Source organism: Saccharothrix xinjiangensis (genome assembly GCF_039527585.1).
GTDB classification, from domain to species: Bacteria; Actinomycetota; Actinomycetes; order Mycobacteriales; family Pseudonocardiaceae; genus Actinosynnema; species Actinosynnema xinjiangensis.
On the sequence record NZ_BAAAKE010000043.1, the window covers coordinates 1 to 40667 of the forward strand.

33 protein-coding genes and 1 pseudogene are annotated in these 40667 nt (G+C 72.3%); 16 read left to right on the forward strand and 18 right to left on the reverse strand.

Going from position 1 to position 40667, the window contains the following annotated elements:
* On the forward strand, positions 1-1316 hold a 1316-nt coding region (locus ABD223_RS43805), incomplete at its 5' end, for a polysaccharide deacetylase family protein (protein WP_425564092.1).
* 113 nt (positions 1317-1429) lie between these two features.
* On the opposite strand, the gene ABD223_RS40920 is transcribed toward ABD223_RS43805, so the two are convergent.
* Entirely contained in the window at positions 1430-2728 is a 1299-nt protein-coding gene (locus tag ABD223_RS40920) for an extracellular catalytic domain type 1 short-chain-length polyhydroxyalkanoate depolymerase (protein WP_344043271.1), read from the reverse strand.
* Positions 2729-3986: 1258 nt separating this feature from the next.
* Here ABD223_RS40920 and ABD223_RS40925 point away from each other — a divergent pair.
* Complete coding sequence (locus ABD223_RS40925; RefSeq protein WP_344043273.1) at positions 3987-4583, forward strand: hypothetical protein; 597 nt, start codon at positions 3987-3989, stop codon at positions 4581-4583.
* Between the two features lie 452 nt (positions 4584-5035).
* On the opposite strand, the gene ABD223_RS40930 is transcribed toward ABD223_RS40925, so the two are convergent.
* Positions 5036-6247, reverse strand: a complete 1212-nt coding sequence (locus ABD223_RS40930) for an MFS transporter (RefSeq protein ID WP_344043275.1) — start codon at positions 6245-6247, stop codon at positions 5036-5038.
* 64 nt (positions 6248-6311) lie between these two features.
* Here ABD223_RS40930 and ABD223_RS40935 point away from each other — a divergent pair, with 64 nt between their 5' ends.
* Together ABD223_RS40935 and ABD223_RS40940 are read left to right on the forward strand one after the other, a co-directional pair.
* Complete coding sequence (locus ABD223_RS40935; RefSeq protein ID WP_344043277.1) at positions 6312-6833, forward strand: ArsR/SmtB family transcription factor; 522 nt, start codon at positions 6312-6314, stop codon at positions 6831-6833.
* Positions 6834-6852: 19 nt separating this feature from the next.
* Entirely contained in the window at positions 6853-8400 is a 1548-nt protein-coding gene (locus ABD223_RS40940; RefSeq protein WP_344043279.1) for a DUF885 domain-containing protein, read from the forward strand.
* Here ABD223_RS40940 and ABD223_RS40945 read toward each other — a convergent pair.
* Together ABD223_RS40945 and ABD223_RS40950 are read right to left on the reverse strand one after the other, a co-directional pair.
* Positions 8376-9134, reverse strand: coding sequence for an ABC transporter permease (locus tag ABD223_RS40945; protein ID WP_344043281.1), 759 nt, complete (start codon positions 9132-9134; stop codon positions 8376-8378). The genes ABD223_RS40940 and ABD223_RS40945 overlap by 25 nt on opposite strands.
* Entirely contained in the window at positions 9131-10051 is a 921-nt protein-coding gene (locus tag ABD223_RS40950; protein ID WP_344043283.1) for an ATP-binding cassette domain-containing protein, read from the reverse strand. Before ABD223_RS40950 ends, ABD223_RS40945 begins: the two co-directional genes overlap by 4 nt.
* Before the next feature lie 79 nt (positions 10052-10130).
* On the opposite strand from ABD223_RS40950, the gene ABD223_RS40955 reads away from it, so the two are divergent.
* Positions 10131-10877: a TetR/AcrR family transcriptional regulator gene (locus tag ABD223_RS40955; protein ID WP_344043285.1), complete on the forward strand. Its 747-nt coding sequence runs from the start codon at positions 10131-10133 to the stop codon at positions 10875-10877.
* A 100-nt stretch (positions 10878-10977) separates the two neighbouring features.
* Here ABD223_RS40955 and ABD223_RS40960 read toward each other — a convergent pair whose 3' ends face one another.
* From ABD223_RS40960 to ABD223_RS40970, 3 genes are all read right to left on the reverse strand, one after another.
* Positions 10978-11439, reverse strand: a complete 462-nt coding sequence (locus ABD223_RS40960; protein WP_344043287.1) for a DoxX family membrane protein — start codon at positions 11437-11439, stop codon at positions 10978-10980.
* A 567-nt stretch (positions 11440-12006) separates the two neighbouring features.
* Positions 12007-14061 (reverse strand): glycosyl hydrolase, encoded by a 2055-nt coding sequence (locus ABD223_RS40965; protein WP_344043289.1) that lies wholly within the window; start codon positions 14059-14061, stop codon positions 12007-12009.
* Positions 14062-14242: 181 nt separating this feature from the next.
* Positions 14243-14740 (reverse strand): MarR family winged helix-turn-helix transcriptional regulator, encoded by a 498-nt coding sequence (locus ABD223_RS40970; protein ID WP_344043291.1) that lies wholly within the window; start codon positions 14738-14740, stop codon positions 14243-14245.
* Between the two features lie 64 nt (positions 14741-14804).
* On the opposite strand from ABD223_RS40970, the gene ABD223_RS40975 reads away from it, so the two are divergent.
* Positions 14805-15767: an EamA family transporter gene (locus ABD223_RS40975; RefSeq protein ID WP_344043293.1), complete on the forward strand. Its 963-nt coding sequence runs from the start codon at positions 14805-14807 to the stop codon at positions 15765-15767.
* Between the two features lie 19 nt (positions 15768-15786).
* On the opposite strand, the gene ABD223_RS40980 is transcribed toward ABD223_RS40975, so the two are convergent.
* A complete protein-coding gene (locus ABD223_RS40980) occupies positions 15787-18414 on the reverse strand; it encodes a glycoside hydrolase family 3 N-terminal domain-containing protein (protein WP_344043295.1) in 2628 nt (875 codons plus the stop codon).
* Between the two features lie 384 nt (positions 18415-18798).
* On the opposite strand from ABD223_RS40980, the gene bdeA reads away from it, so the two are divergent.
* Together bdeA and ABD223_RS40990 are read left to right on the forward strand one after the other, a co-directional pair.
* A complete protein-coding gene (gene bdeA / locus ABD223_RS40985) occupies positions 18799-19668 on the forward strand; it encodes a bis(hydroxyethyl) terephthalate hydrolase (protein WP_344043297.1) in 870 nt (289 codons plus the stop codon).
* A gap of 263 nt (positions 19669-19931) precedes the next feature.
* On the forward strand, positions 19932-20132 hold the full coding sequence (locus ABD223_RS40990) for a hypothetical protein (protein WP_344043299.1): 201 nt from the start codon (positions 19932-19934) through the stop codon (positions 20130-20132).
* A 177-nt stretch (positions 20133-20309) separates the two neighbouring features.
* Here the strand turns inward: ABD223_RS40990 and ABD223_RS40995 are convergent, their stop codons facing one another.
* Positions 20310-20765, reverse strand: coding sequence for an Lrp/AsnC family transcriptional regulator (locus tag ABD223_RS40995; RefSeq protein ID WP_344043301.1), 456 nt, complete (start codon positions 20763-20765; stop codon positions 20310-20312).
* A 93-nt stretch (positions 20766-20858) separates the two neighbouring features.
* On the opposite strand from ABD223_RS40995, the gene ABD223_RS41000 reads away from it, so the two are divergent.
* The 3 genes from ABD223_RS41000 to ABD223_RS41010 all read left to right on the forward strand — a co-directional run bounded on the left by ABD223_RS41000 (position 20859) and on the right by ABD223_RS41010 (position 23397).
* Positions 20859-21692 carry a TIGR03619 family F420-dependent LLM class oxidoreductase gene (locus ABD223_RS41000; protein ID WP_344043303.1) on the forward strand — a complete coding sequence of 278 codons (834 nt, stop codon included), beginning with the start codon at positions 20859-20861 and terminating at the stop codon, positions 21690-21692.
* Complete coding sequence (locus ABD223_RS41005; RefSeq protein ID WP_344043304.1) at positions 21689-22096, forward strand: nucleoside deaminase; 408 nt, start codon at positions 21689-21691, stop codon at positions 22094-22096. Before ABD223_RS41000 ends, ABD223_RS41005 begins: the two co-directional genes overlap by 4 nt.
* 632 nt (positions 22097-22728) lie before the next feature.
* Positions 22729-23397, forward strand: a complete 669-nt coding sequence (locus ABD223_RS41010) for a lytic polysaccharide monooxygenase auxiliary activity family 9 protein (protein WP_344043306.1) — start codon at positions 22729-22731, stop codon at positions 23395-23397.
* Positions 23398-23424: 27 nt separating this feature from the next.
* Here ABD223_RS41010 and manA read toward each other — a convergent pair whose 3' ends face one another.
* The 4 genes from manA to ABD223_RS41030 form a co-directional block, all read right to left on the reverse strand.
* Complete coding sequence (gene manA / locus ABD223_RS41015) at positions 23425-24528, reverse strand: mannose-6-phosphate isomerase, class I (protein ID WP_344043308.1); 1104 nt, start codon at positions 24526-24528, stop codon at positions 23425-23427.
* 68 nt (positions 24529-24596) lie between these two features.
* A complete protein-coding gene (locus tag ABD223_RS41020; protein ID WP_344043310.1) occupies positions 24597-25559 on the reverse strand; it encodes an ROK family protein in 963 nt (320 codons plus the stop codon).
* A 159-nt stretch (positions 25560-25718) separates the two neighbouring features.
* Entirely contained in the window at positions 25719-26552 is an 834-nt protein-coding gene (locus tag ABD223_RS41025) for a LacI family DNA-binding transcriptional regulator (protein ID WP_344043312.1), read from the reverse strand.
* Positions 26549-28993 (reverse strand): glycoside hydrolase family 2 protein, encoded by a 2445-nt coding sequence (locus ABD223_RS41030; RefSeq protein ID WP_344043314.1) that lies wholly within the window; start codon positions 28991-28993, stop codon positions 26549-26551. The genes ABD223_RS41025 and ABD223_RS41030 overlap by 4 nt, the downstream gene beginning before the upstream one ends.
* A 122-nt stretch (positions 28994-29115) precedes the next feature.
* Here ABD223_RS41030 and ABD223_RS41035 point away from each other — a divergent pair, with 122 nt between their 5' ends.
* The 5 genes from ABD223_RS41035 to ABD223_RS41055 all read left to right on the forward strand — a co-directional run bounded on the left by ABD223_RS41035 (position 29116) and on the right by ABD223_RS41055 (position 34502).
* Positions 29116-31236: an alpha-galactosidase gene (locus ABD223_RS41035; protein ID WP_344043316.1), complete on the forward strand. Its 2121-nt coding sequence runs from the start codon at positions 29116-29118 to the stop codon at positions 31234-31236.
* 198 nt (positions 31237-31434) lie between these two features.
* Positions 31435-32190 (forward strand): ESX secretion-associated protein EspG, encoded by a 756-nt coding sequence (locus ABD223_RS41040; protein WP_344043318.1) that lies wholly within the window; start codon positions 31435-31437, stop codon positions 32188-32190.
* A gap of 92 nt (positions 32191-32282) precedes the next feature.
* Positions 32283-32666 (forward strand): hypothetical protein, encoded by a 384-nt coding sequence (locus ABD223_RS41045; protein WP_344043320.1) that lies wholly within the window; start codon positions 32283-32285, stop codon positions 32664-32666.
* A gap of 23 nt (positions 32667-32689) precedes the next feature.
* Positions 32690-33208, forward strand: a complete 519-nt coding sequence (locus tag ABD223_RS41050; protein WP_344043322.1) for a DUF3558 family protein — start codon at positions 32690-32692, stop codon at positions 33206-33208.
* A 13-nt stretch (positions 33209-33221) separates the two neighbouring features.
* A complete protein-coding gene (locus tag ABD223_RS41055) occupies positions 33222-34502 on the forward strand; it encodes a hypothetical protein (RefSeq protein WP_344043324.1) in 1281 nt (426 codons plus the stop codon).
* A 48-nt stretch (positions 34503-34550) separates the two neighbouring features.
* Here the strand turns inward: ABD223_RS41055 and ABD223_RS41060 are convergent, their stop codons facing one another.
* The 5 genes and pseudogenes from ABD223_RS41060 to ABD223_RS41080 all read right to left on the reverse strand — a co-directional run.
* A complete protein-coding gene (locus tag ABD223_RS41060) occupies positions 34551-36638 on the reverse strand; it encodes a glycoside hydrolase family 36 protein (protein ID WP_344043326.1) in 2088 nt (695 codons plus the stop codon).
* A complete protein-coding gene (locus ABD223_RS41065) occupies positions 36635-37498 on the reverse strand; it encodes an ABC transporter ATP-binding protein (RefSeq protein WP_344043328.1) in 864 nt (287 codons plus the stop codon). The genes ABD223_RS41060 and ABD223_RS41065 overlap by 4 nt, the downstream gene beginning before the upstream one ends.
* Positions 37495-39291 (reverse strand): dipeptide/oligopeptide/nickel ABC transporter permease/ATP-binding protein, encoded by a 1797-nt coding sequence (locus tag ABD223_RS41070; protein ID WP_344043330.1) that lies wholly within the window; start codon positions 39289-39291, stop codon positions 37495-37497. The genes ABD223_RS41065 and ABD223_RS41070 overlap by 4 nt, the downstream gene beginning before the upstream one ends.
* A gap of 17 nt (positions 39292-39308) precedes the next feature.
* Positions 39309-40298 (reverse strand): ABC transporter permease, encoded by a 990-nt coding sequence (locus ABD223_RS41075; protein WP_344043332.1) that lies wholly within the window; start codon positions 40296-40298, stop codon positions 39309-39311.
* A gap of 31 nt (positions 40299-40329) precedes the next feature.
* A pseudogene (locus ABD223_RS41080) lies at positions 40330-40667 on the reverse strand (ABC transporter substrate-binding protein); the annotation flags it as partial.

A 40667-nucleotide genomic window follows, 5' to 3' on the forward strand; every position in this document is an offset into this window, starting at 1 on the left:
TGCCCATCGACTGCGTCGGCTTCCAGGCCCACTTCAACAGCGGCAACCCCGTGCCGTCCAACTACCACACCACCCTCCAGAACTTCGCCAACCTCGGTGTGGACGTCCAGATCACCGAGCTGGACATCGAGGGCTCCGGCTCGTCCCAGGCCGAGCAGTACCAGGGCGTCGTGCAAGCCTGCCTGGCCGTCACCCGCTGCACCGGCATCACCGTGTGGGGCATCCGCGACAGCGACTCCTGGCGCGCCTCGGGCACCCCGCTGCTCTTCGACGGCTCCGGCAACAAGAAGGCCGCCTACAACTCCGTCCTGGCCGCGTTGAACGCCGGCGGCTCGCCGGCCCCGACCACCACCACGACGACCCCGCCGAACACCTCGGACTGCCGCAACGGCTACGTGGCCCTCACCTACGACGACGGGCCCAACGCGAGCACCACGCCCCAGCTGCTCACCGCGCTGCGGTCGGCCGGCCTGCGGGCCACGTTCTTCAACCAGGGCAACCGGGTCCAGCAGAACCCCGCCCTCGCGAAGAGCCAGCGCGACGCCGGCATGTGGGTGGAGAACCACAGCTGGTCGCACCCGCACATGACGCAGCTCAGCCAGGCGCAGATGACCTCGGAGATCTCCCAGACCCAGCAGGCCATCCAGTCCGCCACGGGCGTCGCCCCGAAGCTGTTCCGCCCGCCGTACGGCGAGACCAACAGCACGCTGAAGGCGGTCGAGGCCCAGTTCGGCCTGACCGAGGTGCTGTGGAACGTCGACTCGCAGGACTGGAACGGCGCGAGCACCGCCCAGATCGTGCAGGCCGCGTCCACCCTCCAGGGCGGCGGCGTGATCCTGATGCACGACGGCTACCAGACGACGCTCAACGCCGTGCCGCAGATCGCGGCCAACCTGACGAGCCGGGGCCTGTGCGCCGGCATGATCTCCCCGTCGACCGGCCGGGCCGTCGCGCCGTCGGACACGCCCGGCGGCGGCCCGACGACCACCACGACGCCCCAGCAGCCGGGCGGCGGCTCGTGCACCGCGACGTACCGGATGACCCAGCAGTGGGGCGACAGGTTCAACGGCGAGGTGACCATCAGGGCCGGCGCGTCGGCGATCAGCAGCTGGACCGCCACCGTCACCGTGAACGCGCCGCAGAAGGTGTCGAGCACCTGGAACGGCACGCCGAGCTGGGACTCCAGCGGCAACGTGATGACCGTGAAGCCCAGCGGCAACGGCAACCTGGCCGCCGGGGCAGGCACGACGTTCGGCTTCACCGTGATGGCCAACGGCCAGTGGGCGGCGCCGACCGTCTCCTGCCGCACGCCGTGACACCCGCCGCTTGACGGCCTGACGGTTCCGGCCCGCACCCTCGGGGGTGTGGGCCGGAACCGTTTCGGTGTTCAGCCGTTCGTGATCAGTTGTTCTTGTTCAGCCGTTCGTGATCAGCCGGCGGCGCAGGTCGGGGTGAGCCCCGCGGCGGAGCCGGTGCCCTGGAAGCCGAACTCGGTCGACTGGCCGGCGCCGACGTTGCCGTTGAAGCTGACGTTGCGCCACTGGACGGTGCCGGTGGTGCCGGTGCGGTTGGCGTTCCAGGAGTTGGTGACGGTGGCGCCGGAGGGCAGCGGGGTGGTCACGGTCCAGCCGCTGATCGCCGAGGAGCCGGCGGTGACGCGGATGGTGGCGACGAAGCCGCCGTTCCAGGAGTTGATGGAGGCCGACGCGGTGCAGCCGCCCGGCGTCCCACCACCCGAAGTCGTCGTCGTGGTCGTCGTCGTGGTCGTGGTCGTCGTGGTGGTGTCCGTGGTGGTCGTCGTGCTTGAGGTGGTGGTCGGGTCGGTCGTGCCGGTGCTGTTGAGCCCGAGGAAGGCGATGGCGTACTGGACCATGCCGCTCTGCGGCAGCGAGTGCCCGACCCCTTGGACGCTGACCCCCTCGACCGGCGGCTGCGCGCCGCTGCCGCCGTAGCGGGTGCGGGTCCAGCTGCTCTGGGGCCGGTCGGTGGAGGTCGGCGTCTGGCTCACGCCGTGGACGTTGGTCCACTGCTTGATCGCCTCGGTGAAGTTCGGGTAGCGCAGCGTGTCGTCGGTGGTGCCGTGCCACAGCTGCATCCGCGGGAACCGCCCGGTGTGCCCGCCGCTCATCTGCCGTGCCTGGTCACCCCACTGCTGGGCGGTCTTGGTGAGCTGGCCGTTGGCGCACTGGCTGTTCCAGCCGGACCCGTCGGTGGTGGCGAAGCAGCCCGCGGGCACGCCCATGAACGACGAGGCCGCGGAGAACACGTCCGGGTACTCGGCGGCCAGCACGTTGGTCATCATCGCGCCGGACGAGAACCCGGTCAGGAAAACCCGCGCCGGGTCCACGCCGTAGCGCTGCTTGGCCCAGTTCACCATCGACAGGATGCCGACCGGATCACTGCCCCCGCCGCGCGTGAGGGCCTGCTGGGACGACACGTCGAAGCACTGGCCGCTGCGCGTGGCCTCCGGGAACACGATGACGTAGCCGTACTGGTCCGCGGCGGTCACGTAGTCGCGGGCGTACCCGTTGAAGATCGCCGACGCCGTGCCGGTGCAGTAGTGCATGGCCACCAGCAGCGCCGGCCGCGACGCCACCCGGTCCGGCACGTAGGTGTACATCCGCAGGTTGCTCGGGTTGGTGCCGAAGTTGGTGATCTGGGTGAGCGTTGCGGCGGAGGCGGGCTGGGCGGCGAGCAGCACGCTCGCGACGACCAAGGGCGCAGCCACCGCGGCAAGAGCCGGGAGGAGTCTTCGCACTCGTCTGGTCCTTTCCGGGCACAGGGTTGAATTACCACGCCCGCACCGAAGGACGACCCGAGCCGAGCACCGGTGCAGGCTCACGCGATGAACACGATGGTCATTCACCTGCAATAGCCGGGTCAACGCTTATCGAGATTTTTCGAAATCTTTCGAAGCTTCCCACCCGGCATCTGCCAGCAGCAACCCGGCACAATCATCTCAATTGGACACCCGCAGCGCCCGTATAAGTACCCGCGAAACGAACAATGTTGCGATACTCTTCGCAACCCACCATCGACCGTTCGCCGCAATGTCAGCAACAAGGGCGACGACGGCAACAACGACGGCAACGCGCCGCGCCGCCAACCAGCGACCAGCGACCGGCGACCGGCGACCGGCGAAGCCAACTCACCCCGCCTTCATCGACGCCCCCCAGCCACGCTCCCCACCCAAGCCCCCAGCCACGCCACGATGCTCGCCCACGACACTCGTCAGCCTGTCCTCGTCGGTCCGTCCCCAACGGCTTGCCCTAGCCAGACCGCCCTAGCCAGACTGCCCTCGCCGCCCTGCCTTCACCTGCCCGCCTTCGCCGGGTTGTCCCGCCTCCTCGCCCTCGCCCCACCGTCCGTTCGCTCACCAACCCAACTCATTCACCGACCCTGTCCGCTCACCCACCCACTCCCTGCCCGTTATCCGCTCTGCCCGTTATCCGCTCTGCCCCTTCACGCTCCCTTCCCCGCGTGCCCGGCCACCTCCCGCCTTTCTGCTCCCGCACCGACTCCATCCATCCTTTCCCGCTACCCAGCACCCAGCACCCGCCAGTCGCCCGTCCGTCGCGCCGCCTCCATATTTCCGGCAACGTTCGAGGCGTTGACATTGATCCCGAACCCTGCCCGTGTAACACGTACGTGTCGTCTTCTTCTCTGTTTTCTTCACCGGCGGCAGGATCGCCATGAACCTCCCGTTCGCCTATCAGACCGGGTTTGCGTGCCGGCGGCAACTCCGCGGCGGCTCGGATTTAGCGCTCACGGGTCTCGCTGGCTCGATCTGTGCAGTCGTGGGTGTTCGGGTGTTCGGGCGTCTTGAGTTCTTCCGGGAAGGTGGTGGGGTTGGTGGTTCAAGTAGGCGGGGTTGTCGGAAACAGCTGGCCGGGTGCTGTGGATTGTTGGAGTTGGAGACCAGTGGGGCGATCGTTCACCCGTTCGGGTAGTGATCTCGTGGTACGTCGCATGCCGAAGATCGAGAAGTGGAAGCGGCGCAGCGAGTTCTGCTCATCGACCTCGAGAACATGATCGGCCCGGTCAACCCGCGGCCCGAGTTGGTGCGCGGGCGGATCACCGCGTTGGTGCGCGCGGCCGGGCCGGTGCACCACGCGCTGGCTTGTTATGCCCGGACCGAACCTGAACTGGACGTGATCGGCAGCGTGCTCGCCGAGATGAGCGTTCCCAGCCGGGTGGTCACGCCCGGTCCGGACGCGGCGGAGAAGGCGTTGCTCGCCCACGCCCGTTACGTCCACGGTCGGGGTTGTCGGACGTTCAGCGTCGCCTCGGCGGACCGCAGTTTCACGGCGCTGGCCGAGTTCGGCGACTTCGACGTGATCGCCTGGACCAACCAGCAGGTGTCCACGCGTCTCCAGGCGGCTGCCCGGCAGGTGCTCAGGGTGCCCCGCTCGGGTCCCGCCACCGGGCCCGCGCCGGTCTACCGGCCGCCCGGTCCGGCGTTACCGCTGCTCTCGGCGTTGACCACGGGGATCGGGATCGGTTTGGGGCAGTTCGCGGTCGAGCGCCTGGTCACCCGGGTCTCACGCCGCCACAACGGCGGGGAGGGGGAGGCCGAACGGTGAGGAGGGAGGAGGGAGTAGGGAGGAGGAGGGTCGGTGGGAAGACGCAGGAAGGGACAGGAAGACGCAGGAAGGGACAGGAGGGCAGGCAGGCGGGAGTAAGAGGGGCTGGCGGGAGGGGGGCGGGGCGGAGGACCAGCGGGAGGCGCCACCGCTGACCACCCGGTCACGAAGAACTCCGGAAAACCCTAAAAACTCCGAACAACTCCGAAGACCTCGAAGAAATTCGCGAGGAAATCAGGCAGGGCCCCGGAAGAGCTTCGGCAGAACTTCGGAAGAGCTTCGGCAGAGCTGCGGACGGAGCTCCGGACGGAGTCCGGGGCAGGATTCCGCTGAGCGGGGTGGCAGTTCGGTCCGGGAGTGCCGTCACCGTCCACTCCGGACGTGGTCGCCGCCCCGCGTGCCGCGCCCCGAGCCGGGCGAACCCCGCCGCGCTCCGCCGGACCACTCCCGGGTCACACGGCGAGGAGCGCTTCGTCGATGCGGCGGTCGGTGACGGTGATCAGCCCCAGGAGGGCGGTCAGCGCCAGGGCGGCCGTGATGGCGAACAGGGCGCGGAGGCCTACCAGGTGGGCCAGGGCGCCGCCGAGGGCCGCGCCCAGCGGCATGGTGCCCCACGCCACCATGCGGTAGGCGCTGTTCACCCTGCCCAGCAGGCGGTCCGGGGTGACCTGTTGGCGCAGCGAGATCGCGACCACGTTCAGTACCGCGATGCCGAATCCCGCGACCGCGAACGCGGCGGCCACGGCGTACGCGTTGGTGGTGACGGCCGGGGCCGCGAGGCTCAGGGCGCCCGTGCCGAAGCCCAGGCCGAGGGAGCGGGCGCGGCCGAGGTGGGCTGTGACTCGTTCGGCCACCAGGGAGCCGGCCAGGCTGCCGATGGCCGGGGCGGTGAGCATGAGGCCGAAGACCTCGCCGGTCAGGCCCATGGCCGAGTCCGGGCCCACGGCGTACAGCACGAAGACCGCGGTCGCCGCGCTGTTGGCCAGGTTGGACACGCCGACCATGGCGGCCAGGGCTCGCAGCAGGCGGTGGCGGACCAGGAAGCGGAGGCCTTCGGCGATGTCGGCGCGCAGGGTGGTGCGCCGTTCCCCGGGCACCCGGAACGTGCCGCGGACCGTGGCCAGCGCGCCCACCGCCACCAGCCACAGCGCGGCCGGGGCGGTGAAGGCGGCCACCGCGCCCGCGGTCACGAGGAGGCCGGCGGCGGCCGGGCCCAGGAACTCGTTGGCGGTCAGTTCCACGGCGAACAGGCGGGCGTTGGCGCGGGGCAGGCGGTCCCGGTCGACCACCTGCGGGAGCAGGGAGTGCGAGCAGGTGTCGTAGAGGGTTTCGGCGGTGCCCGCGCCCAGGGCGATCGCGTACAGCAGCCAGATGGTCGCGACGTCGAGCGCGACCGCGCCGGCGGTCGCGGCGAGCAGGGCGGCGCGGGTGGTGTTGGCGGCGAGCATGATGACGCGCCGGTCGAAGCGGTCGGTGATGGCACCCACCGGCAGGGTGAACACCAGCCACGGCAGGGTCAGGGCGAACACCAGGCCGGCGATGAGCGCGGGTTCGCGCGTGACCTGCACCGCCACGAGCGGCAGGGCCACCTTGAACGTGCCGTCGGCGAGGTTCGAGAAACCGGCCGAGGCCCAGAGGCGCCAGAACGCCGTCCCCAAGTGCATTGATGGAGGTTCCCACATCGGTGGAGTTTTCTCCATCGTTTTGCCGGGCACTAGGTTGACCCGCATGGATCAACGGCAGCGGCGCCCCGCGACGGTCCAGGAGACGAAGGCCCTGGCCCACCCGTTGCGCCTGCGCGTCCTGCGGCTGTGCACGGGGCAGGAGCTGACCAACAAGCAGCTCGCCGAGCGCTTGGGGCGCGACCCCGGCACCGTGCTCTACCACGTGCGCCAACTGGTGGCCGCCGGGTTCCTGGAGGTCGGCGAGGTGCGCACGGGTGCGACCGGCGCCCTGGAGAAGCCCTACCGGTCGACCAACCGGTCGTGGTGGCTGGACGGGCCGCTGGGCGACGAGGGGCCGCCCGCGCCGATGGCGCCGCTGGAGGCCTTCCAGGAGGAGCTGGCCGAGGCCGGGCCCGAGTCGGTGCGGACGTTCTCGCGGTTCGCGCTGCACCTGTCCACCGAGGAGGTGGACGAGCTGAGCCGGCGGGTCGGGGCCGTGCTCGACGAGTACGTGGCGACCGACGACCAGCGCCTCGACCGGCCGTTGCAGGGCGGCATCTTCGTGGTCCACCGCCTCGTCCGGTGACGCCGGCACCATCGGTCGCATGCCGAGCGCACACGACCTCGACGGGACGGCGGACGAGCTGCTGCGGACCGTCCTCGACCACCACCCCGTGCTGGCCACCCTCCAGGGCATCCCCGGCCACGACGGCCGGTTGACCGATCACGGCGAGGAGGCCGAGGCCCGCTTCACCGCCCGCCTCGACGACCTCGTCCGGCGCGCCGAGGCGGTCGACCCGGGGCCGCTGGACCGCACCGGGCGCGTCACCCGCGACACGATCGTCCAGCAGGCCGGCGCCCACCGGGAGCAGGTCGCCGACCGGTGGGTCGAGTTCACCATCTCCGACCTGGTGCTCACCCCCGTGCCCCTGCTGCTCTACGCGCTGGCCGAGGCGCCCGACGAGGGTCGCCGCGCCGGGCTGCCCGCCCATTTCCGCGCGCTGGCCGACCGGCACCGCGCCGGTGTCGCGCACGGCCGCCTCCCGGTCCGCCGCCTGGTGGAGGCGGCGATCGCCCTGCTCGACCGCAACGCCGACCTGCCCGGCGTCGCCGAGTACCGGTCCGCGCTGGTCGAGGACGTCCTCCCGCACGGCCGCCCGGACGACCGCGCCGGCGTGTGCCACCTCCCCGGCGGCGACCGGCTCTACGCCAACGCGATCAGGAGGCACACCACCACCGACCTCACCCCCGACCGGCTGCACCGCACCGGCCTGGAGGTCATGGCGGCCCTGGAGGACGAGTACCGGGAGCTCGGCCGGGAGGTCTTCGGCACCTCCGACCTCGCCGCCGTCTTCGCCGGGCTGCGCGACGCGCCCCGCTTCGCCGGCGGTGAGGAGGTGCGGGTCGCCGCGGAGCGCGTCGTCCGCCGGGCCGAGGCCGCCGCGCCGGGGTGGTTCCACCAGCCGCCCGAGCACCCGTGCGAGGTCCGGCTCTACCCGCCCGGCACCTCGGCCGCCACGCCGCCCTCGTACCGCATGGGCGCGGTCGACGGCTCCCGCCCCGGCACGTTCTCCGTCAACCCCGGCCAACCGGTCCAGGTGCACGCCCTGGAGGCGCTGACGTTCCACGAGACCGTGCCCGGCCACCACGTGGACGGCTCCGCGCGGTTGCGCCGGACCGACCTGCCGCTGCTGCGCCGCGTCGCCGGCCTGCACGCCTACAGCGAGGGCTGGGCCCTGTACGCCGAGCGCCTGGCCGACGAGATGGGCCTCTACACCGACGCCCGCGCCCGCCTCGGCATGCTGGTGTTCGACTCGATGCGCGCCGGGCGGCTGGTGGTGGACACCGGCCTGCACGCCTTCGGCTGGAGCCGCGCGCGGGCCGTGGAGTTCCTCCTCACCACCACGCCGATGGCGGCCGAGCTGGTCGAGGCCGAGGTGGACCGCTACCTGGCCGACCCGGGGCAGGCCCTGGCGTACATGGTGGGCCGCCTGGAGCTCCAGCGCCTGCGCGCGGGCGCCGAGCGCCGGCTGGGCGGCGCGTTCGACGTCAGGGACTTCCACGAGGTCGTGCTGTCGGAGGCGCGCGTGCCGCTGTCGACGCTCGGCGACCTGGTCGAGGAGTGGGTTCAGTCCCTGGTGCGCCGCCGGTAGAGCAGGGTCGCCGCGGTGAACGACGCGCCCAGCAGCCCGACCGACCAGGCGAGCGCCACCCACCCGTCGCCGCCGACCGGCGTGCCGGTGAGCAGGCCGCGCACGGTCTCGATGACGGGGGTGATCGGCTGGTGCTCGCTGAACGCCCGCAGCGCCGCGGGCATGGTGTGGGTCGGCACGAAAGCGCTGCTCAGGTAGGGCAGGAACAGCATGAAGAAGCTGAGCGCGCTGGCCGACTCGACCGACTTGGCCACCGCGCCCAGCCCCGCCGCGAGCCACGACAGCGCGAGCACGTAGAGCAGGAGCAGCCCCACCGCCGCGGCCCACTCCACCGGCGACGCCGACGGCCGGAACCCCATGGCGACCGCCGCGCCGAGCACGATGGCGGTGGACACGGCGTTGCGCGCGACGCTGGCCACGACGTGACCGGTGAGCACCACGAACGGGCGAACCGGCATGGACCGCAACCGGTCGACCATGCCCTTGGCCATGTCGTCCGCCACGGACATCGCGGTGGACGCGGCGCCGTAGCCGACGCACAGCAGCAAGATGCCGGGCACCACGTAGTTCACGTACCCGGTGCCGGTGTTGATCGCGCCGCCGAAGACGTAGACGAACAGCGTCATCATCAGCAGCGGCAGGACCACGGACATGATCAGCGTGTCGGTGTTGCGCCTGGCCAGCCGGATGCTCCGGCCGACCATCGCCGCCGAGTCGGACAGCGCGTGGCTCATGCCGCCGCCCCTTCCCGGGTCAGCGCGAGGAACACGTCGTCGAGGGTCGGCCGGTGCGAGGACACGCGGGAGGGCGCGACGCCCGCCGAGCGCAGGTCGTCCAGCACGGCGTGCAGGTGGGCGGCGCTGCCGTCGGACGGCACGCTGAGCACCCGGCGCTCCCCGTCGGCGAACCCGCCCAGCCGCCGCCGCGCGGCCTCCAGCTCGCCCGCCGAGGCGAAGCGCAGGTCGACGCGCTCGCCGCCGACCCGCGACTTGAGCTCGTCGGCGGTGCCCTGCGCGGCCACCCGGCCCCGGTCCAGCACCATGATCCGGTCGGCCAGGCGGTCGGCCTCCTCCAGGTACTGGGTGGTGAGGAAGATCGTCGTGCCGGTGCGCACGAGGTCGCGGATCGCCTCCCAGACGGTCGCGCGGCCGGCCGGGTCGAGCCCGGTGGTCGGCTCGTCCAGGAACACCACGCGCGGCGCGGCGACCAGGCTCATGGCCAGGTCCAACCGCCGCCTCATGCCGCCCGAGTAGGTCCCGACCCGCCGGTCGGCGGCGGCGACCAGGTCGAACCGCTCCAGCAGCTCGTCCGCGCGGACCCGCGCCCCCGCCCGGCCCAGCCGCCGCAACCTGCCGACCAGCACCAGGTTCTCCCGCCCGGTCTGCTCCGCGTCCACGGCCGCGTACTGCCCGGTCAGGCTGATCGCCCCGCGCACCGCCACCGGCTCGCGCGCCACGTCGAACCCCGCCACCCGCAGCCGCCCGGCGTCCGGCCTGGTCAGCGTGGACAGGATCCGGACGGTCGTGGTCTTGCCCGCGCCGTTGGGACCGAGCAACGCGAAGATCGACCCCTCGACGACCTCCAGGTCCACCCCGTCCAGCACCGCGGTGGACCCGTACGCCTTCTTCAGGCCGGACACCTCCACGATCATGACAACCCCCTATGCGTATGCAATACGCAAATTAGCGTAGCTGATACGCAATTAAAGGCCAAGCCCCTAGACTGGCCGCGTGACCGAGGAGAACGACCTGCCCGACGACGTCGCGCTCCTCTGGGGGCTGCGGGACGCGCCGCGCCGCGGCCGCAAACCGTCCCTCACCACCGCCGACATCACCCGGGCCGCCATCGGGGTCGCCGACGCCGAGGGGTTGGCCGCCGTGTCCATGGCGCGCGTGGCGCAGCAGCTCGACAAGTCCACGATGGCGCTCTACCGGCACGTGCGGAGCAAGGACGAACTGCTGGCGCTGATGGTCGACGCGGCCATGGAGGAGCCGCCCGAGCTGCCGCCGGGCCGCGACTGGCGGGCCGGGCTGACCACCTGGTCGCACGGGGTGCTCGCGGTGCACCGGAAGCACCCGTGGCTCAGCCGGGTCCCGATCAGCGGACCGCCGACCGGACCGCACAACCTGGCCTGGTTCGACCGGGCCCTGGCCGCGCTGGCCGGCACGCCGCTGGCGGAGGACGAGAAGGTGGGGGTCGTGATGGGCCTGCTGACCTTCGTCAACGGGGAGGTCCGCCTGGCCGGGGACCTGGCCGCCGGCTACCAGGACAACCCGGAGGCCTTCAGCCGGGCCTACTCGAACGCGCTCAAGCGGGTCGTCGACCCCCGGCGGCTGCCGTGGTTGAGCAAGGTGGTCGAGGCGGGCGTGTTCGACCTCGACGATTTGCACGCGGAGGAGGACCTGGAGGCCGACTTCACCTTCGGCCTGAACATCTTCCTGGACGGCGTGGCCGCGCACGTGGCCCGCCTGGCGTGATGGTGTTGCGAGTGATGGTGTTGCGGGCGAGGGCGCTTCGAGTGACCGCGCCGGGGTGACAGCGCCGCGGAGCCGGTCGGGGCCCCGCGGCGCTGCCGGATCACCGCTGTCGGACCTGCGCCACCCGCTGCCGCACGGGTGCGTCGGCCGACATGACCGCGAGGGCCGCGGTGATCAGGACCAGGTTCTTGACCACGAACTCACCGGTCATGGTCAACAGCAGCGGGTTGCCCGTCCGGAACGCGACGGCCGGCTGCACCACCAGGATCAGGAACGTCCCGCACAGGTGGAGCACCACCAGCAGCGCTACCCAGCGCAACCGGCGACCCACCACCAGGGCCACTCCCAGCACCACTTCCACCACACCGAGCACGAGTACGAACGCGCCCGGGTCGAGCCACGGGACGGTCTGGGCGACGAGGTCGGCGACCGGGGTCGCGCCGGCCACCTTCAACGCGCCGAACCAGACGAACACCACGCCGAGCGAGCCCCTGAGCAGGGGAACGCTCAACGCCCGCAAGGAGTTCGCCCGCGCGTCCAGACGGGACGAGAAGCTGGTCATCCGCATCACTTCCTTCGGGGCGGGACCACGTCGTCCCGCGCAGGAGGGTGGTCCGGCAGGCGGTCGACGCTGACCGCCTACCGAACTGGGAGCGCTCCCAGAACTGTAACGGTAAGGAAACTCGCTGTGAAGGCCTCGTGACGTGGATTGGGCCGGCGGGCCTCTGCGGAATGCTCCGCTCGCCCCTGGTGAGACGCCCGGAAGACCGGCGAACGGACCAATGCGGGCGGTTCCTGGCCTGAATGGGAACGGGATTGGTCCGGAGCCGGGCCGGGATTGACCTGCGATCGGGCCGGGATCGGGCCGGGATCTCGGCAAGGGTGGCGGGGCCGCGCGGAGGTGAACGGAGCCTCGGGGTGGGTGGCGCAGAGCGCGGGAGGCGCGGGGCGCGAGGCGCGCAGCAGCGCGATGCTGCGGGCAGCGCAGCAGCGCGGGCGCCGTGGCGCGGGCGCCGTGGCGCGGGCGCAGCGCCGTGGCGCGGGCGTGCGGGCAGCGGCGCGGCTCCGGCGCGGGCCCGGCCGCGCGCACCCCGGGCAAAGGGCGCGCGCGGGCGGGGTTCGAGAGGCCTCAGGCCGCCCGGATGTCGTCCAGGTACAGGCTCCCCGTCACCACGGGGTTGCCCTCCACCTGGTTGACGAAGACGTTGAACTGCGACAGGTCCCGCAGGTCCTCCGGTGTGATCCGCCGGTGCGCGTTGCCCGTGTCCCACGGCGCGGGGCGCCAGTCCGCGAACGGGATCGTCACCACCCCCGCCCCCGTGCCCGCGATCGACGGGTACGCCTCGTACGCCACGCCGCCCGCGTTGAGCTGGAGCACCAGCCTGTGGTTCGACCCGTCGCCGCGCAGCCACAGCGACAGGCCCGCGTACGCCGACCAGTCCCCGGTCACGCGCTTGCCGATGCCCGTGTAGGTCTGGAAACCGAAGTCGTAGTCGAACTTCAGCGCCTTGCCGCCGTTGGCCGCCGCCAGCGAGATCCTGTTGCTGCCGTACGGGCTGTACTCGGAGTTGAGCGCCAGGTCGTCCACGTGCCCCTCGAAATCGTCCACCACACCGGGCGACAGCGGTGGCTTCGCGCCGAGGATCACCCGGTTGGTGAGCTCCAACCTGCCCTTCGCGCCCAGTGCGGTGACCCTCAACCGGGTGACCTTGTTGGTCAGGTTCTCCTCGCCGACGCGCCAGGCGCCGGTGTAGTAGCCCGAAGCGCGGTCGTACCGCAGGGCGTGCCGCACCCGGCTCTCGCCGACGGTGTAGTAGACCAGCGCGGGCCCGGCGTCGAGCACCCGCACGCGGATGACGGCCTCGGGCGCGGTGATCCGGTCACCGTCCACAGGGGACACCACGTGCATGGAGGGCTCGTGCCGCTCCGCCTTGACCTCGCGGCCGTAGACGTCCTTCAGGTCCAGGTCGTCGCTGAACACCGAGAACGGGTCGTCGTGCAGCCGGCGCAGGTCGGGCAGCAGCTCGTGCTCCGGCTGGTCGGCGGTCGCCGGGTGGGGCAGGAAGAACTGCTCCGTGCCGAAGTTGACCCAGGTCAGCATGTACGCGCTGCGGCTCGCCCGCGCGTCGGCCTTGATCGCGTCGAACAGGGCGGTGTACCAGCTCGGGTTCCGGTTCTGGCCGTTGGGCTTGAGCGCGCCGCTGATCCCGTACTCGGTGAACGCCGAGACCTTGCCCCGCTCCGCCGCGAGGTCGGCGATCATGCCCAGGTCGGCGACGACGCCGTCCAGCCACTGGCGCGAACCGCCGCTGTCGTCGTAGCTGTCGACGCCGAGCACGTCCACGTAGCCGTCGCCCGGGTAGGTGCGCAGGTAGACGTCGTCGACGCCGCCGAACCCGCCGCCCGGCGAGTACGCGTACAGGAGGTTGTGCACGTCCTTCACGTCCCGCAGGTACTCGACGGTGTAGCGGAACAGCTCGACGTACTCGGCGGCCGAGGCGTGGGCCGCGCCCCACCAGAACCAGCTGCCCGCGTTCTCGTGGAACGGCCGGTAGACCATCGGGATCGGGTTGCCGCGCCGGTCGTCGACCTCGTGCGCGAGCCTGGCCACGCGGTCGAGGTAGGCGTTGAACTCCGCGTGGTGGTCGCCGCCGGGCAGGATCCGGCCGACCACGTCGCCGCTCGTGTCGTAGAAGTCCCCACCGGTGACGAAGTTGTCCATGTGGGACGCGAGGGTGTGGATCCCGCCGATCTCGTCGTGGGCGGTCTCGATCAGCCGCACCGTGGCCCGGAAGTTCTCCTCCGGCGTCGGGTTGCCCGGCGACGAGCCGTGGCCCAGGTGCCCGGTGTCCCAGCCGAACAGCGCCGGGTGGTCGCCGACGCCCGCCGCGACGTCCGACCGGAGGCCGTCGGTCTCGGTGGCCTCGTCCCAGGTGATGCCGAACTCGGTCGTCTGCTGGTGGCCGAACAGCACGCCCTCGCCCTGCTGGTCGCGCAGGTAGGCGAACAGGGACCGGGTTTCCGGGGTGGCGTCCGGGTCGGAGATCCCGACCCGCTCGGGCCTCCGCTCGGCGGGCGCCGAGGCCGAGGCGGGTGCGGGGACCACCGCGCCCCCGCCCAGCAGGGCCGCCACGACGACCGCGACGGCCGCGCGTCTGACAGGGGGTTGCTTCGCAGGTGACATGGCTGACCGACCTCTCGACCTTGAGGGGCACTCGCTGGCAGGCACCTTAACCGCATAAGTTTCGTAAGTGAAGAAACTTCTTCGCATGACCGAGCGGGCCCCGCCGACCCGACCAGGGCTCGACCCCGCGCGTCACCCGAGGACCGCGGTTCGCGGGCGGCGTCGCCGACCGCGGCAGGGCTCAGCCCCGGGTGTCGCCCAGGGATTCGAGGACGGCCTTCAACGCGCCGGCGAGCACCGCCCGCTCCTCCGCCGACAACGCGGCCAGCAGGCGCTCCTCGGTGTCGAGGTGGTGCGGCAGCACGCGGTCCACCAGCGCCAGCCCCTCCCCCGTCAGGCCGACCACCACGCCGCGACCGTCGCGCTCGCTCGGGGCGCGGGTCACCAGGCCGCGCGCCTCCAGGCGGTCGAGGCGCTGGGTGACCGCGCCCGAGGTGACCATCGACGCGCGCATCAGCCCGGTCGGGGTGAGCCGGTGCGGCGGCTCGCTGCGGCGGAGGGTGGCCAGCACGTCGAAGGAGGCGCGGTCGAGGCCGTGCGCGGCGAACGTCCGCTGCAACTCGGCCTCCACCAACCGGCTCAGGCGCGTGAGCCGCCCGATCACGGCCATCGGCGAGACGTCCAGGTCCGGGCGCCGGTCGTGCCACTGCTCCAGCACCAGGTCGACGTGGTCTGCCACCGATCCAGCTTAGCGGTGAGACAAGTCACTCCCCGATATCTCATCGCTAAGCTACTTTAGCTTAGTGCTAAGCAAACTCGCGACCGCCGCCGCCCCGGCCATCTGGGGCACCACCTACTTCGTCACCAGCGAGTTCCTGCCCCCGGACCGCCCCCTGCTCTCGGGCCTGCTCCGCGCGCTGCCCGCCGGGCTGCTGCTGGTCGCGGCCACCCGCCGGCTGCCGCGCGGCGACTGGTGGTGGCGGTCGCTGGTGCTCGGCACGCTCAACATCGGCCTGTTCCTGCCGCTGCTGTTCCTGGCCGCCTACCGGCTGCCCGGCGGGGTCGCGGCGACCGTCGGCGCGGTGCAGCCGCTGCTCGTGGCGGGCCTGGCAGTCCTGCTGCTCGGGCAGCGCCTCACCGCGCGGACCGCGCTCGCCGGGGTGGCCGGCGTGGCGGGCGTCGCGCTGCTGGTGCTGCGACCCGGCGCGGGGCTGGACCCGGTCGGCGTGGCCGCCGCGCTGGGCGGGGCCGTGGTGATGGCCGCCGGCGTGGTGCTGGGCAAGCGGTGGACGACGTCCGCGCCGCTGCTCGCCACCACCGGCTGGCAGCTCGTGGCGGGCGGTCTCGTGCTGCTGCCGGTGGCGCTGCTGGTCGAGGGCCCGCCGCCCGCGCTCGACTCGGCCGACCTCGGCGGCTACGCCTACCTGGGGCTGATCGGCGGCGCCCTGTCCTACGCGCTGTGGTTCCGCGGGATCCGCCTGCTGCCCGCCACGCAGGTGACGTTCCTCGGCCTGCTCAGCCCGGTCGTCGCGACCGCCGTCGGGTGGCTCGTGCTCGACCAGTCGCTCACCGCGACCCAGTCCCTGGGCGCGGTCGTCGTGCTGGCCGCGCTGGTCGCGGCCCAGGCAGGAGGGGTGAGCCGCGCGGATCGCGGCGTTCGGCGGCACTTCACCCCGGGGCGCCGGAAGCGGGAGGCCGAAAAGCAGGGGGCGGACCGCGAAGGCCCGCCCCCTGCCCCGGTTGAACGCCGGCTCGGCGCCGGGTGAACGCCGGCTCAGCCCCGGCTCAGCCGGCCAGCTCCGCGCACGTCCGCGCGTCCGGGTCGGCCGCCGCCTTCGGCACCCACCGCACGTTCGCGAACGACGCCTGGAACGCGCCCTCCGTGTAGACCAGGAACGGCGTGTTGATGTTCTCGAAGTCCAGCCCGCGCTCCGCGAAGCAGGACAGCGGCACCTTCACCGTCGACTTCACGCCCACCGGCAGCCCGGTGAACACCGAGGTCGCGTTGACCTCGCCGAAGCACGGGTAGACGCAGTGCGCGCTCAGCACCGTCCGGGCCGCGGGCGACTGGTGCACGATCACGTCGAACACCAGCGCGGCGTTGGCGTTGGGGTAGCCGCGCAGGTCGCTGCCGCCCGCCGGGTCCTGGAGGTACAGCTGGCCCGCGCCGGAGCCGGTCCAGGTCGTCTTCAGCGCGTCGCCCTGCACGTTCACGTCGGCCGGGACCACGGTGATGTTGGTGTGCGCGGCCTCCGCGTCGGGGCCGAGCTCCGTGCCGCTCCAGTTGTCCGGCGAGCCGATGAAGCTGCGGTACGGCGCGGAGTCGACCCGGTTGTGGACCTCCAGGTCCTCGGTCGCGACGCCACCGCCGCCGTTGCCGGAGCAGCCGAACTCGGGCGAGGTCTCGTCGAGCCGCCCGATGGTGCGGTGCGACCAGGTCTTGAGGCCGTAGCCCGGCTTGAACAGCGGGTCGTAGCCCTCGTCACCGGGGTTCAGCGGCGTCTGGCAGGCCGCGCCGGGCCACGAGTAGGACAGGGTGCCGGTGAAGCCGGGCCACGTGTGGCGGCCGCGGACCAGCAGGTCGGCCACGCCGCCGCCCTCGGTGCCGGGCAGCCACGCCGCGACGAACGCGTCCGAGCGGTTCAGCTCCTTGTTCACGTGCAGCGGGCGGCCCGACACGTACACCGTGACGACCGGCGCGCCCTTGCCGCTGACCTTGTCCAGCACGGCCAGATCCTGCGGGTAGAGCTTCGCGGCCTCCAGGGTGCGCCTGCCGATGTCGCCGACGCCCTCCGCGTACGGGGTCTCGCCGATGACCGCGATCACCGCGTCGAAGCCCCGGGGGTCGACGTCGCCGGTCTCGCTGAACACCACGTTCTGCTCGCCCAGCGCCTCCTTGAGGCCGCCGAGCACGGTCTGCCCGACCGGGAAGTCCGCGTTGGTGTTGCCGGTGCCCTGCCAGGTCAGCGTCCAGCCGCCGGTCTGGTTCTGGAGGGAGTCGGCCGACTTGCCGACGACCAGCACCTTCGACCGCGGCTTGAGGGGCAGCACCCGGTTGTTGTTCTTCAGCAGCACCTGGGACTTGCGCACGGCCTCGCGGGCCAGCCCGCGGGCCTCCAGCGCGTCGGCCTCGCCGGCGTGGCGGCGGTCCGAGGGCTTCCGCTCGCCGTCGAGCACGCCCGAGCGGAGCTTGACGCGCAGGATGCGGGTCACCGCGTCGTCGATGCGGGCCACCGGGATCTGGCCGCCCTCGACCTGGGCGACGGTGTTGGCGATGAACGCCTTCCAGTCGTTGGGCACCATCACGACGTCGATGCCGGCGTTGATGGCCTGCGGGCAGCTCGCGTTGGTGCAGCCCGCGACCTGGCCGATGCCGTTCCAGTCGGAGACGACGAGGCCGTCGAAGCCCATCTTGCCCTTGAGGATGTCGTTCAGCGCGAGGTCGCTGCCGTGCAGCTTGCCCTCCGCGATGCCCTCGGCCTCGTTGTCCCAGGAGTTGAACGACACCATCACGGTCTGGGCGCCGGCGGCGAGCGCGCCGTAGTAGCCCTGGCCGTGGACGTTGATCATCTCGGCGGTGGTGGCGGGGTTGACGCCCTGATCCTTGCCGCCGACCGTGCCGCCGTCGCCGATGAAGTGCTTGGCGGTGGCGAGCACGTCGACGTTCCGCCTGCTCCGGCCCTGCAACCCGATCACGGCCTCGTAGCCGTAGGCGCGGGTGATCCGCGGGTCCTCGGAGTAGCCCTCGTAGGTGCGGCCCCACCGGTCGTCCAGCGGCACGGCCAGCGTGGGCGCGAACGCCCAGTCCTGGCCGGTGGCCCGGATCTGCTCGGCGGTGGCCTCGCTGACGTCGCGGATCAGGCACGGGTCGTGCGCCGCGCCCAGGCCGATGTTGTGCGGGAAGACGGTCGTGCCGTACACGTTGTTGTTGCCGTGCACGGCGTCGATGCCCCAGATGACCGGGATCTTCGTGCGGGTGGCCTTAGACGCCTGCCAGTAGGCGTCGGCCAGGTCCAGCCAGGCGTCGACCGGCGCGTGCTTGTCGCGGTTCGGCCACGAGCCGCCGCCGTTGAGCACCGAGCCGATGCCGTACTCCCGGACCTCGTCCGGGGTGATCGCCGCGATCTCCGGCTGGGTCATCTGGCCGACCTTCTCGGCCAGGGTCATGCCCGCCACGATCTTCCGGATCCGCCGCTCGTCGGCGGGGGTGGACTCGACCCGGCTGTCGACCCGCGGCCAGTCGGACAGCTCGGGGAGGTCCTTCTCGATCCGCGCGCAGCCGTGCTCGGTGCGCGGTTCGCCGATCACGGGCTGGCGCGTCTTCTGGTCCGGCGCGGCCTGGGCCACGCCTCCGGTGACCAGGCCTGCGGCGAGCACCGCGGCCAGCGCGGCGCTCAGGTGTCTGCGGGACATCGGCGGTTCCGTTCATGAAGTGGCGACGGCTCTGTCGCGCCCGATCCTCGTGTTGGAGGCGATCCCGGTCAAGAGCTTCGTGGGAGCGCTTCCGCGCAGGTAGGAGGGCAGCGTCCCGGAACATCCCGGTCCCGGCGCCCAGGGACGAACCGGACAAGCCCCCCTGATGGGCAACACCGTTGGCGAAACACACATCCGAATAATGTTCGCATTCAGCCCACTGAGACGTAGACCATCCGCTTCAACGGTTAAGGGGCCGAATTACTTGACGCCTGAGTAGGTAATGCGGCAGGCTCCCCGAGTGGGTTGGAATCGTCCAATCAGGACTAACCGCACCAGGGCCATCCGCCGGGCCCTCCCGCACCGGGGAAAGAGCAGACACACATGTCCTTGAGGTCACCCCTGTCCCGTCGCGCCCTCGTCCTGGCCGCGGCGGTCGCCCTCACCGCCCCCGCCGCGGTCGCCCAGGCCGCGGAGAACCCCTACGAGCGGGGCCCGGCCCCGACCACCTCCAGCATCGAGGCGAGCCGCGGCCCGTTCGCGACGAGCCAGACCACCGTCTCCTCGCTGTCGGCCAGCGGGTTCGGCGGCGGCACGATCTACTACCCGACCAGCACCGCCGAGGGCACCTTCGGCGCGGTCGCGATCTCGCCCGGCTACACCGCGGCCCAGTCCAGCATCTCCTGGCTCGGCCCGCGCCTGGCGTCGCAGGGCTTCGTGGTCTTCACCATCGACACGAACTCCCGCTACGACCAGCCGTCCTCGCGCGGCGACCAGCTCCTCGCGGCCCTGGACTACCTCACCACCCGCAGCTCCGTGCGCAGCCGCGTCGACCCCGACCGCCTCGGCGTGATGGGCCACTCGATGGGCGGCGGCGGCGCGCTGGAGGCCACCAAGGACCGGCCGGCCCTCCAGGCGTCGATCCCGCTCACCGCGTGGAACACCACCAAGACCTGGTCGTCGGTCACGACGCCCACGCTGATCATCGGCGCGGAGAACGACTCCGTGGCCTCGGTGACGACGCACTCCGAGCGCTTCTACACCGGCCTGCCGTCCACCCTGGACAAGGCGTACCTGGAGCTGGAGGGCGCGAGCCACTACGCGCCGAACACGTCCAACACCACCATCGCCAAGTACAGCATCTCCTGGCTGAAGCGGTTCATCGACGACGACACCCGCTACGAGCAGTTCCTCTGCCCGGCGCCGCGCGGCGCGGCCATTTCCGAGTACCGCGACACCTGCCCGCATTCGTAAAAGAGTTTCGCGAAACACCGGCGGCCTGCTGTTTCGACAGCATTTCGACAATGCCTCCCCACGGGCCGTTCACGCTGTTCGCCAGCGTGAACGGCCCGTTGGTCATGTATGTGAAAGTTCTTGCCGTATGTGAACATGCTGGATAAGGTGCTTGTGGGAGCGTTCCCAGAGCCCTACTCGCAAGGAGGCGAATCGTGAGTCTGCGCCATTGCGGGTTTTACCGGCGACCAGCGGGCGCGGCGGCGGCCGCCACCGCCACGGCATTGGCGACCGACCCGGGCGACGCCTTGTCGGGGCGGACGCCGGAGTGGTCGCTCACGGCCGATCGGCAGGTCGCGCAGCGGTGGGGCGGGGAGTCCTCCCGGTCGAGCGGCGCGATGGACGTCGAACGCGGCGCGGAGAGCGCGCGGGGCGTCGAGCCCACCGCCGCGCACGGCGCGGGCGCGGGGAAGGTCCCCGCCTGACCCGGGCCGCACCCGATCCCGGGTGGGGAGCTGCCGCGGGGGCGCTCCCCACCCGTGCCAACCGGTCCCGGCGACGTTCGGCGGGCGTCGCCCGGGCCAGGGCCGCCACGGCGCGGCCGGCCTCAACGGGGAGGCCGGCCGCGTCGTGGCGGCCCGTCGCCCCGGGGCGGCGACCCGCTACCGGGGCGCGGCCGGCGCCACGCCCCGGTACGGCAGGGTCTGGCTGTAGACGATGTTCGTGGTGGTGCTGCCGAACGCCATCAGCTCGTCGACCACCCGCTCCAGGTGGGCCATCGAGGTGGCGGCGACCTTGAGCGTGTAGCAGTCGTCGCCGGTGGTGCGCAGGCACTCCAGCACCTCGCCGCGCTCGGCGAGCAGCGCGTGCAGCGGCTCGTGGCGGTTGCCCGGGTACTTGAGGCGCACCACCGCGAGCACCGGGTAGCCGGCCCGGTCGAGGTCGACCTCGGCGCGGTACCCGGTGACCACGCCCGCGGTCTCCAGGCGGCGGACCCGCTCGGTGGTGGCCGAGGCGCTGAGGTTGACCCGGCGGCCCAGCTCGGTGAGCGGGACGCGGCCGTCGCGCTGCAACTCGGCGAGGATGGCCCAGTCCGTCTGGTCGAGGTTCGCGGTCACCGGGCCAAAGTACCGTGGATTCCACGGCCCCAGCAGCCGCACGCCGGGAGCAATCCCTTCAGCAGCGCCGCTCCCCCGCCTAACCTTGATCACGTGCGAATCGGCGTGAACGTCCCCAACTTCGGTCCCGGCACCTCGCCCGACGTGCTGCGGCGGTGGGCCCTCACCGTCGAAGGGCTCGGCTTCGACCTGCTGATGGTCTCCGACCACGTGGCGGTCACCGCCGACGTGGCGGAGCAGTACCCGGCGCCGTTCTACGAGCCGTTCACCGCGCTGTCCTGGCTGGCCGGGGTGACCTCGCGGATCACCCTGGGCACCACCGTGCTGGTGCTGCCCTACCGGCACCCGCTGCTGGTGGCGCGGATGGCGGCGAACCTGGCCGAGCTGTCGGGCGGCCGGTTCGTGCTCGGCGTCGGCGTCGGGTGGGCCCGGCAGGAGTACGAGGCGCTGGGCGTCCCCTTCGCCGAGCGCGGCCGGCTCACCGACGAGGGGCTGCGCGCGGTGCGGGCGGCGTGGTCGGACGAGGCCGACTACCGGGCCGGGTCCGTGCCGGTCTGGGTGGGCGGGCACTCGGACGCGGCGCTGCGGCGCGCCGTCCGGTACGGCGACGCGTGGCACGGGCTCCGGCTCACCCACCGGCAGCACGCGGAGGCGGTGCGGCGGTTGGCGGACATCGCCGCCCGCGAGGGGCGGCCGACGCCGGCCCTGGCGCCGCGCATCCTGCTGCGCCTGACCCCGGAGGACCCCGGCCCGGACCGCCGCATGGGCGAGGGCACGGTGGCGCAGGTGGTCGACGACCTGGCCGGGCTGCGCGAGTCGGGCGCGGAGGCGGTCGTGCTGGACCCGTTCGTCGGCGATCCCGCCGAGACGCGGAGCCCCGAGGTCGCCTGGCACGCGCTGGCGACCGTGCGGAAGGAGTTCGGATGAGCTTGGACAGGGCGATCGAGCTGGCCGTGGAGGCGCGGGCGGCGGGCGATCCGCCGTTCGGGTCGCTGCTGGTCGGACCGGACGGCGAGGTGCTGGCCGAGGCGCGCAACACGTCGTTGTCCGACAACGACATCACCGCCCACCCGGAGCTGAAGCTGGCCCGGTGGGCGGCCCGCGAGCTGGACCCGGCGGTGGCCGCGCGCACCACGATGTTCACGAGCTGCCAGCCGTGCGGCATGTGCGCGGGCGCGATCGAGCGGTCGGGGTTGGGGCGCGTGGTGTTCGCGCTGTCGACCGAGCAGCTGAACGAGCTGAAACCGGGTGGCGGTTTTCCGGCCGTGCCGCAGGAGGGGCCTGGCCGGCACGCCGAGGCGCGTGCCGCCGTGGAGGGCTACTACCGGTGAGCCGACCCGCCCGGACCCCGGGGGGTCGGGCGGGTCGGCTCGTTGGGGACCACCCGGCGGCCCGGGGTGGCCGGTCGCCGGTTCCCGCCGGGGTGTCGCCGAGGTGGCGGCGCAGGTCGGTGGCCAGGGTCGCGAGCGGGGTGCGGGGGTAGGCGCGGGTGCGCCCGGCGACGACGGCGAGGGCGAGGGGGAAGCCGCCGCACACCGAGAGCAGGTCGTCCACGGCGTCGGCCTCGGCGGTGGCCCGCCCCGGCGGGAGGCGGGTGGCGAGCAGCCTGCGGGCCTCCGCCGCGGCGAGGGCGTCGAGGTGGACGGGGCGCCGCCGCCCTCGCCCGCCTCCACGGCGGTGGTGAGCGCGGCCAGTTCGGCCTCGCGGCCGACGAACCCCGGCGGGGCGAGGGGCAACTGCCGGGGCACCGGCCTGCGCTCCGACGGGGGCACGCCGCCACCTGCACGGGTCAACCTCCCGCCACCACCGGAAAGGCCAGTCGACTGGGCCGTTCGGGGCCCCGCCGGCGCGAAAGTCCTTCGTTCCGGCGCAGGGTTCACAGAACGTGCCCCATTCGCTACCGTGGGGAACTGGGAGCGCTCCCAGTCCGACATCCGGTTACTCCTCGACGTGGAGGACACACATGACCAGCCGCGGTCTCCGCACGGCGTTCGGCGTCTTCACCTCGGTCTTGGCGGTCCTCGCCGCCACCCTCGTCGCTCTCGTGGGCTCCACGGGCGTGGCGGGCGCGCACGGGTCGGTGACCAACCCGCCGTCGCGCAACTACGGTTGTTGGCAGCGCTGGGGCAGCGACCACCTGAACCCGAACATGGGCCAGACCGACCCGATGTGCGCCCAGGCCTGGAAGGCCGACGCCAACGCGATGTGGAACTGGAACGGCCTGTACCGCAACGGCGTCGGCGGCAACCACCAGGGCGCGCTGCCGAACGGCCAGCTGTGCAGCGGCGGCCTGGCGGAGAGCGGTCGCTACCGGGCGCTCGACGCCGTGGGCGCGTGGAACGCCACGAACATGCCGCGCCAGTTCACCCTGCGGCTGGACGACTCGGCCCGCCACGGCGCCGACTACCTGCGGATCTACATCACCCGCCAGGGCGTCAACACCGCGACCCAGGCGCTGCGCTGGAGCGACCTGGAGCTGGTGACCACGACCGGCCGCTACGGCACCACCGGCCTGTACGAGGCCCAGGTGAACGCGGGCAGCCGGACCGGCCGCCACGTGGTGTTCACGATCTGGCAGGCCAGCCACATGGACCAGGCCTACTACCTGTGCAGTGACGTGAACTTCCAGTAGGGACCGACGACGCCGGGGCAACGACGCTCAGGCGCCGAGGTTCACCGCGGCCCAGAACGCCCGGCCTTCGCCGGCGACCTGGGCCGCGGCCTCGTCGTGGGGCAGGAACACCGACTCGCCGCTCGCCAGCCCGACCTCGTCGCCGCCCCTGCGCACCACCAGGGAACCGTTGACGCACAACAGGACCTGCGGCCCGCCGCCGGCCAGCACCGCGCCGGGGCGCACCTCGTGCAGCCGGAACTCCGGGTCCGGGGTCGGGTAGGTCCTCAGTGGACCGTCGACCTCGCCGTCGAGCACGTGGGCCGGCCCGGTCCGGGTGTCCACGATGGACAGCACGGCGGCCACGTCGACCTCCTTGGTGGTCAGGCCGGCGCGCAGGACGTTGTCGGAGTTGACCATCAGCTCGACGCCGACGCCGCGCAGGTGCGCGTGCGGCACGCCCGGCCCGACGTACACCGCCTGCCCCGGTCGCAGCACGACCCCGTTGAGCAGCAGCGCCGCCACGACGCCCGGGTCGCCCGGGTAGGTCCTGGCCGGTTCCGCGAGGTGCGCCAGCTCGGGCACGCGCCCGAGCGCCGAGGCCACCTCCGCGACCAGCCCGCCGGTCGTGCCGGTCAGCGCCAGGCGCAGCGCCCCGCCCACCTCGCCCGCCGCCACCGCGGCCCGCACGGGCGCCAGGCCGGGCACGTCCAGCCGGTCCAGCAGCGCGACGGTGTCGGCGGGCGCGCGGAACCCGGACATCGTGGTGAACTCCGTCAGCGCCACCAGCACCTCGGGCTTGGCCCGGTCGTCGCGGTAGCCGCGCCCGGCGTGCCCCGCGACGGCCTGCTCCCGGTCCGGGTGCACCTGGAGGGACAGCGGCGCGTCCACGGCCAGCACCTTGAGCAGGAACGGCAGCCGGGGGCCGAACTCGGCCAGGCAGCGCGGACCCAGCAGGCCCGCCGGGTTGGCCGCGAGGTAGCGGTCCAGCGGCACGCCGCAGCCCCGGAGCCGGGACGGGTCGTCGGGGTGCGCGCCGACCCACAGCTCCGCCTGCGGGCCGGGGCTCGGCGACGGCTCGCCGAGCAGCTCGGCGAGCGCGGTGCGCGAACCCCAGTGGTAGTCCCGGATGACCGTGTCGAGCTTGCGCACGAGAGTTCCCCACCGGGGACGCGGGGTCCCCATCGAGTCTGCCGGATCGGGTGTTCCTACCGGTGGCGTCAGATGCCCACCGGCAACGACGGGAGCCGGTCGCCCACGAGCAGCGCCGCCGCGCCGATCAGGCCCGAGTCCACGCCCAACGTGGCCGGGCGGACCTCCACCCGGCGCGTGAAGTCGAGCCCCGGGTGGTCCGCGAGGGGTTCGAGCACGGCGGGTTCCAGCAGGTCCCACGCCTGGGCCACGCCGCCGCCGATCACCACCCGGTCGATCTCGCACAGCGCGGCGGCCACCGTGACGACCCTGGCCACCGCCTCGCCGGACCGCCGGAACGCGGCCAGCGCGATCGCCTCGCCCGCGCGGGCCGACGCGGCGAGCGCGATGCCGTCGGCGGTGCCGCCCAGGGGCCGCCAACCCTGCTCCAGCGCCCAGCGGACCATCGACGGGCCGCTGGCGACGGCCTCCGCGCACCCGTGCGCGCCGCACCCGCAGGGCGGCCCGGCCGGGTCGATCACGAAGTGGCCGACGTGGCCCGCGTTGCCCGCGACGCCGAACAGCGGCTTGCCGTCGAGCACGAAACCGCCGCCGATGCCGGTGGACACCACCATGCCGAGCAGGCACTCGCTGCCCCGCCCGGCGCCGTGGTGGTACTCGGCCAGCGCCATGCACAGCGCGTCGCCGCCGAGGCGCACGGGCAGGCCGGGCACCAGCTCGGCGACGCGCGCGGTGATCGGGAAGTCGCGCCAGCCGGGGATGTTCACCGGGCTGATGACGCCCGCCCGCCGGTCCATCGGCGCGGCCGAGGCGATGCCCGCGCCCAGCACCTCGCGCCCGGCGTCGACGGCCAGGTCGAGCAGCTCCACCACCGGCGCGGCCAGGGCCGCCCACACGGTCTCCGCGTCGCCCGCGGGCGTCGGCGCGGTGCGGCGGGCCGGCACCGCGCCGTCCGACTCGACCAGTGCCGCGGCGAGCTTGGTGCCGCCGATGTCGAGGGCGAGCGCGAGCGGGGCGGACGAGTGGGCCATGGACTTAGTTAAGCGGTTAAGTAAAGTGGGGTCAAGAGGCTTCCGAAACCGAGACCGAACAGCTCTTAAGCGGTTCTACGACCCTCGCTCGACGCGGGCACGCCGAGGGCCGGCGACCAGGTTCCGGGAACCCCCTCGCCGGCCCTCGGCCCACGCGCCTCAGCCGATCGCGGCGGTGCTCCGGCGCGGCACCAGCGCCGGCGTCGGCGACCAGCGCTCGGCCACCGGCCCGCCCGCGACGAGCTCCAGCACCGACTCCGCGACGGTCACGCCGAACTGGTGCACGTCCACGCTCATCGTGGTGAGCGCGGGCGACGCGAGCCGGCACAGCGACGAGTCGTCCCACGCCACCAGGCTCAGCCGCCCCGGCACCGGCACGCCCAGCTCCTTGGCGACGGACAGGCCGGCCACCGCCATCACGTCGTTGTCGTAGAGGATCGCCGTGGGCGGCTCGTCGGCGCCGAGCAGCGCCGCGGTCAGCTTGGCGCCGGACTCCTCGGAGTAGTCGCCCTCCAGCACCACCGGCTCGATCCCGGCCTCGGCGCAGCCCGCCAGCAGGGCCGCCGTGCGGGCGCGGGTGTGCAGCAGGGTGTCCGGGCCGCTGACCCGCGCGATGCGGCGGTGGCCCAGCTCCAGCAGGTACGCCAGGGCCTCGCGCACCGGTCCCGCGTCGTCCGTGCGGACCGCGGGCACGGCCAGCTCGTCCGGCTCGCCCACGTACAGCGCGGGCAGCCCCAGCTCGCCCAGCACCGCGGGCCGGTGGTCGTCCGCGGTGCGGTTGACGACCACCACCGCGTCGACCACCGAGCCGGCCGCCCACCTGCGGTAGGCGGCGATCTCGGCGTCCTCGGCGCCCACGACGTGCAGCAGCACGGAGCGCTCGTCCTCGGCCAGCCGCTCCTCGATGCCCGCGATGAACTCCATGAAGAACGGCTCCGCGCCCAGCAGCCGCGCCGGGCGGGCCAGGACGAGGCCGACGGAGCCGGTGCTCACGCCCGCACCGCGCAGAGGGTGTTGGCCGAGCGCAGCACCAGCGGGGCGGTCAGCTCGTCCGGGTCGACCGACGCGGCGGTGCGCACCACGAACGAGTGGGTCTCGCCCGCGGCGAGCGTGATCAGGGCGTCGTCCACCACGGCGTCCTCGGCGACCCGGTCGGCCAGCACGGCGACGTCCCTGGCGAACGAGTTCGCGGTCACGTCCACGCGGTAGCCGCCGTCGACCGGGCTCACCCGGGCGGTCAGCGGCTCCGGGTCGTAGGCCAGCTCCAGGTCCTCCCGGAACAGGTGCGCGGCGCGCGCGTCGGCCGTCCTCGCCACCAGCACCTCCCCCTTCGGGTCGCCGGGCGCCAGCAGCTCGTCCGCGAGCGCCAGCACCGCCACCGACCTCGCCGGCACGTCGAGCGGCAGTTTAACCGCCGCCAGCTCCTCGCCCGCGAAGGTCTGCCGGGTGAGCGCGACCTCGCCGGTCCAGGCCTCGTCGGTGTCGTTGACCGCGACGAGCGCGTCCCGGCCGTCGCGGGGCTGGACGGTGAGCAGGCGCGGCGCGAAGGCGTGCCGCAGCGAGTAGTACAGCGGCTTGGGGCGCTCCTCGCCGTCGATCGCGGCCCATGAGGTCACCGGCCAGCAGTCGTTGAGCTGCCAGACCAGGGCGCCGGCCGTGCGGGGCCAGTGCGAGCGGAAGTGCTCGACGCCGAACGCGACCGCGCGGGCCTGGTTGAGCTGGGTCGCCCAGTGCCAGTCCTCGAACGCCCCGGGCGCGGGCAGGTGCGGCGCGAGGCCGCGGTCGAGCTTGCCGTTGCCGTCCTCGGCCTTCTGGTGCAGCAGGAACGCGGGCGAGGTCGGTGTCATCGGCTCGTCGTGCACCCACTTGGTGAGCGTCGCCCAGGTGGGCGGGCCCTGGAAGCCGAACTCCGAGCAGAAGCGCGGCGTGGAGTCGCGGTAGTGCGAGTAGTCCTGGCGGTTCCACACCTCCCACTCGTGCCGCGTGCCGTGGGTCTCCTCGTTCGGGTGCAGGTCGCCGGGGCTGTACGGGCTGCCGGGCGAGTAGGGCCGGGTCGGGTCCAGCTCGGCGACGACCCGCGGCAGCAGGTCGGTGTAGTACCCGAGGCCCCAGGTGCGGCCCTGGAGCTGCTCGGCCCACTCCCAGTCGGCGAAGCCCCACAGGTTCTCGTTGTTGCCGTTCCACAGCGCCAGGGACGGGTGCGGGGTCAGGCGGGCGACGTTGTCGCGGGCCTCGGCCTCGACCTCCTCCCACAGCGGCGACTCCTCGGCGTAGGCGGCGCAGGCGAACAGGAAGTCCTGCCACACCAGCACGCCGCGCTCGTCGCACACGTCGTAGAAGTCGTCGGACTCGTAGATCCCGCCGCCCCAGATGCGGAGCATGTTCATGTTGGCCTCGACGGCCTGGTCGACGCGGCGCTCCAGCCGGTCGCGGGTGATCCGGGTCAGGAAGTGGTCGTCCGGGATCCAGTTGGCGCCCTTGGCGAAGATCGGCTTGCCGTTGACCACGAACGTGAAGGGGCTGCCGACCTCGTCGGGCGCGGTGTCCACCTCGACGGTGCGGAACCCGACGCGGTGGCTCCTGGCGTCCACGTCCTCGTCGCCGGCCCTGAGCACGACCTCCAGGTCGTAGAGCGGCTGCGCGCCGTGGCCCACGGGCCACCACAGCTCGGCGCCAGGCACCTCGACGGTCGCCACGGCGGAGTCGCCGTCGACGCGCACGACCTGCTCGACGCCGCCCGCGGTGGCGACCAGCGCCAGCTCGGCGCCGCGGTCGGCGCGGTCGACGTCGGCGTGCACCTCGACCCGGCCGACGCCGTCGGCGCCCACGGTGACCAGCGGGCGGACCTGCGCGAGCCGGGCCACCGACCAGCGCTCCAGCCGCACGGGCTTCCAGATGCCCGCGGTCTGGAGGTCGGGGCCCCAGTCCCAGCCGAAGGAGCAGGCCATCTTGCGGACGGCGTTCATCGGGTGCGGGTACACGCGGGCGCGCCGGCCCAGCGCCTCGTCCTGCTCCTCGGCGTAGGCGAGCGCGGAGCGGAAGGTGACGACCAGGTCGTTGGCCCCGTCGCGCAGGTGCTCGCGCACGTCGAAGCGGTAGGAGCGGAACATGTTGGCCGTGCGGCCCAGGACGGCGCCGTTCAGCTCGACGGTGGCGACGGTGTCCAGGCCGTCGAAGGCCAGCTCGACCGCCTCGCCGGGCTTCGCCGCCTCGGCCTCGAAGGTCAGCGCGTACCGCCAGTCGACGCGGTGCATCCAGGCCAGCGCGGTCTCGTTCGAGTCGAGGTACGGCTCCGGGACGAGGCCCGCCGCCAGGAGGTCGAGGTGGGTGCTGCCCGGCACCTCGGCGGGGACGTCGGCGATGTCGACGCCCTCGGGGACGGGACCGCCCACCGCACTCAAACGCCACCCGTCGTGCAGAGTGCTGCGGATCATCGTTCCTCTTTTCCGGCGGTGGCGGGAAGCGTTTCTGCCTTGTGAACACCAGGGTATGGCGATTCTTACGCCAGCAACTAAAGTAAGTCAACGACCTTCACCGCCAGAGAGGAAGACCACAAGTGGCAGACGTGACGCACCTGCGCGGAGCGGGTGTGAGCCTGGTGCTCGACTTCTCCGGGGGGACCCTGCCCCGCGTGCGGTACTGGGGCGCCGATCTGGGGGATTTGTCCTCGGCCGAGCTGGCGGCGCTGCTGCTGGCGCAGGTGCCGCACCCCATCGGGTACGCCGTGGACGGTTCGGTGGACGTGGCCGTGCTGCCGGAGCAGTCGGCGGGGTGGCTGGGCACGCCCGGCGTCGTCGGGAACCGGGCGGGGAGGGACTTCTCCACCGCGTTCCGGGTCGTCTCGGTGGACGGGCCGGTGGTGCGGGCGGTGGATCCCGCGGCCGGGTTGGCGCTGGAACTGGTGATCGAGCTGACGCCGGCCGGGTTGGTGCGGCAGCGGGCGACGCTGACCAACACCGGCTCGACGCCGTTCGCGGTGGACGCGGTGAACCTGACGCTGCCGGTGCCGGCGGAGGCGGTGGAGCTGCTGGACTTCACCGGGCGGTGGACGCGGGAGCGCAGCCCGCAGCGCACGGCGTTCACGCAGGGCCTGCGGGTGCGGGAGAACCGGACCGGCCGCACCGGCTACGACTCGGCCTACCTGCTCGCGGCGGGCGCCGAGGGGTTCGGCAACCGGTCGGGCGAGGTGTGGGCGGTGCACACGGCGTGGTCGGGCAACCACCGCACCTTCGCCGAGCGCACCTCCCACGCGCTGTCGCTGCTCGGGTCGGGCGAGCTGCTGCTGTCCGGCGAGGTCGTGCTCGACCCCGGCGGGTCCTACGCCTCGCCGTGGCAGTACGGGTCGTGGGGCGTGGGCCTGGACGAGGTGTCCGCGCGGTTCCACCGCCACCTGCGCGCCCGCCCGCACCACCCGTCCTCACCGCGCCCGGTCGTGGTCAACACGTGGGAGGCGGTCTACTTCGACCACGACCTGACCCGGCTCAAGGCCCTGGCCGACGCCGCCGCCTCGGTGGGCGCGGAGCGCTTCGTCCTCGACGACGGCTGGTTCGGCTCGCGGCGGGACGACAAGCGCGGCCTGGGCGACTGGCACGTCTCGGAGGAGGTGTGGCCGGACGGGCTGGGGCCGCTGACCGACCACGTGACGGGCCTGGGGATGCAGTTCGGCCTGTGGGTCGAGCCGGAGATGGTCAACCCCGACTCCGACCTGGCACGCGCCCACCCGGACTGGCTCATGGCCGCCGGCGACCGGCTGCCCCGCGAGGCGCGGTCGCAGCAGGTGCTCGACCTGGCGAGGCCCGAGGCGTTCGCCCACGTCCTGAAGTGCCTGGACGACCTGCTGACCACCTACCCCATCTCGTACCTGAAGTGGGACCACAACCGGGACCTGGTCGACGCCGGGCACCGACCGACGGGGCGCGCCGGCGTGCACGGGCAGACCCTCGCGGTCTACCGGCTGCTCGACGAACTGCGGCGGCGACACCCCGGCGTGGAGGTCGAGTCCTGCTCCTCCGGCGGCGGCCGGGTCGACCTGGAGGTCCTGGAGCGCACCGACCGGGTCTGGGTGTCGGACTGCATCGACGCCCTGGAACGGCAGTCCGTGCAACGCTGGACCAACACCCTGATCCCGCTGGAGCTCATGGGCACCCACGTGGGCTCGGGCACCTCCCACACCACCCACCGGCGACACCCGATCGACTTCCGGGCGGGGACCGCGCTGTTCGGCCACTTCGGCATCGAGTGGGACCTCACGGCGGCCTCCGACGAGGAACTGGAGCGCCTGCGGGCGTGGGTGGCGCTCTACAAGGAGCTGCGGCCCCTGCTCCACACGGGGGTGGCGGTGCACGGCGACCACCCGGACCCGGCGATCGAGGTGCACGGCGTGGTGGCCCAGGACGGCTCGGACGCGGTGTTCGCGGTGGTGTCCCTGGCCACGTCGGCGTCCTACCCGACCGGCGCGGTGCGGTTGCCGGGTCTGTCGCCGGACCGGCGCTACCACGTCCGCCCCTTGCCGCCCGGCGACCACCCGGACGGCAACGCGCACAACTGGGGCATTCCGCTGCCTTGGTGGTCACCTGAGGGGGTGACGCTGCCGGGGCGGGTGCTGGGGGCGGCCGGGGTGCAGGCGCCGGTGCTCTACCCGGAGCGGGTGGTGCTGGTGCGGGCCACGGCGGTGTGACCGGGGCGGGCGTCCCCGCAAGAGTGGCTACAGTGCGTTACTGCGAGTCATCGCAAATCTGAGCCGAACGAGTGCCGCACATCACGAAGGTGTGCGGCATTCGTATTTTTTTCCACCCGATTATCCCCGAAATATGCGGCCGGTTTTCCCCCTTCTGGTGTGATCATGGACCGCCGGGGCGAAAGGGGAGAGAACGAGTTGCCCGAGGAGATCCTCTGCTCACCAGCGGAACTTGACGTGGTGGGCGAAGCCATGGACCTGGAAGTCAGGCGTTTCCCGTTCACCATCGGGTACCACGGGTCCACTCGAACCGAACGGGCGAGGCTGGTCGAGACCGTGCACCGCGACCTGGCCGCCCGCGGCTTGGTCGAGGGTTCACGCTTCACACCGGAGTTCACCGAGGTGCTGCGCCTGTTCGCCCGCGCGCCGCTGACCATCGCACTGGCCGGGTCGGACTCGGGCGACCACCTCACCGCACTCGCGGCGCTCGAGGGTCGTTCAGCCTTACTCGCCATCCAAACGGGTGAGAACATCAGCTTCCGCAGGTGCTCGACACAAGCCGCATTGCGAGGACTGGTCGCATTACCGCCCACCCTGCCGGCGGGCACCGGCGAACCGGTTACCGTGACCGAATCACCGAAACCCGACGAAATCGAGGACTTCTCACAATTCCGCGTGACGAGGCGAATGCAGTTCACCCCGACAGCGGAGTCACTGGTGGCGGAGGTGCTGGGTCGACCGCGGACGGGAGCGGGTTATTTTGTGGCCAGTGCCCGCGACCGGCACGGACGGGAAAAACCGGTGGGTTCGTTGACCTACCTGGACACCGACATGGGACGGTACGCGGCGGTGCCGGGCACTGGGCCGAGAGGTGAAGCGAGTGCCACTTACCGGCCGTGGGACCAGCGGTACATAGAGGCCCACTTGAGCGAAATTCTTGATACGTACGGGTGAGAGGCAGAACCGAACGCGGAACTTCTGCATCGTAACTGGTATAGGGATCAAGGGCTAAGCGCACCGCGCGAGCCAGAGGGGCGGACACGGGGATGGCGGATTTCTTTCAGGGCATGCAGGGCCTGGGAACGGTGATCTCCCAGGTCAATGCGGTTACGGGTCCGGGCTTCGCGGTGAGCGAAGACTCGGGCGCACCACTGGTCGAGGTGCTCGACAGTTTTCTGTTGCTGATGCGAGCGAGGCAGATTGACCTCGGCCGTCTCGCGATCGAGCCACCTCTGGGCATGACACCCGCAGCGCGCGTCTACAAGCCATTCATCGCCAGCATCGCGGCCGACCCCGTGCAGGGCAGCCAGGCCGTCCTGAAGGACTTCCAGCAGAAACTCCTCCTCATGAAGGAGCAGATCACAGAGGCTATGAAGCTCTACCAGGCCAACGAAGAGAACAACACAAATTCCTTCTCCACTACCGAGTGACCCAGCTCTCAAGGCAGGCAGTTGTGCGCTCACGAAAGATCCTGGCCGGACAAGCATCAGCGCTTCTGCTGCTCACAGCGTGCGGTGGACCGGTGGCGGGTGAGGCCTCACCCGCCACCGTTGTCGGCACGAGGGCATCCACCGCACCGGGCGATGTCCCCGCCACGTTGGACGAAGCGGACCCGTGCGGTCTGCTGACCGAGGACGAGATCGAACAGGTCTTCGGTCGGCAAGCCGCTGCCACCCGTGACGACTTCGGGTCAGCCAGCAGTTGCCGGTACGAACCGGGCAGGCGGTACCTCACCATCGACGTCCGCACCAACGCCGGGTTGGCCGACCTGCCCGCGACCAACCCGATGACCGACCTCACGGTGGGAGATCACCGGGCGAAGTCGTGGACGGCGATCGGCGGCGGTTGTTTTGTCTCCCTCGGCGTGTCGTCGTCCTCGCGCGTCGACATCGCGTTGACGGCGGACCTGGACGAACAACCGTGTCCGTTCGTCCACGAACTGGCCACGCTGGTGGAGCCGAGACTGCCCTGAGGAGGGGAAGCCGATGGATCAGACGACAACCCGCGCCGCACCGACGAAACCCGATACCTTCTACGCTGGCATTCCTCATTCAGAGCTGTACAGAGCTCTTTCGGAGGAAGCCAGTCCAAAGGCGGTGTTCGCGCAGGGGGACCTGTGGAAAAAGCTGCACCAGGTGATGGTCGATTTCAGCGACGCGGTCGCCCACGCCGCCGCTGCGAGCGAGCCGGAGTGGGAGGGCAGGGCCGGAGACGGGACTCGGCAGAAGTTGTACGACCTGGCCCGCGAGGCCAACACGTTCGGGTTCGCGGCCAAGCATGCCGGCGAGATGTCCTTCCGACAGGCTGAGGCCCTGGACAACGCGCAGAAGAAGATGCCTCCGCCACCCGTTACGCCGGTCAGCGCCGAGTCGACCACAGAACAGATCATCCGGGCCATGAGCCCGCTCGGGCTGGCACAACAGGCGTTCATGGCCTTCCTCGAGTCTCAGCGGCAAAAGGCTGAACACCTGATGGCCGTTGACGTGGTGGAGACCTATGACCGCATCCTCGCCGAGACCTGTGCCGCCCAGCCCGCGTTCGCCCCGCTACCTCCCCCACCTCCTCCGCCCCCTCCCGTGGACGGCCATGAGAACTTCGGCACCTACCACGGCCGGTATCCCGCGGAAGGCTCGACCCAGCAGGCGACTGACGACGTCACCCCGACGCCACCGCCCCTGAGCGGCACTACAGCTGCTCAAGGGACGACGGCCACCACACCCGGCGGCGCGACGACCGCCCCCAGCGGTCTCGGCCAAGGCCTGGTCCCTCCGGGTCACGCCTCCGGCCACGGCGGCACCACTCCCCAGTGGTCGCCCCCGGGCGGCTACACCGGCGGTGTCGGGACCGGCGGGTACCCCGGCTCGGCCCGGGGCATCAGCGCCAGGCTCGGCGGTCCAGGTCCGCACACCGGCACGGGCTCACGCAGCGGCGCGGCAGGAGCAGGCCGGTACAGCGGCGCGGGCGCAGGTGCCGGCGGTGCAGGCGCAGGCGGGGCAGGCGGCTCCGGCGCGGGCGGCCCCGGTGCGGCCAGGAACTCCAGCGGCGTCCTCGGCCCCCACTCCGAGGCCGCCCGGGGCGCCGTACCCGCCCGCCCCGGCGGCGGCGCGACCCACGCACCACCTCTCGGCGGCGCGATGGCCCCCGCCGGCGCCACCAACGACGAGGACAAGGACCACCAGACCGCCCCCTACCTCCTGGAATCAGACCCCGAATCCCTTTTCGGCAACACCGACGCGGTAGCTCCCCCGGTCATCGGCGAGTGGTGACGAGGGGGTGCTGCGGAAACCCCCACGGCACCCCCTCACTCAGTCAACTCACCCCGCCAACCGCACCACCACAGCCGCCGGCGCGTCGCCGTCGTGCCGGACGTCCAACACCCCCGACCCCGCGTCCCAGGAGAACCCCCACCCCGACGCCGACACCGGGAACACCGGCGACACCGCCACCTCCCTCCCAACCAGCCCGGCCACCGGCAGCGCGACCGACGACGACGCCCCCGGCAACCGCCACACCGTCACGTACGAGTCCACCGCCCGCAGCCCGACCGCCACCCACGACGACCGCCCGGTCAACCCCAGCGGCCAGAACGGCGCCGCCGAAGCGATCTCCCCGCGCAACGCCCGGTGCGCCGCCACGGCCTCCCGCACCAACCCCCGCTGCCCCGCGTCCATCAGGTCGACCCGCCCGGCCAGGTACAGCCGCCCCAGCACCCCCGTGGCCAGCGTGAACGCCGCCTCCTCCGCCGTCATCCCCGGCTGCGCGTACGCCCAGTTCCCGCACTGCTCGGGCAGCACGGACGCGGGCGCGGCGGCCGCGATCGGCGGGTACAGCAGGGGGTTCTGCTGGTCCGACGTGGACTGGAGGTGCAGCCGGGACAGCAGCGCGTAGTCCATCCGCATGGCGCCGGACGCGCAGTTCTCCAGCAGCAGCCCGGGGTGGCGGGCCAGCAGCGCGTCCAGCCACGCCAGGTAGGCCCGGTTGTGCCCGAGCAGGCCCTCGCCCGGCGCGAGGCCGCCGAGGTCGGTGCCCGCGCCCGGCATGATGTTGTAGTCCAGCTTGAGGTACCCGATCCCGAACTCCTCCACGAGCCGGTCGACCACGGAGTCCACGTGCCGCACCGCCTCGGGGTGCCGGAAGTCCAGGTGGAACCGCCCGTGCTCGCCGACCCGCGCGCCGTGGCGCTGGAAGAACGCCTCGTCCGGCAGGGTGCGCGCCAGCGCGGAGCGCACGCCGACGACCTCGGGTTCCAGCCACAGCCCCGGCACCATCCCGCGTGCCCTGATGCGGTCCGCCACCTCGCCGAACCCGCCGGGGAACCTCGTGCGCGACGGCCGCCACTCGCCGACGCTGTCCCACCACTTGCCGTCCTCGTCGTACCAGCCGGCGTCGACGCAGAAGTACTCCGCGCCGACGTCCGCCGCCGCGTCGACCAGGGGCAGCAGCTTCTCCGTGGTGGGGTCGCCCATGAGGGTGTTCATGTAGTCGTTGAACACCACCGGCAGGTCGGGGGCGCGCCGGTCGCGCCGGGTGGCCCGCCGCTGCGCGGTCAGCGCCGCGAACGCCTCGTCGACCCCGCCGGCGGCGATGGCCACGGACACCGGCACCGTGGTGAACCCCCGCTCCGAGGTCACCACCCGCGCCCACTGGTGCTCGCCGTCGCTGGGGCCCAGCAGCGCCAGGTACGCGCCGGCGACGGTCTCGCCGACCTCCCAGTGCCACGCCCCGTTGTGCTCGACCTGCCACGCCATCGCCCAGCTGTCGTCCCGCGCGACCAGCACGCCGGTCGGCAGGTGCTCGCCGGTCGACCAGGAGCTGCGCGAGGTCAGCGCGAACCGGCTGCGCGACGCGTGGTGGTGCACGGTCGGGTCCATCGCCACCAGGCCGGCCTCGCGCAGCGGCGTCCGGTGCCAGCGCGATTCGGCCACCCAGTCGGAGTCGGCGTGCACGAGGTCCACCTCGTCCACGGTGCGCCCGGAGTCGACCAGGAACGCGCCGGTCGACAGGGACGTCACCGCCTGGAGGTGGACCGGGTCGCCCTCGACGGACACCTCGGTCCACGTCCGCACGGCGGGCACCCCGGCCACGCCCTGGAACACGGACGCGGTCACCAGGCCGGTCACCGGGTCGTGCTGCACGACCCGCAGCTCGTCGGTCGTCGCCACGTGCTCCCGGTAGCGCAGCCGCGCCCCGATGGTGGTGTCGGCGTACCGGTGGCTGCCGGGGAACCGGCCGTGGCCGAGCGCCTGCACCTCGACCAGCGGCGCCCCGATCAGCGGAGCACCGACCGGCGGAGCACCGACACCGCCCGGCGGACCGCCGGGCCTCAGCGACACCAGGCTCACCGGCCCCTCGTCCACCCTCAGCAGGAGTCGCACGGCACCGGTGGACCAGGTCAGCGTCATGTCGCCACTTCCTCCCAGCGCTGCGTGGTGTGGTCGTACGCGGCGGCCGCGCCCGCCCGCTCGACCTCGGCCGGGTCGATGTCGAGGGAGCGGCCCCGCGCGTCCGGGTTCGGCGCGGCGGACGCCAGGATCCGGGTGTACGGGTGCTGCGGGTTGAGGATCACGTCGTCGGCGGGTCCCCGCTCGACCACGCGCCCCTTGTAGAGCACGAGGATGTCGTCGGAGAAGTGCCGGGCGGTGGCCAGGTCGTGGGTGATGTAGAGGACGGCCAGCCGCTCCTCGCGCTGCAACCGGGCGAGCAGGTTGAGCACGCCCAGCCGGATCGACACGTCGAGCATGGACACCGGCTCGTCGGCCACCACGACCCGCGCGCCCGGCGCGAGGGCCCGCGCGATGGCCACGCGCTGCCGCTGGCCGCCGGACAGCTCGTGCGGGCGGCGGTTGGCGATGTCGCGGCCGGGCAGCGACACGCGCTCCAGCAGGCCCACGACCTCGTCCCACCCGTGCGGCTTGCCGTGCAGCTTGAGCGGCCGCTCCAGGTGGTGCGCGATGGTGTGGAACGGGTTGAGCGAGGCGAACGGGTCCTGGAACACCATCTGCACGTGGTCGCGGTAGGCCCGGTCGGGCACGCGCCGCCCGTCGTCGGCGGTGACCGCGACGGACCCGGCGCTGGGCTTCTCCAGGCGGGCGATCATCCGGGCGATGGTGGACTTGCCGGACCCGGACTCGCCGACCAGCGCGACCGTGCGGCCGGGGGTGAGGGTGAACGACACGTGGTCGACGGCCCGCAGCCGCACCCGCCTGAAGCCGACCCGGACGTGGAAGTCCTTGACCAGTTCGCGTGCTTCCAGCGTGGTCACCGAACGCCTCCGGAGGGGGTCTGCTCGCCGGACCGGACGAACGAGCCGCGCTCGCCGGTCAGGCTGGGGAACGATTCGAGCAGCTTGCGCGTGTAGGGGTGCGCCGGCCGCTCGTACATCTCCTGGGCGGTCGCGTGCTCGACGACCTCGCCGTCCTTCATCACCGCGATGCGGTCGGCCAGTTCGAGCAGCAGCGGCAGGTCGTGGGTGATGAACAGGACGGCGAAGCCGATCTCGTCGCGCAGCCGGAGGATCTCCCGCAGGATGCCGCGCTGCACCACCACGTCCAGCGCGGTGGTCGGCTCGTCCATGATCATGACCTGGGGGTCGAGCAGCAGCGCCATGGCGATCACCACGCGCTGCCTCATGCCGCCGGACAGCTCGTGCGGGTAGGAGCGGAGCCGCCGCACGTCGACGCCGACGAGCTTCAGCACCTCCTCGCACCTCGCGCGGCGCTGCGCCTTGGTCATGTCGGGCCGGTGCGTGGTGAGCACGTCCTCCAGCTGCGCCCGGACCGTGATGACCGGGTTCAGCGCGTTCATCGCGCCCTGGAACACCATGGACAGCTTCGACCAGCGGAACTCCCGCAGCTCGCCGGGCGCGAGGGCGAGCACGTCGAGGTCGCCGCCCTCGCGGTCGTGGAACGTCACGGAGCCGCTCGTCACCTCGGCGGGCGGCCGGTGCAGCCGGTTGACCGCGTAGGCGAGGGTGGTCTTGCCGCAGCCGGACTCGCCGGCCAGGCCCAGGATCTCGCCGCGCCGCAGCGTGAGCGACACGTCCTTGACCGCGTGCACCGGCCTGCCGACCTGGTAGACCACGGACAGGTCGCGGACGGTCATCACCACGTCGTCGTCGGTGCGCGCCACCGGCTCGGCCGCGCGGTCGGGCTCGACCGCCGCCTTGCGGGGGATGTCCCGCAGCTTGGGGTTGATGATCTCGTCGATGCTGAAGTTGACGAGCGACAGGCCGCAGCCGAACAGGGCGATGATCAGGCCCGGCGGCACGAACCACCACCACGCCTCGCGCTGGAGCGCGAAGCCGTTCTGGGCGTAGTAGAGCATCGTGCCCAGGGTCGAGGAGTTGGACGCGCCCAGGCCGAGGAACGACAGGCCCGCCTCGCTGAGGATGGCGTAGATGACCGCGAAGACGAACTGCGAGGCCAGCAGCGGCAGCAGGTTGGGCAGGATCTCGACGGTGATCACGCGCCAGGGCTTCTCGCCGGACACCTTGGCGGCGGCCACGTAGTCGCGGTTGCGCAGCGACAGCGTCTGGGCGCGCAGCACGCGGGCCGACGCGGCCCAGCCGGTGATCGCCAGCACCACCGCGATGGTCCACGAGCCGCGCTGGTCGGCGGGCACGAACGCGGAGATCACGATCACCAGCGGCAGGCCGGGGATCACCAGCATGACGTTGGAGAACAGCGAGAAGCCCTCGTCGACGTACCCGCCGACGTAGCTGCCGACGATGCCGAACAGCGCCGACAGGACGGTGGCCATCACGCCGACCAGCAGGCCGATGTAGAGCGAGCCGCGCGTGGCGGAGGCGAGCTGCGCCAGCACGTCCTGGCCGGTGAGGGTGGTGCCGAGGAGGAACTCGCCGCCCGGCGAGGTCAGGCCGAGGTCGCGGATGAGGTTCGGGTCGCCCAGGAGCAGCGGCCCGAGCAGGCCGAACAGGGTGATCGACACGATCAGGCCGAGGCCGACGCCCAGCTTGGGCGACCAGCGCGGCAGCATCGACCGCAGGCCGGAGCGGCCCCGGGGCGGCTCGACGGTGACGGGACTCAGGTTGGTCACGGTGCCCGGTCTCCTTCTCAGCCGCTGACGCGGGTGCGCGGGTCGATGACGGCGTACAGCAGGTCGACCACGAGGTTCGCGCCGAGCACGGCGACCGTGATCACGAGGAAGATGCCCTGCATGAGGGCGTAGTCGTTGTTCTGCACCGCCTGGAGCAGCTTCGAGCCGATGCCGGGGTAGGAGAACACCTGCTCGGTGATGACCGAGCCGGACACCACGAAGCCCAGCGAGATGGCGAAGCCCGCGACGGAGGGCAGCACCGCGTTGCGGGCCGCGTACTTGATCATGATCCGCGAGTCGCGCAGGCCCTTGGCCCTGGCGGTCAGCACGTAGTCCTCGGCGGTGGCCGAGACCATCATGTTCCGCATCCCCAGCAGCCAGCCGCCGACCGAGGAGATGACGATGGTCAGCGCGGGCAGCGTGCCGTGGTAGATCGCCGAGCCGATGAACTCGGCGTCCCAGCCGGGCGACAGGACCACGTCGTAGCCGCCGAGCAGCGGGAACCAGCCCAGGGCGGACGCGAGCACCGCCGCCAGGATCAGCGCCAGCCAGAAGTACGGCACGGCGGCGAGCACGGTGGTGGCGGGCACCAGGCTGTCCAGCCAGGTGCCGCGCCGCCAACCGACGAACGTGCCCAGCGCGATGCCCAGGACGAACGACAGGAACGTCGCGATGCCCACGAGCACGAGCGTCCAGGGCAGGGCCTGCCCGATGATCTCCGACACCGGTGTCGGGAACGCCGACACCGAGACGCCGAGGTCGCCCCGGAACATGTTGCCCAGGTAGGACAGGTACTGCCGGAAGAGCGACTCGCCGCTGTTGCCGCCCAGCAGCAGCTCGTACGCCCTGCGGGCCGACGGGTCCACGGTCCCGCCCCGTTGCGCGAGCTTCGCCATGAGGATGTCCACCGGGTTGCCCGGCATCAGCCTCGGGATGAAGAAGTTCAGCGTCAGGGCCGCCCAGAAGGCGACCAGGTAGAACGCGAACTTTCGGGCGTAGTACCTCATCGGTCCGCCAATCGGTTCTAGTGGGCCCCGGTCACTGGCCCGCGGGCTTGAGCTTCAGGAAGATCTCCGAGTGGTCGGGGCGCTGCCAGACGGCCGCGACCGCGTAGAGGTCTTCCTTCGTGGGCCAGCCGGTGAACTTCTTGGCGTTGTACTCGCTGGTGGTGCCCGCGGTGAGGATCGGGATGTACGGGATCGACTTCTCGATCTCGGTCTGGATGGTGTCGAAGTACTGCTGCCGGTCCGCCGCGTCCTCCGGGTTGACGCCCTTGAGCGCGGTCAGGGCCTGGTCGACGGCGGGGTTGGAGAAGCGGGAGAAGTTGGGGTTGGCGACCTCGCCGACCTTGGCGGTGGTGGCGGTGCTGAAGAAGT

Coding starts and splice junctions, on each gene's coding strand:
- bdeA (WP_344043297.1), top strand. CDS start 18,799: ATGTCCTTGAGGTCACCCCTGTCCCGTCGCGCCCTCGTCCTGGCCGCG.
- ABD223_RS40940 (WP_344043279.1), top strand. CDS start 6,853: ATGCCGAGCGCACACGACCTCGACGGGACGGCGGACGAGCTGCTGCGG.
- ABD223_RS41075 (WP_344043332.1), bottom strand. CDS start 40,298: ATGAGGTACTACGCCCGAAAGTTCGCGTTCTACCTGGTCGCCTTCTGG.
- ABD223_RS40950 (WP_344043283.1), bottom strand. CDS start 10,051: ATGATCGTGGAGGTGTCCGGCCTGAAGAAGGCGTACGGGTCCACCGCG.
- ABD223_RS41020 (WP_344043310.1), bottom strand. CDS start 25,559: ATGGCCCACTCGTCCGCCCCGCTCGCGCTCGCCCTCGACATCGGCGGC.
- ABD223_RS41055 (WP_344043324.1), top strand. CDS start 33,222: ATGGATCAGACGACAACCCGCGCCGCACCGACGAAACCCGATACCTTC.
- ABD223_RS40965 (WP_344043289.1), bottom strand. CDS start 14,061: ATGTCACCTGCGAAGCAACCCCCTGTCAGACGCGCGGCCGTCGCGGTC.
- ABD223_RS41030 (WP_344043314.1), bottom strand. CDS start 28,993: ATGATCCGCAGCACTCTGCACGACGGGTGGCGTTTGAGTGCGGTGGGC.
- ABD223_RS41060 (WP_344043326.1), bottom strand. CDS start 36,638: ATGACGCTGACCTGGTCCACCGGTGCCGTGCGACTCCTGCTGAGGGTG.
- ABD223_RS40930 (WP_344043275.1), bottom strand. CDS start 6,247: ATGCACTTGGGGACGGCGTTCTGGCGCCTCTGGGCCTCGGCCGGTTTC.
- ABD223_RS41010 (WP_344043306.1), top strand. CDS start 22,729: ATGACCAGCCGCGGTCTCCGCACGGCGTTCGGCGTCTTCACCTCGGTC.
- ABD223_RS40945 (WP_344043281.1), bottom strand. CDS start 9,134: ATGAGCCACGCGCTGTCCGACTCGGCGGCGATGGTCGGCCGGAGCATC.
- ABD223_RS40960 (WP_344043287.1), bottom strand. CDS start 11,439: ATGACCAGCTTCTCGTCCCGTCTGGACGCGCGGGCGAACTCCTTGCGG.
- ABD223_RS41005 (WP_344043304.1), top strand. CDS start 21,689: ATGAGCTTGGACAGGGCGATCGAGCTGGCCGTGGAGGCGCGGGCGGCG.
- ABD223_RS40935 (WP_344043277.1), top strand. CDS start 6,312: ATGGATCAACGGCAGCGGCGCCCCGCGACGGTCCAGGAGACGAAGGCC.
- ABD223_RS40980 (WP_344043295.1), bottom strand. CDS start 18,414: ATGTCCCGCAGACACCTGAGCGCCGCGCTGGCCGCGGTGCTCGCCGCA.
- ABD223_RS41045 (WP_344043320.1), top strand. CDS start 32,283: ATGGCGGATTTCTTTCAGGGCATGCAGGGCCTGGGAACGGTGATCTCC.